Here is a 57,671-nt window from a genome sequence, read left to right as displayed (position 1 = left end):
GGTCCCATTGTATTCATTCGCATCCAGTCTGAACGCGACGCGCGTGCGTTCGCCCAGTGCATCCGTGTGCCCGAACCAGATGGCGTCGAAGCGCACGCCGTTCTTTTCCAGCAGCAGTTTCAGATGGCGTTCTTTGAGGATGCGCTGGCTGACGACGCGGAACTCGTCGCAGAAGACGGGCGGGGCGAAGCCCTGGCCCCACACTTGGCCATCCATCAGCTCGATGAAGGCCGTCGTGTAATAGGCGTCTTCCAGCGGGCCGTCCGTTTCCACGACCCGTTCCAGCTGTTGGGCGCTGAGCCAGGCCTGGCCCACGGCTTCGAAGGCCTTGGAAAACGCATCGAAGGCGTCGGCGCGGATGGTCAAGCCCGCCGCCATGGCGTGGCCGCCGAACTTGTCGATCAGGCTCGGCGCCCGTTTCGACACGAGGTCGAGCGCGTCGCGCAAGTGGAAGCCGGGAATCGAGCGTCCGGAGCCCTTGATCCAGCCGTCCGCGCCCGGCGCGAACGTGATGGTCGGGCGATAGAACTTTTCCTTCAGGCGCGAGGCCACGATGCCGATCACGCCCTGGTGCCACGATTCATCGAAGACGCTGATGGTGCTGCTGTTGGCCGGTTCGAAAGCGTCGAGGTGCAGCAGGGCCGTGTCCTGCATTTCCGCTTCGATTTCGCGGCGCTTCAGGTTGATGTCGTTCAGTTGCTGCGCCAGCGCCCAGGCGCGGCCTTCGTCGTCCGTGACCAGGCATTCGATGCCCAGCGACATGTCTTGCAAGCGGCCGGCCGCATTCAGGCGCGGTCCCAGGGCAAAGCCCAGGTCGAACGGCGTGGCGCTGCGCGCTTCGCGGCCCGCCACGCGGAACAGGGCCGCCACACCCGCGTGCATATTGCCCTTGCGCATACGTTTGAGACCCTGCGCGACGAGGATGCGGTTGTTCGTATCGAGGCGCACGACGTCGGCTACCGTGCCCAAGGCCACCAGGTCGAGCAGGTTGTCGAGCTTGGGTTGCGTTTGCGCATCAAAGAGGCCGCGCCGGCGCATTTCCGCGCGCAGGGCCAGCAAGACGTAGAACACGACGCCCACGCCCGCCAGATGTTTACTGGGGAAACCGCAGGCGGGCTGGTTCGGGTTGACGATGACGGCCGCGTCGGGCAGGGTGTCGGCCGGCAAATGGTGATCGGTGACGACCACCTGGATGCCGCGCCGATTCGCTTCGGCCACGCCGTCGATGCTGGCGATGCCGTTGTCGACGGTGATGATGATGTCGGGCGACTTTTCGCGCGCCGTCAGTTCGACGATTTCCGGCGTCAGGCCGTAGCCGTATTCGAAGCGGTTGGGCACGATGAAGTCGACGTCGGCGCCCATGGCGCGCAAGCCGCGTATGACCACGGCGCAGGCGGTGGCGCCGTCGCAATCGTAGTCGGCCACGATCACCATGCGCTTCTTGGCGGCAATCGCGTCGGCCAGAAAGACGCCGGCCGCGCCGATGTGCAGCAAGCCCGATGGTGGTATCAAGTCTTTCGGCTCGATCGAGAGTTCTTTCGCGTCGGACAGGCCGCGCGACGCGTACAAGCGGGCCAGCACGGGGTGGATGCCGCCCTGGCGCAGCAATTCGGATTCGCGGTAGGGGCAGGGACGGGTGGCGATGCGGGTACGGGTCATGATGCTTTCAACTTGTTCAGGGTAATCGTGCGCCAGAATTTGCGCTGCGCGTTCTTGCTGGTGGTGCAGGCTAGCCAGGCGTCGCGGTGGCTCAGCACCAGGCGCAACTGGCTCAGGCGGCCATCCTTGAGGGCCGCCAGCAGCGGCGCGAACCAGTTGGCTTCCAGCGCTTGCAACTGCTGCAGCCACATGCCCCATTCCTGCGCCTGCGCCGCTTCGGTCAGGCCGCCCAGCACGACGATCGCGTCCTGTGTGCTGCCCAGCACACTGTTTGGACTGGCATCGCGCCGCGCCGGTTCCGCCAGCGCGGCCAGCCAGCCCGGCGCGTCCTTGGTATGCAGGCTGGCCGCGCAGCGCGCGGGTTCAGCGGTTGCCAGGCTGCCGCCCCAGATCCAGAAGGAATTGATGGCTTTCAAGCCCCGCTCTTCGCGTGCCGCATTGACCGGATGTTCATGCCACAGCATCTGCACTTCGTTTTGCAGGCGGCGCGCGGCCCGCGCATGCTCGCCTTCCGGCATCCACACGGACAAGTCTTGCGTGGTGGCGGCGTCCGGCGTGGCGCACTGCAAGTCGGACCAGGCGTCGGCGCGCATGAACCAGGTGCCCGCGTCGCCATACGCCAGGGGCTGGCCGATCTCGTCGAAATACGGGGCCGCAATGTCGAACAGGGCGCGGCCATCGGCCTCGCTCAGCTTGAGCTGGCGCAAGTCTTCCAGGCTGATATGGCTACGGGCGATGGCCAGGTGGGCCGGATGCAGCAGGAAATAACGCGCACCCGGTTCCGGCACGATGCCGTAGCCGCGCATGGCCTGGGCCGCGAAGGCCGCCTGCGCCGCCTCGCCGTTCGGTGCTGGCGCCAGGCCCAGCGCGTGCGCCAGCCACGCTTCGTGCGGGAGCACGCGGTTGGCATTGTCAAAGGTTTCTAAATTGCAAGTGGAGGTGCGCGACAGCAGGGCCGCCAGCGCGGGCGCCTGCAAGACCTTGAGCAGGTCGGCAGCCAGTTCGGCAGTGGGCAAGGCAAAGGGCAGGACGAGGGTAAGTTGATTCATCCCGAGATTGTAGGCGATTGTGGTGGGGGCCGAGAAGGTGCATCTATTTTCAGGCCCCGGCTGGCAACAGCGCCCGCGCTGGGTATGCTCAAAAAATTATAAAAATTTTATTAATATTGTTGGAAATTAGTTTGCTTTTGAAAATATACTGGATATAATTGCGACAACTTAAATATTAGAAAGACAATCACCCCCTGCTGCGTGGTTGCGTCGTCTGGCTCCTGTGTCCCTCGAAACTGTATACAAGATCTGCCGGCTTCATTTTTTAAACAAGTCCCTTCTTGGAAGCCCACCTATGTATACATTCGCCGCTTTGCGCGGCCAGGCTGATCGCGCCCTGGTCCCCCGTATTTCCGCTCCTGCAGCCGCCGTGGCATGCCGTCAGGAGGCCGCATGACTACCTACAACCTGTCGACCACGGTCCACGTCTGCGAAGACATCAACAAGAATTTCGATATCCGCGACCTGCTGATCCAGGCCGGCTACTCGGTGCAAGGCGAACTGAATATCAAGAATTTCACGGTTTTGTTGCCGGACGATACGGAATCGACGGAGAACACGCCGCTGTTCGGCATGCTCGACGCGGACACCGTGTACGTGCGTCCCGGCGACTGGGCCGCCAACTACAATGGCAGCTTCTCGACCATCGAGGTGACGATCGACAAGGGCAATGGCGACATCGTCCAGCTGAGCCTGCAAGTCATCATCGACCCCGTCAATGACGCGCCCGATGCGGCCGACAAGACTTTCACCCTGGTCGACGGTTCCAGCGTCGTGCTGAGCGAAAGCGATTTCGGCTTCCACGACGACGTCGAGCACGACGGCTTCAAGTCCATCGTCATCACGAATACCACCACGGCAGGCCAGGTCCTGTTGAATGGCGTGGCCGTCGCGGTCGGCACGGAGGTTTCCATCGACGATATCCGCGCGGGCCACCTGGTCTTCGTGCCGAGCCAGACCGTGGCCGGCGACTTCGACCTCGGTTTCAAGGTGCGCGACGATGGCGGCACGGAAGGCTGCAATGCGCAGGACCTGAGCCTGGCGCCCCATTACCTGACCTTCAAGGTGCCGATGGCGCACCTGGGTGATTTCGTGTGGGAAGACAAGAACGCCAACGGCGTGCAGGATGCGGGCGAGGCGGGCATCGCCTACGTCGTGGTGCAACTGAAGGATACGGCCGGCAATGTGGTGGCCTCGACCACGACCGATGCCAGCGGCGGCTACCACTTCGATGTCAACCCTGGCACCTATTCGGTGACCGTGGTGGCGCCTGCCGGCTATGTGCCGACGGCAGCCAGCCAGGGCGGCGACACGGACAAGGACAGCAATATCGATGCGGCCGGCAAGATGGCACCCGTCACCCTGGCGCCGGGCGAGACCAACTTGAGCCTCGATGCGGGGCTGTACCGCGCGGCCGAACTGGGCGACCGGGTCTGGTTCGATACCAACAAGAATGGCGTGCAGGATGCCGGTGAAGCGGGCGCCGCAGGCGTGAAAGTGACTTTGCTCGATGCGTCGGGCAACGCCGTCGGCAGTCCGCTGCTCACGGATGCGAACGGCAACTACCTGTTTACGAACCTGAAACCGGGCACCTACAGCGTGCAGTTCGATAAAACCACCTTGCCAGCCGGCTACGCTTTTACGGGCCAGGACCAGGGCGGCGACGACCAGCGCGACTCGGACGCGAATGCCGACGGCAGGACGGCGCAAGTGCTGCTCGCTTCGGGCGACAGCAACCACTCGCTCGACGCCGGCATCGTCGCCCTGCCAGCCACTCTGGGCGACCGGGTCTGGCATGACAGCAATATGAATGGCGTGCAGGATGCGGGCGAAGCGGGCATAGTCGGCGTCACCGTGCAGCTGAAAAACGCGGCCGGCAATGTGATCGGCTCGACCGTCACGGACGCCGCCGGCTATTACAACTTCAATGTCGATCCCGGTACCTATTCGATCGCCGTCGTCGCCCCCGCCGGTTATCTGACGACGGTCAAGGATGCGGGCGGCAACGATGCGCTCGACAGCGATATCAATACGCTGGGCAACAGCGGCCAGGTGACGGTGGTTGCCGGCCAGAACTACAGGGATCTCGATGCCGGCCTCTACAAGACGGCCTCCATCGGCGACCGCGTGTGGTTCGACGCGAACGGCAACGGCACGCAGGATGCGGGTGAGGCGGGCGTCTGTGGCGTGAAAGTCAACCTGTACAACGCGCAAGGCGCCGTCGTGGCCAGCGCCACCACGGATGCCAGCGGCAATTATCTGTTCAGCAACCTGGTCCCCGGCAATTACTATCTGGGCTTCGTGCCGCCGGCCGGCTACGGCTTCACCAAGGCCGATATCGGCGGTTACGCCACGGATTCGGACGTCAATCCGGCCAACGGCTTTACCACGACATGGGCCACCTTGAAGTCGGGCGATGTGCAGCTGGACTGGGATGCTGGCCTGGTGAAACTCAACACGGCTTCCATCGGCGACCGCGTGTGGGAAGACAATAACTACAACGGCGTGCAGGATGCGGGCGAGCTGGGCGTGGCGGGCGTGAAGGTCAACCTGCTCAATGCCAGCAACGTCGTCATCGCCACGACGACGACGAATGCCAGCGGCAATTACCTGTTCAGCGAACTGGCGGCCGGCGGCTACAAGGTGGAAGTCATCCGTCCATCGGGCTTTTACTACACCAAGGCCAATCTGGGTGTTGACACGGCCGATTCCGACGTCGATGTCAGCACGGGGCGCTCGGCCCTGATCAACCTGGCCGCCGGCCAGAACGACATGAGCTGGGATGCGGGCATTTACCGCAAGGCCAGCCTGGGCGACAAGGTGTGGCGCGATGCCGACCATGACGGCGTGCAGGACTACAACGAGGCTGGCATCGCCAACATCAAGGTGCAGCTGTACTCGGGCAGCGGCGTGCTGCTGGCCACGACCTACACGAATGCCTACGGCAACTATTTGTTCAGCAACCTCGACCCGGGCAGCTATTCGCTCAAGTTCGACAAGTCGGGCGTATATCACGCCGGCTACGCCATGGATACGTGGCGCTGGGGCGCGAAGAACGCGGGCACGAACGACAACATCGATTCGGACGTCAACAGCAATGGCACGACGGGCAACGTGGTCTACACGGACATATTGAAACTGGCGTCGGGCCAGAACGACATGAGCTGGGATGCGGCCATCACGCCCATCGTCATCGACCTCAACGGTGACGGCGTGCACACGATCGCCCGCGCCGACTTCCACGGCAGCTTCGACCTGCTGGGCACGGGCAGCGCCATCCAGACGGGCTGGGTCTCTGCCCAGGACGGCTTGCTGGCCATCGACAGCAATGGCAATGGCAAGATCGACAACATCTCCGAGCTCTTCGGCGGCAATGAGAAGGGCACGGGCTTTGCCAAGCTGTCCGGCTATGACTCGAACGGCGACGGCGTGGTCGATGCGCACGATGACAAGTTTGCGGAACTGCGTATCTGGCGCGACGCCAACAGCAACGGCGTGACGGACGATGGCGAGCTGATGTCCTTGCACGACGCCGGCGTAGCCAGCCTGACGGTCAGCTACACGGAACTGCCATTCCTCGACGCCAACAGCAATCTGCACCTCGAGCGCAGCAGCGCCACCCTGGCCGACGGCAAGACGGTCGACATGACGGACGTGTATTTCAACGTCGACGCCAAGGATGCGGCCGCCGCCGGCGTGGCCTTGCCGAGCATGGCCGACCTGTTGCGCGACGACAGCACGCTCGACGTGGTGCTGGGCCAGGACGGCACGGTCAACACGGTCGCTGCCGCCCAGGCTGCCCCGGCTGCCGAAGCCCAGGCCCAGTGCGAGATGGCCGACCTCTTGCGCCGCGCCATGGCCCACGCGAATACCCAGCCCCAGGAAATGGCTGCCTGATGTCCCTTGCCGGCCCGTAATCCTGCCCGGCAATGCCGCACCGGCGCGCCCATCACGGGGCGCCGGCGCTTTTCCACGCTTTTTTCCACACTTGATAATAGAAATAGGGAAACCACGATGAAACAATCCATGCAACTGTTCGTTCGCGGCGCCATCGCCGCAGCCGCGTTCGCCCTTGCCAGCGGCAGCGCCCTGGCCGCCTCCAACCTGCAAGTCGTCGATTCGCACAGCGTCAGCCTGTTTACGGCTGCCGGTGGCGCCTTCGGCTCGGGCAGCGCCATCTCGCCGACCTTGTGGGAAGTCAAGTACGACAGCAACACCTTCCTGGCGTTCTGCCTCGATCCCCATGTCGCACTGAGCAATAGTTCGAACAGCTACAGCAGCGGCGCCTTTGCCGCCAGCGATTCCGTCAAGCGCCTGTATGAAGGCTATTACGCCTCGTCCATCGCGAATGTGTCGACCAGCGCCAACAGCGCCGCCGCCTTCCAGCTGGCCCTGTGGGAATTGAATAACGACAACACGAACCTGCTGACGGGCGATTTGCGTTTCAAAAGCCTGAGCAATGCCGTCGTCAGCGAAGCCAACACCATGCTGGGCGTGGCCACGGGCAATGGCGCCATCCGGAACCTGTACAACTACACGAGCTTGAGCAGCGTCAACCCGGCTTCGCAAACCCTGCTTGCCGTGTCGCCGGTGCCGGAAGCGCAAACCTGGGCCATGCTGGTCGCTGGCCTGGGCCTGCTGGGCTTCATGGCGCGCCGCCGCAAGGGCGCTTCCGCGCTTAATTAATCAACGCTCATCGCGCAAGCGATAGCGTTCCCGCTGCGGCGCGCCGACAGGCGCGCCGCAGCGTCTTAGTGTAATCATCATGACCCCATCTCCCGATACTTCCCCCGCTTTTGACGGCAAGCCTACTCATGCCATCGCCGAGGCCATCGTCTTCCTGGCGCGCTTTTTCGGCGTGGCCGTGCAGGCCGAGCGCCTGCGCGCCAGCGTGACCGCGCATGGTGATCCGGCCGCCGCCGACTTTCTCGAGCAGGCGCTGACGCAGGCCAGCCTGGCCGGCACGGCGCTGCCGGCAGACAAGCCGCGCCGCGCCACGGAAATGCCGGCCTTGCTGCTCAACGGAGAAGGGCAGGCGCTGGTGGTGCTGGCCATTGCTGACGGCAAATACGAATGCCACGTGCCCGGCATCGAAGGCAGCGCCTGGTTTGAGGCGGCCGCGCTGGCGCAGGGAGTGCCCGATGCACGCTGGGTGGCCGTGCGGCCCGTAGTGTTTTTCGACCAGCGCAGCTTGCTCTACAGCATGCCGGTGGCGGGGAGCTGGTTCTGGGACGTGTTCAACCGCAACCGCTGGGTTTTCCGCTGGGCCCTGCTGGGCACCCTGGTGCTGAACGTCATCGGCGCGCTGGTGCCGTTCTACGCGATGGCCGTGTATGACCGCGTGATCCCCAACAATGCCACGTCCAGCCTGTGGGTGCTGACCATTGCCGTGGTGGCGTTGACGGGCTTCGAGCTGGCCCTGCGTTTGCTGCGCGGCGAACTGGTGGAAACGGCGTCGCGCCGCATGGATGTGGCGCTGTCGTCGAACATCTTTGCCCAGTGCCTGCGCCTGCGCGCGGCCAGCCGGCCCGCTTCCGGCGGCACCCTGGCCAATACCGTGCGCGATTTCGAATCCGTGCGCGAATTCTTTGCCTCCACCACCTTGACGACCCTGGGCGACTTGCCGTTCCTGCTGCTGTTCCTGCTGGTGATCGCCCTGGTGGGCGGCTGGCTCGTGCTCGTGCCCCTGGCCGTCATCCCGATTTTGCTGCTGGTGGCCTTTGCCTCGCGCGCGGCCCTGGCGCGCCATGTGGCCGCCTCGATGCAGGAAAGCGCGCAGCGCACGGCGCACCTGTTTGAAACCATGAACGGCCTCGATACCATCAAGGCGCTGGGCGCCGAAGCGTGGAGCCGGCGCAAATGGGAAAGCCTGACGGTGGCCATCGCCGCCAACAGCGTCGAGACGCGTGAAATCGTCAGCAGGGTCAATTACATCAACACGGCCGTGCTGGCCCTGTCCGGCGTGGCCGTGGTGGCCACGGGCGCCTTGCTGATGGGGGAACACCTGCTGACCCTGGGCCAGATCATCGCCGTGAGCATGCTGACGGGCCGCGCGCTGGCGCCCGTGAGCCAGATCGCGGGCCTGATCATGCGCTGGGAGCAAACCAAATTGTCCTACCACGCCCTCAATAAAATCATGGAAGCGCCGACCGATGACGACGCGGCGAGCCTGCAGGCGCCACCCCTGTCCGGGCGCATCGAGTTTCGCGACGTGGGCTTTGCCTACCCGAATTCGCCGCCGCTGCTCGATAAACTGAATCTGCACATCCGCCCCGGCGAACGGGTCGGCGTGATCGGCAAGCTCGGTTCCGGCAAGAGCACCTTGCTGCGCCTGCTGCTGAATCAATATGGCCCGCAAAGCGGCAGCGTGCTGTTCGACGACCTGGCCAGCACCCAGCTCGAACCATTGAGCCTGCGCCGCCAGATCGGCTACGTGCCGCAGGACGTGACCCTGTTCCACGGCACCCTGCGCGAAAACATCGAACTGGGACGCAGCCAACCCGACGACGCCAGCCTGCTCGACGCCATCCGTCTGGCCTGCCTCGACGACATCATCACCCAGCTGCCCAACGGCGTGGCGACGGAAGTGGGCGAGCGGGGCGAGCGCCTGTCCGGCGGCCAGCGGCAAGCCGTGGCCATGGCCCGCGCCTTGCTCGCGAAACCGTCCATGCTGCTGCTCGATGAGCCGAGCAGCATGTTCGACCCGGCCACCGAGCAGCGCTTGATCTCCCGGCTGCGGACATTGAAAGACACGACCATCGTGCTCGTCACCCACCGCATGGCCATGCTGGCGCTGGTGGACCGCCTGATCGTCTTTGACAAGGGGCGCATCGTGGCCGACGGCCCGCGCGATGAGGTCATGCGCGTGCTCAATAACCAGACGGCCAGGCCTGCGGCGGAACAGGGAGTGGCGGCATGAGCGCCCCGAACGCCCGCCCGCTGCCAGCGGCCCACCCGGACCCGGAACGCGAACCGCGGCGCATCGTCCTGTGCATGCTGGCCTTGATCGCCGTGCTGCTGGTGTTGATCCTGGCCTGGGCCACCTTCGCCCAGCTCGACGTGTCCGTGAATGGCCGTGGCGCCATCACACCGCCGTCGCATCTGCAGGAAGTGCAAAGCCTGGAAGGGGGCATCGTGCGTGAAATGCTCGTGAAACCGGGCCAGCGCGTGCGGCGCGGCGACTTGCTGCTGCGCCTGGACACGGCCCAGTACGAGGCCAATCTGGGCGCCAGCGTGCAAAACCGCCTGGCCGCGCTGGCGGGCAGGGCGCGCCTCGACGCGCTGCTGTCCGGCGGCGCGCCCCGGTTTGCGCCGGAATGGCAGCAGGAGGCGCCCGAGCTGATCGCCAAGGAAACGCAGTTGTGGCGCGATGGCCAGCGCGAATTCGCGTCGGCCACGGCGGCCGCGCGCGAAGGCGTGACGCGCCGGCGCGGCGAGCTGGCCGAGGCGCACAGCCGCATCGCGCAACTGGACACGGGCTTGAGAATCGCGCTGGAAAGCCTGTCGATCGAAGAGCGCCTGTTCAAGGAGGGCGCCGGGTCGCGCGGTGACTATCTGAATGCGCAGCAGCGCGTGCAGCAGCAGCGCACGGAACTCGACAGCCTGCGTGCGTCCGTGCCGCGCCTGACGGCCACCCTGGCCGAGGCGCAGGCGCAGGCGGGCGAAGTGGAAGCGCGCATGCGCGGCCAGTGGGGCGCCCAGCGCAGCGAATATGAAACCAAGGCCGGCGCCCTGGCCAGCACGCTCAAGGGCCAGCAAGACCAGGTCAGCCGGCGCGACGTGACCGCGCCCGTCGACGGCGTCGTCAACCGCGTGCTGGTGGCAACCGTCGGCGGCGTGGCGCAGCCGGGCAAGCCTATCCTGGAAATCGTGCCCGCCGATTCGGAAATGCTGATCTCCGTGCGCGTCAAGCCGTCGGACATCGGTTTCATCCACGTGGGGCAGCGCGCCTCGGCCAATGTGCTGGCGTATGACGCCACCACCTATGGACGCATGCAGGCGCAGGTGGTGCGCGTGGGCGCCGACGCGATTCCCGACGAACGCAACGAGCCGTATTTCGAGGTGCAGCTGAGTACCGACCGCAGCCAGCTGACGGCGCATGGCAAGGTGCTGCCGGTGACGCCCGGCATGCCCGTCGACGTGGGCATCCTGACGGGCCGCCGCTCGGTGCTGCAATATGTGTTCAAGCCCGTGCTGCGCGGCTTGCAGTCTTCCCTGCAGGAGCGGTGATGCGTGCTTTTTTACTTTGCATGGCATTTGCCTGCGCCAACGCGGCGGCCCAAATGGCCCAACCCGCGCCACCGGCCGCTTTCCAGGCGCAGTCCGCGCGCGGCTTGCCCGCCTTGCTGGCCCGCGCCGTGCCGCGCGATCCGCAGGTGATCGCGGCGCAGGCGGCGCTGGCCACCACCGAAGCGCGCTACAGGCAGGCCCGTTCGCGTTTGTTTCCGACCGCGGCGCTGCAGGCGACGCGGGGGCGCAGCAATGACCTCGATGGCGCACTGGACGTGGAACGCCGCACGCACCAGGTGGAAGCGAGCGTGCGCTGGAACGTGTACAACGGCGGCGCCGACCGGGCCGAACTCGATGCGGCCGGGCGCGAGATGGCGGGCGCCGCCTTCGACGTGGAACGGGCGCGCGCGGACAGCGCGGAAAAGCTGGCCGAAGCATATTTCGACATGCAGCGCCTGGAACGCAGCCTGCTGCAGTCGCAGGAACGCCTGCGTGACGTGACGCTGCTGGTGCGGCAAGTGACGCGCCAGGCGGAACTGGGCAAGGCGTCGGAAGTGGACCGCGAACTGGCGCAAAGTTCGCAGCTGGACGCGGAACTGGTGCACGACGGCTTGCTGACGGACCAGCAGGCGGCGCGCATCAAGCTCGAAGCGCTGGCCTTCGAACCGGTGGCGCAGTTTGCCGATTTCGCGTTTGCGCCGCTGCCGGCGCAGGCCCTGGAAAACGCCGACACGCAGCACGCGCAGTTGCGCGCCGCGCGCGAGCGGGCGGCGGCCGCCCAGCTGCGCGTGCGCGGCGTGGCGGCCACCCTGGCCCCGAAAATCGATCTGAACGTCAGCCATCTGCTCAATAACAAGACGACGCCGCCGCCATCGACCATCCAGCAGCGGGGCTGGTCGGTGGGCGTTTCCTGGGAATTCCCGCTCGGCGGGGGCAGCCTGGCGCAGCGCGACGAGAGCATCAGCCGCGCCCAGGCGGCCGATGCGGACGTGGCGCGCGCCGAGCAGGGCACGCGCGCCGACCTGGCCAGCATGCTGCCGCGCATCGCCAATGCGCAGCGCACCCTGGCCCTGCTCGAGGAACAGGAAAAGAAGATGGCCTTCGTCGTGCGCGGCGGGAGCATCCAGTATGAGGCGGGCCGGCGCAACCTGCAGCAGGTCATCCAGACGCGCGACAGCTACTTCACGATACAGCAGCGGCGCAGCGACCAGTTGCACCGTTTGGCCCTGGCGCAGATGCGCCAATATGCGCTGGCGGGGCGGTTGCTGGACGCGTTCGGCCTGGCGCAGGAGGCAAAATAGGGCCGGCGTGCGCTGTTTCACGCAGACTTGATGCATGAAATGCCCATTATGTGGCACACTGCGCGCTCGCATATCATCGTTGTCGCGGGAGCGCATGAGCATCATCAAACAATTTCCCTTCGAGTGGCAGGTCGGCGTGCGCTATACGCGCGCCGGGAAACGCAGTGGCCGCAACAGCTTCATTTCCTTCATCTCCCTCATTTCCGTGGCCGGTATCGGCCTGGGCGTGGCCGCCCTGATCGTCGTGCTGTCCGTCATGAACGGCTTCCAGAAGGAAGTCACGGACCGGCTCATGTCGGTGCTGGCCCACGTCGAGGTGTTCGATACCAGCGGCTCCATGCCGAACTGGCAGGCGCAGGAACGCGCCGCCTACGCCAACCCGCAAGTGAAAGCCGTGTCGCCATTCGTGGAAACCCAGGGCATGCTGCTCAACGACGAAACCATGCGCCCGTCCGTCGTGCGCGGCGTGCTGCCGCAGCAGGAAGCCACCGTCTCCAGCGTGGCAAGCCAGATGAAAGAGGGCAGTTTCAAGGAACTCACGCCAGGCTCGTACAACATCGTGCTGGGCATCGACCTGGCCAAGGCGCTCGACGTGAAAGTGGGGCAGAACGTCACCCTGATGCTGGAACGCGAGCCGAGGGCGGGCGATCCGGCCAACGGCATCGTCATGCCGCGCATGCGCGCGCTCAAGGTGGCCGGCATCTTCGAGGCGGGCCACAATGAACTCGATGGCAGCCTGGCCTTCGTCAACATGCAGGACGCGGAGCAGCTGCTGCAGCTCGACGGCCCGTCCGGCCTGCGTCTGCGTTTGCACGACATGAACAAGGCGCCGCAGGTGGCGCGCGAATTGAAAGCGTCGATGCCGGGCCAGCTGTGGATGCGCGACTGGTCGCGCGCCAGCGCCAGCTGGTATGCGCTGGTGCAAAGCCAGAAGAACATGATGTTCATCATCCTCAGCATGATCATCGCCGTGGCCGCGTTCAACCTCGTCTCGACCCTGGTGATGTCGGTCACCGACAAGCAGGCCGACATCGCCATCCTGCGCACCCTGGGCGCCTCGCCGTTCTCCATCATGAAGATTTTCATGATCCAGGGCGCGCTGGTCGGCTTGCTGGGGAGCGCCCTGGGCGTCATCGGCGGCGTCGTGCTGGCGCTGAACGTGGGCGTCATCGTGCCCTTCATCGAAGGCATCTTCGGCCTGCACTTCATCTCCAAGGAAATCTACCAGATCAGCGCCGTGCCGTCCGACGTGCACTGGCTGGACGTGGCGCAGATCGGCCTGATCGCCTTTGGCCTGGCGCTGGTGGCGACCATCTACCCGAGCTGGCGCGCCGCGCGTGTCAAGCCGGCCGAGGCGCTGCGCTACGAATAGCTGGCTTGTAAAACCGGGATCAGACCCGCCGGGTCTGACCCCAGCCCTTCGCTTTAAGGGCTAACGCGATGATATGTTGCTTACAAAAGAATTAATGAATCAATGAGCATGTTAAAAAATCTTCCCTTCGAATGGCTGGTCGGCCTGCGCTACACGCGGGCCGGCAAGCGCAGTGGCCGCAACAGTTTTATCTCTTTTATTTCGCTCATTTCCATGGCCGGCATCGGCCTGGGCGTGGCCGCCCTGATCGTCGTGCTGTCCGTGATGAACGGCTTCCAGAAGGAAGTGACGGACCGCATGCTGTCCGTGCTGGCCCACGTGGAAGTGTTCGACAACAGCGGCAGCATGCCGGACTGGCGCGCGGAAGCTGCGCAAGCGTTCAAGAATCCGGCCGTGAAGGGCGCCGCGCCGTTCGTGGAAACGCAGGGCATGCTGCTGCGCGACGATGCGCTGCGTCCCGCCATCGTGCGCGGCGTGCTGCCCGAGGAAGAGCCGAATGTCTCGGACGTGGCCGGCCAGACGCGCATGGGCAGCTTCAAGGCGTTGCAGCCGGGCACCTTCAATATCGTGCTGGGCATCGAGCTGGCGCGCGCCTTGCGCGTCAACCTTGGCGAAAAAGTCACCTTGATGCTGGCGCAGGGCCAGGTCACGCCGGCCGGCGTGCTGCCGCGCATGCGCAGCTTTACCGTCAGCGGCATCTTCCAGGCGGGCCACAATGAATTCGACGCGGGCCTGGCCTTCATCAATATCGAAGACGGCCAGCGCCTGCTGCGCCTCGACGGTCCATCGGGCCTGCGCCTGCGTCTGGCCGACATGAACCAGGCGCCGCAAGTGGCGGCGGAACTGAAAAAAACCATGCCGGGCGACCTGTGGCTGCGCGACTGGTCCAAGTTGAACGCCAACTGGTTCGCCGCCGTGCAGACGGAAAAGCGCATGATGTTCATCATCCTGACCCTGATCATCGCCGTGGCCGCCTTCAACCTGGTGTCGACCCTGGTGATGACGGTGACGGACAAGCAGGCCGATATCGCGATTTTGCGCACCTTGGGCGCCTCGCCCCGCTCCATCATGAAGATCTTCATGATCCAGGGCGCGCTGGTGGGCATCCTGGGCACGATCCTCGGCGTGGGCGGCGGCGTGCTGGTGGCCATGAACATCGACGTCATCGTGCCCTTCATCGAGCATTTGCTGGGCGTGCAGTTCCTCTCCAAGGACATCTATTTCATCAGCACCGTGCCGTCCGACCTGCGCTGGCCCGACGTCACCAAGATCGGCGTGCTGGCCGTGATCCTCGCCTTTTTGGCGACCCTGTACCCAAGCTGGTGGGCTGCCCGCGTGAAACCTGCGGAAGCCCTGCGCTATGAATAAACCACTGACTACGACCATGACCGATCTGAACAAACCTGCTTCCAATGGCGGCGCTGCCGTCCTTTCCTGCCGTGGCCTGGGCAAGACTTTCACGCAGGGCAGCTACAAGGTGCAGGTGCTGGCCGGCATCGACATCGACATCCACCGCGGCGAGCGGGTCGCCATCGTCGGCGCCTCCGGCTCCGGCAAATCGACCCTGCTGCACCTGCTGGGTGGCCTCGATACCCCGACCAGCGGCAGCGTGACCTTGCTGGGCAAGGATTTCGCCACCCTCAGCGAAAAGGCGCGTGGCGACTTGCGCAATGCCTCGCTGGGCTTCGTCTACCAGTTTCACCACCTGCTGCCCGAGTTTTCCGCGCTCGACAACGTCGCCATGCCCTTGATGATCCGCCGCATGAAGCGCGCGCCGGCCACCGAGCTGGCGCAGCAAATCCTCACGCGCGTGAACCTGGCCAAGCGGGTTACGCACACGCCCGGCGAGTTGTCGGGCGGCGAGCGCCAGCGCGTGGCCCTGGCCCGCGCCCTCGTCACGCAGCCGGCCTGCGTGTTGGCCGATGAACCGACGGGCAATCTTGATCACGCCACTGCCGAACAGATTTTCGACCTGATGCTGGAACTGTCGCGCACCCTGGGCACGGCCTTCGTCATCGTCACGCACGATATCGAACTGGCCAAGCGCTGCGACCGCGTGCTGCGCCTGACGGATGAAGGGCTGCAACCGTACCAATACTAGGAGTCCGCCATGTGGATCGACACGCACTGCCACCTCGACGCGCATGAATTCGGCAGCGAATCGCTGCAGGTGGCGGCGCGCGCGCGGCAGCAGGGCGTGGCGATGATCGTCATTCCCGCCGTCGAACGGGCCAATTTCGCCATCGTGCGCGACCTGGCGGCAGCGGCGCCCAACGCCTGCTATGCGCTCGGCATCCACCCGATCTACGTGCCGCATGCCACCGATGACGATTTGATCGCCCTGCGCGAGGCCGTGGCGCTGGCCATGCATGACCCGCGCTTTGTCGCCATCGGCGAGATCGGCCTCGATTTCTTCATCCCCATGCTGTGCGAACCGGCCATGCGCGCCAAGCAGGAGCATTTTTTGCGCGAGCAGTTGAGAATCGCCCGCGACTTCGACCTGCCCGTGCTCACCCACGTGCGCCGCTCGCAGGACATCGTCCTCAAGCACGCGCGCCAGATCCGCCCGAATGGCGGCATCGCCCATGCGTTCAATGGCAGCTTCCAGCAGGCGCAGGGCTATATCGACCTCGGTTTCAAGCTGGGGTTTGGCGGCGCCATGACGTTTACGCGCGCCTTGCAGATACGCCGCATGGCCACGGAATTGCCCCTGGACGCCATCGTGCTGGAGACGGACGCTCCCGATATTTCCCCCAGCTGGGTACACCCGGGCCGCAACAGCCCCGAAGAATTGCCGCGCATCGGCGCCGTGCTGGCCGAACTGCGCGGCCTGGCATTGGCCGACGTGGCCGTTGCCACCAGCGCCAACGCGCGCGCCGTGATGCCCCGATTACCTTTGATGGAATGAGACCATGAACAAGAAAATGCTCGCGGGTGCCCTGGCAGCCTGCATGTCCAGCGCGTTTGCGCCCGCCATGGCGGCCGCCGGTGCCCAGTGTGACGGCATGCCCCGTCTCGACGTCGCCACGCCGGCCGGCTTTTGCGTGGCCGTGCTGGCCGAGGGCCTGAAATTCCCCCGTGGCGTGCTGCCGCTGACGAATGGCGACATCCTCGTCACGGACATGGTGGGATGGGCGCCGAAACAGGGCAAATTGTGGCTGTTGCAGCCGAAGGCTGCCGGCGCCGGCTACGAGCGCAAGCTGCTGCTCGACAAGCTCGATCGCCCGAACGGCATCGTGCAGGGGCCGGACGGCATGGTCTACGTGGGCGAAGTAGGGCGCATCTTCCGCTTCGACCTGCGCGACGCCAAGCGCACCCTCACCGACGTGATCGGCGGCAGGTCCAAGACGCCGCGCCTGCCGGGCCTCGGTTTGCACCTGCTGACGAATATGCGCTTCAGCCCCAAGGGCGACCTGTATGTGAACGTGGGCTCGAGCACCGACCATTGCGAGAACGATGGCAAGGCGCCCGATCCAACCAAAGCCTGTCCTTCGGCGGAGGGACTGGAAGCGCTGGGCGCCATCCGCGAATACACGATGGCCTGGCCGGCTGGCACGGTGACCAGCTGGCGCACGCATGCGCGCGGCTTGCGCAATTCGATGGCACTGGCTTTTCACCCTGCGACGGGCGAGCTGTGGCAGGCGGAAAACTCGCGCGACGCCATCCAGGCCGCCATGCCGCAACTGAAAAGCGACGAGAACCTGCCGCACGAGGAACTCAACCTGATCAAGGCCGACCGGCACTACGGCTGGCCGTACTGCTATGACGACAACGTCGCCAGTCCCGAATATCCGAAGACGGCTTGCGACGCCCAATATGCGGCGCCGGAGCGCCTGCTGCCCGGCCACGCCGCGCCGCTGGGCATGACCTTTTACACTGCCAGCCGCTTCCCGGCGCTGTACCAGAATAGCCTGATCATCGGCTACCACGGCTACCGCAGCAACGGCCACCGCCTGGTGGCCCTGCTGCCCGACAAGGCCGGTGCGCCGCTGGGCAAGTCCGTCGATTTGATCGGCAACTGGGAGCGCAAGGGCAAGCAGGGCAGGGGCGCGCCCGTCGACGTGAAGCTGGGGCAGGATGGCGATATCTATATGGCCGACGACCATAATGGGCTGGTGCTGAAACTGCATTATGCGGCGCCGGGCAAACCGTAACTTTCACCGGTTTCGTACGTGTAGGTCGGATTAGCGGGGCAACGCCGCGCGTAATCCGACATCATTGTTGGCGTTACAGGTGTTGTCGGCTTACGGCCTTTGGCCTAAGCCGACCTGCCGGACCTACGCTTGACCTCGCTCAGTGCGGGGCTGCCGCATCGTCCTACAATCGGCCTGATGTTCCCTGTCGACCAGGGAAGACGGGAGGCTGGCGTGAAACCTGCATTCATCAATCTGCGTGAAAATTACTCGAGCGTGGCGGCCGTCGACCAGGCGGCCCTGTTCCGCGAAATCGGCTGGGAAGACTTGATCGGCAAGGACAGCTTTGCCAACACCTGCGCCATCCGCGTCAGCCTGGCCCTGATCAAGGCCGGCGTGAAGGTCAAGGGCCGCATGGCCATCCGCAGGGGCCCATTCAAGGGCGCGCTGATCGAACCGGGGCAGGCCAAGCTGGCGCACATGCTGGCCAGTCCCTCGCTGTTCGGCGCGCCCGAAAAATTCGCTGCCGATGCGGCCATCGAAGGCATCGGCCAGCGCCAGGGCCTTGTCGCCTTCTTCCGCATTCCCGGCTACCTGGGCGGCGCCGGTGGGCATATCGACATCCTGCTGCCGTCCACCGGCGTGAAGGTGTGCGGCAGCGAGTGCTACTGGGATTGCGCCGAAGTGTGGTTCTGGGAATTGCGGTAAGGCCTATTTGAACTTCTTCGACCGTCCGCGCGAGGCCGCGTTGTGCGCGCGCAGGATGGAATCGACCCGCTCCGACGCATCGCGCGACAGGTTTTGCGCCACGTCGATATCGGGGAAGAATTCGGGCAGGCGGTAGCTGAGCCATGCATACGCCGAATAGTAGCGGCAAGTGTCTTCCACCTGCTGCAGATTCTGCGTGCCGCCGCCATATGCATGCTGGCGCAGGGTGCTGACTTTTCCCTGCGACAGATTCTTCGCCCAGTGTTCCCACGCCGTTTGCAAGGACGGCACCTTGCTCGATATCGGTACCAGCGACAGGGTGAACTTGTCGGCCACGGACAGGGGCAGGGTGTCGAGCCAGACGGCACGCTCCTTCTGGTCTTCCGTGATGCGGGGGAAGAAGAAACCATCCGGTACGTCGATATTGTGGATGAAGCGGCGCAGCAGTTTTGACAGCGACAATTCGCCCGTCACCGATGAAATGCGGTGCAGATGTTCGAGCGACGGCGCCACGGCAAAGCCGCTCGTGTTCAGCGGGTGCAGCTTTTCCTTCAGCAGGGCGCGCATCACTTCATGCGTCTCGTTGTCGTAGCCGGCCACCAGGCCCTCTTCATGCACGCCGTAGCGGCCCGCGCGCCCGGCGATCTGGCGCGCCAGAGCGGCTGAAATCTCCTCCTCTTCGCGGCCATTGTATTTGACGCAGGTGGTCATGACGATACGCGCGATCGGCATGTTCAGGCCCATCGCCAGCGCATCCGTGCCGACGACGATATCGGCCGTGCCGTCGCGGAAGCGCTGCGCCTGCGCGCGCCGCACTTCGGGCGACAGGTTGCCGTAGACGGTGGCCACCGACAGCCCCGTTTCCGTGATCATGTCGCGCCACATCAGCACTTCGCGGCGCGAAAAGGCGATGACGGCGTCGCCGCGGCGCAGGTTGCGCACCTTGCGCACGGCCGTCGGCTCCATCGACAGGGGCGCCATGCGTTTTAATACGTGCACTTCCAGCGGGCATTCGAGGCGCTCGGCCAGCGCCTCGATGGCGCGCCGCGCTTCGGGGGCTCCTACCAGGTAGACCGTGTGGGCGGGCGCGCCGCAGACGGCCGCCGTCCACGCGGCACCCCGGTCCGGGTCTGCCAGCATCTGGATTTCATCGATGACGGCTACTTCCACGACGGTTTTCGTGTCCAGCATTTCCACCGTGCTGGCCACGTGCGTGGCGCCGTCGACGACCCGGCGCTCCTCGCCCGTGATCAGGCTCACGGCCAGCGGTTTGCCGTGCGGCGCGGCTTCCTGCAGGCGCTCGTAATTTTCCAGGGCCAGCAACCGCAATGGCGCCAGATAGATGCCGCTCTTTGCCTTGACCAGCGCTTCCATGGCGCGGTGCGTCTTGCCGGAATTGGTGGGACCCAGCAGCGCGATGAAGCGGCGCGGCAGGCGGCGCGCCATCTCGAACGAGGCCGGATATTCGGCCAGGTTGATGCTCTGGCGCGTGCGCGCCGCGTGCTGCTCTTCCTGCTGGCGCTCGATGGCGTGATTGAAGCGCTGGCGGATGCGGTCGAACACCATGCCGGCCGGCTCCGACGTCTGCATGTCGGCCAAGGTGTGCAGGAAAACCATCGGGTCCGTGTCCACGTCCTCGCTCAAGCCCGCGATATCGGCGACGAAATCGAGCACGTGCTGGCGCAGCTCCTCGAACACGGCCGCGCTGGCCCGTTCGCGCACGAGGGCCAGCTTGGCCTCGCGGTCCATCTTGCGCCACTTGGCCGGCCGCGCCAGCACGCCCTGTGCGGGCACCAGCGCATACGGCACCACCAGGTGGCCCGCCTTGACCACGCCGGAAAAGCGCACGAAGACGCGGCCTTCCATCTTGACGAGACGGATATGCTCGGCCAGCCCCCCCAGTTCCGCGACGAGAGTAGCGTCGTTATTGTCTTCGCTGCTGTCGGAAATATCGGTGGAAGTGTCGGGAGGAAGTGCGGAGGAAGTCATGTCGTGCCTGGGTGTTGAAGTAAGCGAGGCCGATTATACCGTCGATGGCGGTGGCTGGTGGTGGCCGGCCCCGGTAGCTGCATGTTCAGGCGGCCCGGGCCCGCACCAGGCGCAATCCCCATCCTGTGGCGATCTTGCCATCGCCGCCTTGCAGCGGCGCCACGGCGTCCAGGAACGCCGTGCGCAGGCGCCGTCTGGCGCCGTCGTCCAGGCGGTCGATATCGTAGGTGTCCAGCAGGGCCGTCCACAGTTCGCCCGGCGTGGGCGTCCATGGTACGTCGATGTCGTCGAATTCGACGTCCTCAAACGCGCCATCGAGCAGCTCGCGCCAGCCCGCTTCGGACCCCGTGCGGCGGTCGCCAAAGCGTAGCAGCGGCAGTTCGGTGCTGGCGATCGGCTTGAACACGCGCATGAAAACGTCGTTGACTTCGCCCAGCAAGAAAGTCCTGCCGACGATGGCCGCGAACCGCCCATCGGAACGCAGCACGCGGCGCATTTCGCGCACGACTTGTTCGATGTCGTCCATCAGCATCAGCGCCATGTGCGACACGAGATAATCGACGCTGGCCGATGGCAGGTCCAGCGCCTGGCCGCGGCCATGCAGCAGCCGCACGGACGGGGGCAGGATGGCGCGCGCGGCGGCCAGTTCACCCTGGCTCATGTCGATGCCGAGCAGTTGCAGCTGCGCCTGTTGCCGCGCTGCCAGCAAACCCAGCAGATGGCCGTCGCCGCAGGCGAGGTCGAGTACGCTCAAGGGCGTGTCCACGGCCGGTACCAGGCTGGTCAACACTTCGTAGGACGAGGCCCAGTTGCCGGCGGGCGAACTGGCTGGCAGATGGGCAAACGCGGCGCTGGTCACACCCACTTGCCTTTGATGAAAGTCCTGCAAATAGGTTTCGGCCGCTGTCAGTGGGGTCATGCAAGGTCCGTAAAGTCGTGGCGCCTGGGCGCCGGATGGCCATCTTAGCATGGAGAAAGTTTTTCCAGCGGTGGTGCCGGATGGCGTGCTGAACTTCTATCCTTGGCATCATTGCGCCAGATCAGACGGCAAACAGTCGAAAGCGATCACAGTAGCTGAGCCCTTTTCGCAACGAGCTGATTCTGCCTTGATTCTGCCTCCCCATGCGCACCCTGATACTCGGCTTTGCCACTGGCGCCGCCTGGTTGCAGACGCAGGCAAGCTTGCCATCGCAAGCGGGCACGCTACTGTGGATGATCGCTGGCGTAGGGTTCACGGCTAGTCTGGCGCTGCGCCGCCACGCGCACTGGCGTTGCGTTGTTGCGCTTGCCGCTGGCGTGGGCCTCGGTTTTTACTGGGCCGCCTGGATGGCCCAGCTTGTTATGGCGCCGCAACTGGCGCTGGCCGATGAGGGGCAGGACATCGTCGTTACGGGCACCATCGCCAGCTTGCCCTACCGCTTCGAGCAGGGCGTGCGCTTCAACTTTGCCGTGGAAAAGGCGGTTGGGGCGAAGGTGCCGCCCTTGATCGCCCTGTCCTGGTACGCGGGTTTTCGCGATGCAGTGACGAACGCCGTGGGCGACGTGCGGCCGGGCGAGCGCTGGCGCCTCACGGTGCGGCTGCAGCGCCCGCACGGCAATGCGAACCCAATGGGTTTCGACTACGAGGCGTGGCTGCTGGAGCAGGGCGTGCGCGCCACCGGTTATGTACGGCCGCAGCCGCGCGCCGACACGCCGAACGTGCGCCTGGCTGCCTTCGTGCCCGGCTTCGGCAATGTGGTGGAGGCCAGCCGCGCGGCCCTGCGCGCGCGCATCGCCCGCAGCCTGGAAGGCAAGCAGTATGCGGGCGTGATCGTGGCGCTGGTGGTGGGCGACCAGCGCGCCATTCCCCAGTCCGACTGGCAAGTGTTCAACCGCACGGGCGTCAGCCATCTGATTTCGATTTCCGGCTTGCACATCACCATGATCGCGGGACTGTTCGCGCTGGGCGCGGGTGCGCTGTGGCGCCGTTCATTCTTTACCGACTGGCAACTGCCCTTGCGGCTGCCGGCACAAAAAGTGGCGGCGCTGGCCGGCGCGTTGGCCGCGTTCCTGTACGTGTTGCTGGCTGGCTTCGGCGTGCCCGCGCAGCGCACCTTGTATATGTTGCTGGTGGTGGCGCTGGCCCTGTGGCTGGGGCGTGTCACCAGCATCGTTCACGTGCTGTGCCTGGCGCTGGGCGCCGTCGTGCTGCTCGACCCGTGGGCCGTGCTGTGGCCCGGCTTCTGGCTGTCGTTCGGCGCCGTCGCCACCATGCTGTACGCGACGGCGGGCCGCACCACGGCGCCGCTGCCGCCGCAGGCGGGACGCTGGCGCCGCCTGCGCGCGGCCGTGGCGCTGGGCGCGCACACGCAGTATGTGGTGACGGTGGGACTGGTGCCGCTGACGATGCTGCTGTTCTCGCAAGTGTCGCTGGTTTCTCCCGTGGCCAATGCGCTGGCCATTCCCGTCATCAGCCTGGTCGTCACCCCTTTGTCGCTGGCGGGCAGCCTGCTGCCTGCGCCTTTGTCCGATGGACTGTTGCTGTTGGCGCACGCCATCGTGCAGATGCTGGCACAGGTCCTCGAATGGCTGGGCGCGCGCCGCTTTGCCGTGTGGACGGCGCCCGCGCCACCAATGTGGAGTTTTTGCTGGGCCTTGTTTGGCACGGCATGGCTGCTGGCGCCACGCGGATGGCCGCACCGCTGGGCGGGCATGCTGAGCTGGCTGCCGCTGCTGACGGCCTTGCCGTCCAGTCCGCCGCCGGGGCAGTTGTGGGTGACGGCCTTTGACGTGGGACAAGGCATGGCCGTGCTGGTGGAAACGCAGGGCCACCGGCTGCTGTACGACACGGGCCCCGCCTACAGCCTCGATGCCGATGGCGCCAGCAGGGTCATCGTCCCGTATCTGCGCGCACGCGGCATTGCCAAGCTCGACGGTGTGATCATTTCCCACAGCGACCTCGATCACGCGGGCGGCGCCATGTCCCTGCTGGAGAACGTGCAGGTGGGCTGGCTGGCCTCGTCGCTGTTCGATGGCCATCCGGCCGTCGAGTTCCAGCGGGAATCGCGTCGTCCCTATCTGCACTGCACGGCGGGCCAGAGCTGGACGTGGGAAGGCGTGCACTTCGCCATGCTGCATCCATTGCCGGCGAGCCACATGGACATTGCCCTGAAGCCGAACGCCCGCAGCTGCACCGTGAAAATCACGGCTGGCAAGCATTCGATCTTGTTGGCCGGCGATATCGAAGCGCCGCAGGAGGCGCAATTGCTGGCCCGTTCTGCGGAGGGCGAACTGGCGGCCGACGTGTTGCTGGCGCCGCATCACGGCAGCGGCACGTCATCCACGCAGGCTTTCCTGAATGCCGTCCATCCGGCCCTGGCGATTTTCCAGGTGGGACACAGGAATCGCTACAAACATCCGAAGGCGCAAGTGTATGCGCGCTATGGCGACATGGGCATTGCGCGGCTGCGCACGGATGTGACGGGGGCGGTGGTGCTGGAGTTTGGGGATCATATTGAGATAACGCAGTATCGGGCCAGCCGGCCGCGCTACTGGCAGGGGCGCTAGCGGACGCCGCTGCATCAATGGTATAAATCCGTTATGGCTTGGCAGCCCCGGTGCGGCCTGGAATATTCTGAAAGGGTGGAGATGGGCTGGTTCAGTTGGAAGAAAAGGGCGTCCGTGCCGGAGATCAGCTTCGAGGAGCGGATACGTATGCAAAGTAAGCAGGCAAGGTCCCGTCAGTTTGATTTGCAGGGAGGGCAAGCTGACGCCGTTCGCCTGCGGCACCCGTATTTGTTTCATGTGACGGACCTGCCAACTGCCGAGGCAATCGTGCAGCACTGCCTGCTGCAAGGCGTTTATGACTATGTGACGCTGTCGCAGGAGTTGCGAGGCGCGGCGCAACAGGCGGAAAGAAAAGGCAGTGCGCTGATTTTTCGCTTTCAGGGATCCGCCGTTGTCGGGCCGGTGCCGCCAGCGAAAGCGAAGGAGGTGGCTTACCACCATGTGGGTTCCGACGGCTATGTAGAAACCTTTATCGCGCATGGAACGGAAGCGCCGCTGGAGCTCATCGCGATATCGTTTCGCGGCGAGGCGCCTATCTATGATGTGGCGTGGGTTCTGGATACGCCTGTTTCCGTTCGCATCAAGCCATAGCGGCCATTCATCGGCGCAGTGTCAGCTGTGCCGCTCGTCCGGTATCTCCAGCCCCCGCTGCCGCACATATTCGAGAAACAGCCGCGCGCCCTTGGCCATGCGCGAGGTGCCGTAGACCGCATGGATGCTGGGATCGAGCTCCTTCGATGACGTCAGGCGGTACGCCGTGCAGACCCGGCGCAGGGTGCCGGCGGCCACGGCGGGTTCCGCCAGCCAGCTGGCCAGGCGCACGATGCCTGCGCCTTCCAGGGCCGCTTGAAAAGTGGCGATGCCGGAGGTGAAGCGGAAACGCGGCTGCACCTGGTAGCGCACGTTGCGTTCGCCGGAGACGAAATGCCAGTCGCGCAGGATGCGGGGGGCCGAGTGCATGATGATGTCGTGGCCGGCCAGCTCTTCCGGTTCCTCGGGCGCGCCCATGCGGGCGATATAGTCGGGCGAGGCGTACATGTAGCGGCGGTAGTTCCACAGGGGGTAGCCGATCAGCTCGCTCGACTGGGGGAAGGCGCCGCGGATGGCGAAATCGAGCTTTTCCTGGATGGGGTCGATCGATTTGTCCGAGAAATGGATGTCCACCGACACGTTCGGGTAGTCGCGCGAAAATTGCGCCACCACTTTCGGCAAGAAGCCCAGCGACAAAATTTCCGGCGCGGAGAGGCGCACCCAGCCTTGCGGCGAGTTGCTCAGCTCGGCCAGTTGGTCTTCCGCTTCGGCCTGTGTTTCCAGCAAGTGCTTGGCCGACGCGTAATACGTTTCGCCGGCCGTCGTCAGGGTGAACTGCTTTTGCGTGCGCAGGATCAGCTCGGCGCCGATGGCGTCTTCGAGGAACTGGATGGCGCGCGTGACGGCCGATGGCGAGCGCCCCAGCATGCGCGCCGCGTGGATGAAGCTGCGCTTTTCGACCACGGTGCAGAAGGCGCGGATCTCCCACATCAGTTTCATCGACATCGTGACTCCCGGCAAAAGAAGCCAGTAGACCGCATGGGGCGCATTCCGTCAAGCGTTACGCCTGATTGCGTTTTCCGCAATTTGAAGTTGCATCGGAAAAAATCCACGCCGCCTATACTGCCGCTGTCGATCATTCCATATTGCCTATCATGCTGACCATCTCGCTGCTGTGTTTATTTGCCTTCTTTGCCGGCCTCATCGACGCCGCCGTGGGCGGGGGCGGGCTGATACAGCTGCCGGCCCTGTTCAACCTGATGCCGAACATGGCCTCGACGTCCTTGCTGGGCACGAATAAACTGGCGTCCGCCTGCGGCACCACGTTTGCCGCCCGCTCGTTTGTCGGCAAGGTACATATCCCGTGGCTGCTGGTGCTGCCGGCCGTGGCCAGCGCCTTTGTCATGTCCTTCATCGGCGCGGCCGCCGTGTCCTACGTGCCGCAACAGGTGGTGCGCCCCATGGTGCTGGTGTTGATCATCATCATGGCCATCTACACCTTCATCAAGAAGGATTTCGGTACGACCCGCGAAGCGCGTCCCATCGGTCCGCGCGAACGCGTCCTCGCCATCGTCATCGGCGGCGCCATCGGTTTTTATGACGGCCTGTTCGGGCCGGGCACGGGCAGCTTTTTGATTTTCCTGTTCATCCGCGTCTTCGGTTTCGATTTCATCCTTGCCTCGGCCTGCTCGAAGCTGGTGAATATCGCCACCAACGTGGCCGCGCTGGCCTTCTTCATTCCCGCCGGCCACGTGGTGTATGCCGTGGCCGCACCGATGGCCGTATGCAATATCCTGGGCGCGCTGACGGGCACCTGGATCGCCGTGCGCCGTGGCGCCGCCTTCGTGCGCATCCTCTTCCTCGTGTTGCTGGCGCTGCTGATCGTCAAGTTGTCCTACGACATCTTCTTCAAGTAAGTTTTGGAACGACAACAAGCCATGAAAACCATCCAGGGCGTGCTGTGGGACAACGATGGCGTGCTGGTCGATACCGAACAGTTGTTTTACGAAAGCAACCGCGACTTGCTCTTGCCCTACGGCATAGACTTGACGCCGAAGCAATTCTTTGACTGGTTCCTGGACAATAACTACGGCGCCTGGCATCTGCTGCTGGGGCAGGGGCACAGCATTGAGCTGGTCGAACGCCTGCGGGCCGAGCGCACGGTGCTGTTTGCCGAACGCCTGCGCCAGGCGCGCCGGCTGGCCATGCCCGGCATCGGGCAAGTACTGGCGGCGCTGCGTCCGCACGTGGCCATGGGCGTGGTCACCAGTGCCTACGAACAGCATTTCCGGATCAGCCATGCGGCCACGGGCTTGTTGCAGCACTTCGACTTCGTGCTGACGCGTGAAATGTATGGCGAAAGCAAGCCGGCGCCCGACGGCTACCAGCTGGGCTTGCAGCGCCTGGGGCTGGCCGCCGCCGACTGCGTGGCCGTGGAAGACTCGCCGCGCGGCTTGCGCGCCGCCAATGCAGCGGGGCTCGAGTGCATCATCGTGCGCAATCACCTGAACCGCGAGCATGCATTTGATGGGGCTTTTTGCGTGGTGGATTCAAATGCCGAGCTGGGCGAAGTGCTGGCCTCGTTCGTGCCCGGCATGGCGCCAGTGCGCGCGCAATTAGAGGCCTTCCTCTGATCCGTCTTGCCGGCATGCCATTACAATTGCCTATCGCATTCACCGGCACCGTCCCACGATGACCCTCCCGCAACTGCACTTTGCCCACGCCAACAGCTATCCTGCCGGCACCTACCGCAAGCTGTTCGGCTTGCTGGGCCGGCATTACACCGTGCAGGCGCTCGACATGCATGCGCACGACCCCGCGTATCCCGTCAGCACGGGCTGGCCCGAGCTGGTGCGCGAGTATATCGACGAGCTCGAGCGCCGCTACAGCGCGCCCGTGATCCTCGTCGGCCATTCGCTCGGTGGCATGCTCAGCGTAATGGTGGCCAAGCAGCGGCCCGACCTCGTGCGCTGCGTGGTCTTGCTCGATTCGCCCGTGGTGGCGGGCTGGCGCGCCTTGCTGGTGCGGCTGGCGCGCAACACGGCGCTGGGCGAGCGCTTCTCTCCATCGCGTTTTTCCGCCAGGCGGCGCAAGCTGTGGCCCGATGCGCAAGCCGCGTATGAACATTTCGCGGCCAAGGACATGTTCGCCATCTGGGCGCCGCAGGTGTTGCGCGACTACATCGACAGCGGCCTGGTGCCTCATCCGGAAGGGGTGCAGCTGCGCTTTACGCGTGAAGTGGAAACGGACGTTTACCGCAGCTTGCCGCACCATATCGGCGGCCTCGTCAAGGACGGCTTTCCAGTCCCCATCGGCTTTATCGGCGGCACGGAATCGGTGGAATGCCGCCAGGCGGGCTTGAAGGCCACGCGCAAGCTGGTCGGCAAGTTTTTCCGCCAGGTGCCGGGCGGCCATCTGTTTCCGATGGAAAACCCCGAGCTGACGGCGCAAGTGGTGCGCGAGATGATCACGGCATTGCTGGCGAAACAATAGAATATCGCCGAGGATTTTCAGGCGATGGGGGCCAACAGCGGCGGATTTTCGCGTAAAATCCTGCCATCCGGGCCGCGCCTGCACCAGGCGCGCGGTCCCAGCCATTCCGATATTCTAGAAAGATACTGCTGCGATGACGATTAAAAGCGATAAATGGATACGCCGCATGGCGGAAACAACGGGCATGATCGAGCCGTTCGAACCGGGCCAGGTCAAGGAACGCGATGGCAACCGCATCGTGTCCTACGGCACGTCCAGCTATGGCTATGACATCCGCTGCGCCGACGAGTTCAAGTTGTTTACCAACATCAACACGACCATCGTCGATCCCAAGGATTTTGACGCGAACAATTTCGTCGACGTGTCGGGCAAGGGCTATTGCATCATCCCGCCGAACTCGTTCGCGCTGGCCCGCACGGTCGAATACTTCCGCATTCCCCGCAACGTGCTGACGATTTGCCTGGGCAAGAGCACCTATGCGCGCTGCGGCATCATCGTCAACGTGACCCCGTTCGAACCGGAATGGGAAGGCTATGTGACCCTGGAGTTTTCCAACACGACCCCGCTGCCGGCGAAAATCTACGCCAACGAAGGCGTGGCGCAAGTGCTGTTCTTCGAGTCCGATGAAGTGTGCGAAACGTCGTACAAGGACCGCGGCGGCAAGTACCAGGGCCAAGTCGGCGTGACATTGCCGAAGACCTGATGGCGGTGCAGGGCGGGGCGCCAGCGGTCCCGTCCTTGGCTGTCCCCACTTGTCTTTACCTGCCTTTACATCCACCGCCCTGCATCCGCGCTCCATCCCTGCCGTTAACCTTGGTATTGAAACACTGAGGAGACAGTATGGTAGCGGCAATCGGTTCAGGCGGCGCAGTCGGCGCGGCCGGTAGCGCCAGTACGGGCGGCGGTTCGCAGATCGCGGCGCTGCAAAAGCAGATCACGGCGGCGCAAAAGCAGTTGACGGAGTCGCAGAAGGGCGAGCAGACGGAGGCGTCGCAAAAGCTGCAGCAGCAGCTGGCGCAGCAAATCCAGGCCTTGCAGGCGCAGATTGCCCAATTGCAAGCAACAGCCGCGCAACAAGACTCTCAGACGGCCAGCAGCGCCGAGACGGCGGCCAGCCCGGCCAGGTCAAGCGCGTCGGCCCTGGGCGGCATCATCGATACGCAGGCGTAACAACACATCCACAAATAAGACGCCAGGCTCGCCGATAGCTCAGCCTGGCGTTTTGACGGGCAGCAGCATTTCCACGCACAGTCCGCCACCGCTGCGCAAGCTGGCTCCGATGCGGCCGCCATGGGCGCTGATGACGTGCTGGGCGATGGCCAGGCCCAGGCCGTGGCCATCCGTGCTGTGCTGGGTATTGCTGGAGCGGAAGAACGGTTCAAAGATGCGGGCCAGGTCGGCGCTGGCCACGCCGGGACCCCGGTCCAGCACGGCGATGCGCAGCCAGCCGGTCTGGCGCGACAGCTCCACGTTCACCGTGCCGCCATCGGGGCTGTGCTTGATGGCATTGCGCACGACGTTTTCCACGGCGCGCGCCAGCAGTTCGGGCTGGCCCGTGACGCAGGCGTCGGCAGTAGCCGCGTCGCCGGCCAGCGCGATGTCCAGCTGGCGCGCCCTGGCTTCATAGCGGGCGTCGTCCACGATGTCGTGCACGAGGTCGGCGATGCCGACGTCTTCGCTGTGCGTGTTCCCGGCCCCCGCCTCCAGCCGCGATAGGGTCAGCAGTTCACCGATCAGTTTATCCATGCGTTCGCTTTCGCGTTCGATGCGCTGCATCGATGTGGCCATCTTTTCCGGCTGCTGGTGCGCCAGGCCGATGGCGGCCTGCAGGCGCGCCAGCGGCGAGCGCAGCTCGTGCGAGACGTCATGCAGCAAGCGCGTCTGGCTATCCATGAGGTTGCGCAGGCGGCCCGTCATGCGGTCGAAATCGCGGCCCAGGTCCGTCAATTCATCGCCGCGCTTGCCGCTGGCGTGAAAGCGCGGCGCCAGGTTGCCGTGCGAGGCGGCCTCGAATGCCTGCCGCAGGTCGCGGATGGGGCGCGCAAAATACCAGGCCAGCAGAAAGGCGAACAGCAGGCTGGCGGCGATGGCGGCGCCCAGGGGAATGAAGTTGCGGTAGGGCGTGTCCATGCGCGGCGGGCCGCGGCCGAATTCGCCGCGCGGCGGCGGGGCGCCCGCTTCGTGCGGCCGTGGTCCGGGTCCCATGGCGCGTGGGCCGCTCATGGCGACGGCGATGAGGGTGTCGCGCGCGGCACCCGCCTCGGCATTGCGGAAACGTTCGGACGAGGGCAGGAACAGCAGGTAGCGCTTGCCGTCGCTGCCGGCCGCGTCCCGCACGACGGGATGGGCCTGACTTTGCTCCAGCATGGCGCGCGCCTTGGCCAGCATGGCGGGATGCACGGCGCGGCCCATCAATTCTTGGCCTTTGGCATCGACGGCGAACACGCGCATGCGCTCTAGCTTGCCCAGGAATTGCCGCAAGGCCTGTGCGCCGCCCGCTTCCAGGGTGGCGCTGGCGGCCTCGATGATCATTTGCGCGGGCGGACTGGTGTCGATGTCGAGGGCCCGTTCCTGCTGCGCGGCCCGGTTTTTCAGCCAGAAGGTGCCGCCGATGCCGATGGTGGCCGTCACTTGCGCCAGCATGATGCACAGAAAAAACTTCCAGAACAGACGGCCCACGCTTATTCCTTGATCAACTGGTAGCCGAGGCGGTATACCGTTTGCAGGCAGGAGCGGCCGTCGGCCAGGCTGCCGAGCTTGCGGCGCAGGCTGCTCAAGTGCACGTCGATATTGCGGTCGAAGCGGGCCATGGGCCGTCCCAGGCCCAGTTCCGACAATTGATTCTTGCTCACGGGCTTGCCCGCGTGGCGCACCAGCACTTCCAGCAAGTTGAATTCCGTGCTCGTCAGCTCCAGATGCGCGCCGGCCCAGGAAACGCGGCGCTGTTCGGGCCACATCGTCAGTTGCCCCACGGTCAGCGGCGCCGGGCCCGACGCATCGTGCGGGGCCGCTTGCGCGCGGCGCAGGATGGCGCGGATGCGGGCCGTCAGCTCGCGCGGCGTGCATGGTTTTGTCACGTAATCGTCGGCGCCCAGCTCCAGGCCCACGATGCGGTCCGTGTCGTCGCCGCGCGCCGTCAGCATCAAGATGGGCAGGTTGCTGCCGGCGCGGATGCGGCGCAGGGTTTCCAGGCCATTCATGCGCGGCATCATGACGTCGAGGATGGCGATCGCGTACAGGCCCGTCAACGCTTCGGCCGCGCCGCTTTCGCCGTCATGCACGGCGCGGGCGTCGAAACCCTCCTGCGTCAGGTATTCCTGGAACATGCCGACCAGTTCCACGTCGTCATCGATTAACAAAACCTTGCTCATGCCTGTGCTTTTTTCGGGTGAATATCGTCCGATGATAGCAGTCAACAGGCGCTGTTCAGCGCGGTTTTACCCGCTTTTACACACGTTCGCTTACATTTCCGGCCCTTCCTTTACGCGCTTTTACGCGGCCCTGACGTTGCTTTACACGCCAGACGCGGACAATCAGGGCTGACCGCCACGAAAGGAAATCCCGATGAAATACTTGAGCATCATTCTATCCCTGTTGCTGCTGTCCGCCTGCAGCATGCCCTTGCTGGCCCTGGCCCAGCCAGGGCCGCCGCCCGGCTTGCCGCCGTTTTTGCACGGCATCGAGCTGAACGAAGCGCAGCAGGACAAGGTTTTCGCCGCCACCTACGCCCAGGCGCCCGAGTTGCGGGAACAGGAAAAGATCGCCTTCAAGGCCCATGCGCAGCTGCGCGAGCTGGCCGCGTCCAGCGCCTACGACGATGCGAAAGCCGGCGCGCTGGCGAACACGGCGGCGCAAGCCATGGCGAAGATCAGCTTGCTGCAGGCGCGCCTCGAGCAGCAATTGCTGGCCGTGCTGACGTCGGAACAGCGCCAGCAGGCGCAGCAGCTGCACGACGGCCGCCAAGGCCCGCGCCACCTCCAGCGCCCCGAGTAAGCGGCCGGCGCGAGCACAGGGAGAGTCAGCATGCGCATCCAGGCGCTCTCGCGACGGGCCACGCAGGTTTTGTACCTGTGTGCCAGCCTCAGCCCCGCCTTGGCGGGTTTGCCCCACTTGATGGAATATATATGGAATTACATGATCACGGTTTGGCATCCGACCTTGAAATGATGCGCCGACAGGCCGCTGAACGGCGGCAAGTGCTGCGCTGGCTGCTGGCCGGCGCCGCCACCTTGCCTTTGATCAGTTGCGGCGGCGCTTCGGACGCCAGCGGTACGGCGGCAGGCAGCGGTGCCGGCACCGTCGCAATACCGACCACGGGCGCCTGCACGGTGATACCGGAGGAAACGGGCGGGCCGTACCCGGCCGATGGCACGAACACGAATGGCGGCAGCATCATCAACGTGCTGAAGCAGGCGGGCGTCGTGCGCAGCGATATCCGCGCCAGTTTCAATGGCGCTGCGGGTGTGGCGGCGGGCGTGCCGCTCACCATTCAGTTGCAGTTGCTCAACGCCAGCGGCAGCTGCGCCAGTCTGGCCGGCTACGCCGTGTATGTATGGCATTGCGACCGCGATGGCCTGTATTCGCTGTATTCGAGCGGCGTGACGGCGCAAAATTACCTGCGCGGCGTGCAGGAAACGGACAGCGCCGGCAATCTCAGCTTTACGACCATCTTTCCCGGCTGTTACGCGGGACGCATGCCGCACGTGCATGTCGAGGTCTATCCCAGCCTGGCCAAGGCGGCCTCCGCCTCGAACCGCATCAAGACCTCGCAATTCACGTTTCCGCTGGCAACGCTGAACGCGGTCTACGCGGCCAGCGGTTACACGGCCAGCGTGCGCAACCTGGCGCAGATCAGCTATGCGACCGACAATGTTTTCAGCGACGGCACCAGCCTGCAGATGACCACGGTGACGGGCAATGGCACGGAGGGCTATGTCGCCACCCTGGTGATCGCCGTGAACGGTTAAGTCGCCGTCATGAAACCCAGGTCGCGCCGGCTGAAGTTGCCGACGTTCGGGAACACCTCTGCCAGCTGGCTGTCGGCCACGCCGAACCACTTGGCCAGGGTGGCGCCGTACTGGTCGACGGACGTGGTCGGCAGCAGGGCGCCGGAACCGACGTCCAGCGCATGGCCGACGCCCGTGACGGGGAAGGCGCCATAGATGTCGCGGCCCTTCACGGCGCCGCCCACGACAAAGTGGTGGGCGCCCCAGCCGTGATCCGTGCCATCGCCGTTGCTGCTGAAGGTGCGGCCGAAGTCCGACGCTGTAAACGTCGTCACCTGGCGCCGCAGATCCACGCCCTGCAGGGCCGCCAGGGCCGTGTCGAAGTACGCGAGCGCATGGGCCAGGCGGGCCATCAGGTCGCCATGCAGCACTTTTTGCCGGTCATGCGTGTCGAAGCTGCCCAAGGTCACATAAAACACTTGGCGTTTCGCCCCCAGGGCGCCGCGTCCGCCGATGATGCGCGCCACCGTCTGTAATTGCACGGCCAGCGGATTGACGCCGGACGCGCCCGTGTTCGGATTGATGTAGGGCGGCGGATTGGGCACGCCGCCCGCGCCGGCGGCCAGCATGGCGCCGCTGAGGAGGCTTTGGCTGGAAATGGCGCGCTGCACGACGGCCACGTGTTCCTGTTCGATCAGGTCGCTGCCGGCATCGTTGATGATGGCTTGCAGCGCGCCCGCGCCGCCCGTGCTGCCATACAGGCTGCCGCTCAGGCCGCGGATGGGCACGGCACCTGCCTGGCCCACCTGGAACTGGCGCGCCTGGCGCCCGCTGAGGAAGACGGTGTTGCCCGCGGCGGAAATGGCCGTGAACATGGCATTCGTATTCAGCGTGCCGGCCACGTCGGCCACCCGGCCGCCCCAGCCCGTGCTGGCACCTTCCGGCGAACCCGATTGCCACGTCGATTGCTGGTCGTTGTGCGAGAACAGCTTGGGCGGCAAGGCCACGCTGCCCGCCTTGTACTGCGCCAGGGTGGCCGGCTGGATCAGGGTACCCACATTGGCCACGATGGCGGCGCGGCCATTGTCGAACAGGTCTTTCAGGGGCGTCAGCTGGGGATGCAGGGCGAAGGTGCGGCCCGTTTGCGCGGTGGCGGGCACGATGGGCAAGACGCCGCCCGTCTCGCTCAGGCCGGGCAGATGGATGGAACCGGCGCCGCCCGTGTTGCGCAGGCGCGTGTATTCAGCCCATGACGCGGGATCGGTGGCCAGCACCGTGTTGAAGGCGTCGTTGCCGCCTGCCATGAACAGGCAGACCATGGCCTTGTAATCGCCGGCCGATTGCGCGGCGGCGTTACCCATGGCGGCCAGGTTCATGGCAAAGGGAGCGGCCGTGGTGCCGGCCAGGCTCAGCATGGAACCAAGGAAGCGGCGGCGGGAAAATGGAAAATTTTGCATGTGATCGCTCTTACTTTTGTACCAGGTAGGCCGGCGAGGCCATGGTCAGGAAAATGGCCAGCTTGACGCGATTGGCCTGGGCCGTGGCAACTTGCGTGGCATTGCTGGCCGTGGCCGCAGGGATACTGATGCCATTGACGGCGGCCAGGATTTGCCCGCGCAGCCTGGCGGGCATGCTGCCATGCATCAGGAGCAGGTCGATGCGATCGAGCAGGGCGCCCGCGTCGGCGGCCAGCGCCAGTTCGCGCGTGTAGTCCGGCGCGATATCGCGGTAGTCGCCGCCGCCATTGGCAATGGTGGCCTGCATGTAGTTCAGGTAGCCGGTGACCGATGGTTCCGACGTGATCTGCAATTCCGGCGCCGGCAGGCCCGCGGTGGCCAGGGCCGAGTTGGGCGGCATATAGCCCGGCCTGAAGTAGTTGAAGACGGAAGGCGCGTTCAAGGGACTCTGGCCCAGGCCGGCTAGGGGATCGTCCACATAATAGATGCGGTAGCGACCGCTCGCCGGTTTCGCGTCGAAGGCGCGCATCCAGTGCGCCAGGCGCAGCAGCGGCTCGCGCAACTTGCCGGTGCGCATGGTGCTGCCGGCCGGGGCCAGCGCGTCCGGGTCAAGCAGCACGGCGCGGATGACGGCCTGCATGTCGCCGCGCACGCCACTGCCATTGTTGGCAAACACGGCGGCAACGCGGCCCACGTAGGCGGTGCTGGGATTGCTGCTGACGAGGCGCTGGATCAGCTGGCGGGCAAAGAACGGTCCCGTATTCGGATGGTTGAACAGGGTGTCGAGCGCCAGTTTCAAGTCCGCCTCGCCGCTGGTGGCGCCGGAAATGGCCTGGCCCAGGAAGCGTTTTTCCGATGTGGAGTGGAAGTCCGGGTAGTTCTGCATGGGCAGCCAGTCGCGGTCGGGATCGATCACGCCGCCATTGAAACGCATCCAGTTGCGGTCGGGACCGGCCCAGCCCCATCCCGTCAAGACCTTGGCCAGGCCCGCCACGTCGTCGTGACTGTAAGTGTCGATGGGCTTGCCACCGGACAATTTCAGGCTGCCGTCCGCGTTCAGCTGGTGCAAGCCGATGGTAAATAGCTGCATCACTTCGCGGGCGAAGTTTTCATCGGGCGTGCGCGTGGCCGTTTCCTTCTGGTTGTGCAGGTGCGACAGGTACAGGCCCATCATCGGGTGCAGGGCCACGCCTTCGAGCAGGTCGCGGAAATTGCCAAAGGCGCGCTGGCCCAGCATGTCATAGTAGCTGGCAATGCCGCGCGGCCGCGCCACCAGTTCTTCATTCTGTATGGAAATGACGAAAATTTCCGACAGGGCGAAGGCGATGCGCTGGCGCAACTGGTCTTCGCCGCGGATGCCTTGCTGCCAGAACGATTCGTAGAATTGCGTGTGGCGGGTCTTTTCGCCGCCGGCGGCCTCGGCGGTCAGCATCGTGTCGATGTATTTGCGGTGCAAGGTTTGCGGCTTGGAAAACTGAGTATTGAACCAAGTGTCGCTGTCGCTGGCCGCCAGCGCATCGATGGCAGCCATGTTGGGCCCGAACGTGGCGCGGCCCAGGAAGCGCGACGCTTGCTGTCTGCTGAAGGTGGTGACCGTCTGGCTAGCCGGGGGCGTGGTCAGGGTCGGCGGGCGCGGGATGGCATCGCCCGGCGTGGCGCCGGGGGCGGTTGTCGCAGGCGGGACGACCGAGATGTCAGGATTTTGGGTGGAGCCGGTCTTGCTGTCACCGCCACCGCCGCAGGCGGAAAGCAGGCTGAACAATGTGATGCCCAGCAAACGGCGCAAAGTAGGGTCAGTCATTTAGTTTCTCTCAGGCAATCAAATTCTAGCCCGTTAATTGTAGGCCTTAGCTACCAGAATCCTGTTTTCAATTAACTATTTACGTGTTGGCCACGTTTTCATTTGCCGGACGTTGGCATGGTATTGGGTCTGTTTTCCGTGCGGTAGCGCGAACTTAACTGTTTGAAAATAAAAAATATTTTTTGCCGATCATGGCCACTGTGGTGGATAGGCGACGTAATAAATTTCATCGAATCAAGCTTGTTCGAAAGCTCATGGACAGGGCGAAAACAGCTTCGCCGGAAACCATGGTTTTTACGCCATCGGCGAAACGCCGTTCGCCGCTATCCGCCGCCTTTCCCTTGCCCTTGCTGGCACGGCCCTTGCGATAACAGGGCATGGGCCGCGTGCCTTCCCTTGTTGCCGGAGCCTGCCATGACCAGCCGTCTGCTCGCCTATCGTCCCGAAATGGAATTGCCTGAAGCGCCGGGCATGCTGCCTTTGCAGCAGGAAGATGAATTGGCACTGGCGGCGCAGTTGCTGGAATTGCAGGCGCCGGCGCAGTTCGACGCTTTCCTGGCGCGCCAGCTGGGTGCCACGGCGGCGGGCCAGCAAGTGCGCGGCACGCCGCTGGAAGGGCCGCTGCGTCAGCTGCTGGGCAAGGTGGTGGCGCCCCTGCTGCCCCTGCATGGCGGTTCGCCGCAGGCGCTCAAGCGGCGCGCCGCCGGCATCTTCGGCATGGAACTGGAAGGATTGAGCCCGGAAGACAAGGAATTCGAACTGGCGCGCCAGGTCGTGCACCTGATCGATGCCGTCAATACGGCGCTGGCGCAGGACGGCGGTACGGGCGCGCGCGCACCCAGGGCGCGGGTGGAGACGGCCCTGCTGCAAGTGGCACGCAGCGTGGCGCCAGGCTTGCTCAGGCAGGCGGCGCAAACGCCGGGGCCGGACGGTGGCCGCTGGCGCCGCGAGGGCGGGCACATCGTCGTGCTCGATTGTTAGCCGGACGGCCAGTTCGTCCGGCACTGTGTTGTCAACCGAGGTGTCAACCGAGGTGCTAACTTTTAGGAGCTCATCATGCATGACTTAGATCGTACGACCCTGGAGTACGGGCAGGAGATGTCCGGTTTTGAAGCGGAACAGTTCGAGTTTGGCCAGGGCGAATGGAGCGGCGAGGGCGGCGCGAACGCCATGTTTTCCGAAGCAGAGGAGATGGAGCTGGCCAATGAATTGCTGTCGGTCAGCAACGAAGCCGAACTGGAGCAGTTTCTCGGCAACTTCCTGCGCAAGGCCGCCTCGGTGGCGGGCGGCATCATCAAGTCTCCCGTGGGCCAGGCCGTCGGCGGCGTGCTCAAGGGCGTGGCGAAAAAGGCGATACCGCTGGCCGGCGGCGCCATCGGCGGCTATTTCGGCGGCCCGCTGGGGGCCAAGATCGGTAGCGGCCTGGCCTCGGCGGCCGGCAGCGCGCTGGGGCTGGAAGCGGAGGCGTCGTCGAATGAGGACCGCGAGTTCGAGGGCGCCAAGCAGTTCGTGCGCCTGGCCGCCGACACGGTCAACCGCGCCGCGCAGGCGCGCGGTTCGGGCGACCCGCGCGCCATCGCCCAGGCGGCGGCCAGCGCGGCGGCGCGCCAGTTCGCGCCCGGTTTGCTGGGACGTCCCGGCGGCCAGGTCGCCACGCAGACCGGCAGCGGCGCCGGAGCGGGCGGCGCCATGGCGCAGGGCGGCGCGGCGAGGGGGCCGGCGGGCATGCGCCCGTCCAGCGGGCGCTGGTCGCGCCAGGGTCACAAAATCGTCCTGTACGGCGTCTGACATCATGGCCATCGGCGCTTACGCTGCCTGGATGCTGGCGCAGGAGGCGCGCTCGCTGCTGACGCGGCTGGCGCGGCTGGAACCGTTCGCGCTGATCGAGCCGACGGTGCTGGCGGCCGCCCTGATGCCCAGCGCCCAGTCGGCCATCGAGAGCCAGCTGGTGCAGGGCCGGCGCGAACTGCGGCGCATGGTGGCCCAGTTCCAGCACTGGCTGCGGCGCGAGCACGCCGATGGCGCCAGCATGGCCACCGCCGCCGAGGCGCAGCGCCGCTTCACCTTCCTGCGCCTGAAGTTCAATGCCGCGCTGACCCAGTTCGACCTGTTCAACGAAGTCATCACGCAGCGCAGCGAGCACAAGACGGGCGTGTGGCTGGCGGGCCTCGACATCGTCGCCGCCGACGCGCTGGCGCTGCCCGGCGGTGTGTACCAGGCGCCGCCCGTCATCTGCTACCTGGACCGGGGCCCGGGCGCGGCCATCCGCCGCGCGCGCACGCGCCTGCCGGGCGGCGGCGACAATCCCGTCGCCATCATCCGCCTGCCGCGCGAACGCATGATCGGCAGCAGCATCGCCTCGTCGCTGGTGCACGAGGTGGGCCACCAGGGCGCGGCCCTGCTGGACCTGGTGGCGTCCTTGCGCCCCGTGCTGCAAGCCATGCAGCACGGCGGCAGCGGTCACGTTCACGTGTGGCAGTTATGGGAACGGTGGATTTCCGAGATCGTGGCCGATTTCTGGTCGCTGGCACGGGTCGGCGTGGCCGCCACCCTGGGCCTGATCGGCGTGGTCAGCCTGCCGCGTGTATTTGTCTTCCGCCTCAATATCGACGACCCCCACCCGGTGCCGTGGCTGCGGGTGCGCCTGAGCTGCGCCATGGGGCGGGCCTTGTATCCGCATCCGCAATGGAGCCGGCTGGAGCAGCTGTGGCTGTCGTACTACCCGCTGGCGGGCCTGCCGCCGGCCCGCCAGCGGCTGCTGGAACAGCTGCAGGCCAGCATGGCCGCCCTCGTGGGCTTGCTGGTGCAGCACCGGCCGCCCGCCTTGCGCGGCGGCTCGCTGGTCGAAGCGATGGCCGTGCACACACGCCAGCCGGCCATGCTGGCGCAGCTGTTTCGCAGCTGGAACCTGGCGCCGGCGCAGATGTACCAGGCCACGCCGACCCTGGTGTTCGCCGTGCTGGGCCAGGCGCGCGCCAGCGGCACCTTGAGCCCGGAAGACGAAAGCGAGCTGCTGGGGCGGTTGCTGACCCACTGGGCCTTGCGCAGCACGCTGGACACGTCGGAGCTGTGCGCCGACGTCGTGCGGCATGGCCGCCAGCCGGGCAGGCCGCTGCCGCCCCTGGCATCCCGTTTGATTATCCATTGAGGAGAATGACATGAGCAGCAAGATAAGCAGCAATATGGGTGGCAAGAACAGGGGGGCGGGCCAGGCGGGCCCGAAACACCAAGGCGGCAGCATCGCCGTCACCGTACACGAGCAGGAAAGCGGGGCCATGGTCGTCAATGCCGCCATCAGCCTGTACCGGGGAGCCGAGGCGGATTGCCATCTGTTCAATGCCGCCACCTGGGTGCCCGATCCCGCCATGCTGGTGGGCGTGCGCTGGACGGACGGGCGCGGCGGCACCGTGTTTGCCGACCTGGCAACGGGCAGCTACGTGGGGGTGTATGGCAATTTCCCCGCCACGGCGCCCCAGTGCGTGACGGTGCAGGCCGGCTGCAGCGCCGTGCTGTGCTTCACGCCCCAACTCAATCCGCAGGTGGCGCTGGCGTTTGAAACGGCCGACTGCCATCCCAGCGACTGTCAGTTCGGCAGGGTGGGCGACCGCGCCATCGCCACCGTCTCGTTTGACGGCGATCAGAGCGCCGACGGGCGCGACCAGGTGCAGGTGCTGGCCGCCGCGCCATGGGTACCGATGCGCGGCGCGGCGAACGCGTTTTCCACACCGGTGCGGCGCGCCGGCATGCACCGTTTCCTGGGACAGATGATGCTGTCGCAGCGTCCCGAACTGCGCAACGCCTTGCCCGTGCCGGAAGGACTGAGCCCGAACGCCATGCTGGCACTGGATGCGGAATACGAGACGGAAGAGCGCCAGCCGCAGCCCATCTCGGGCAACGTGGGCGTCTCGCTGACGCGCACGGAAACGGAGCCGACGGAAGACTTGCCGCTGTGGACCCTGATACGCAACAGCACCGAGGCGATGTCGTTTACCAACTACCTGCATTTCATGGACAACCTGTTTTGCGGCGACTTGGCCAGTGTACGGGGCTTCGAGCAGGAACGCTTCGTGAAGAAGGCCGACATGTTCCAGCAGCTCAAACAGCGCCGCGCGCTGCCGTTTTCCGATGCCGACTCCTACCGCGTGCTGAAAGTGGCGACGGAAGCGTTCGTGATGGTCAATTGCGGCGTGCTGAACCAGCCGCTGGCCTTCAATCCGGCCGAGGACAACGCCTACCTGGACCGGCGCGACATTCCGCAGGGACGCGACCTGGAAAGCGTGCTGCGCAACGATTACCTGGAAAACATCGATGGCTTCCAGACCTTGCCCTACCTGGCCGTGATCCGCCGCAAGCTGCCCGATATTCCCATCAGCATTCCGCGCGGCCAGGAAGGCGAAGTCGACCTGTGCTTTGGCATCATCCAGGAAAAGCTGGCCAATCCCTGCCTGCTGGAACTGATCTGGTCGTACTGGCACGAAGAGGGCATGCTGGTGCAGACCATGAACGCCATCGCGCAGCGCTTCCAGAACCTGCGCGCGCCGGGCAACCATCTCGATCCTTTGTCGAACACGGAAATCGACATGCTGCGTCCGCTGAATAATTTACTGTGGGGATACACGCAGGATGAACAGCATCGGCTGACCGTGATGCGCCGGAACTATGAGTATGACCATCACTACGGTGTGCGCCTGGACGGCAAGGCAGTGCAGCACTTCCGGCCAGCCGACAGCCGCTCCAAATTCCTGGAGGCCTTCCACCACTTGCTGCGCCTGCTGACTTCGTTCTACAAGCAGGATGACGACACCACCGTGAAGGCGGACGCCTTCCCCGTGCTCAATGCCTTGAAGGAAATCCACCTGATCCTGTCCCAGGGCGCGCACAACCAGTTCGGCGACTTGCCGTCGACGGCGCGCATCGAGATGCTGATGCAGCAATGGATGCTGGCGCGGCCCGAATTCCGTGAATTTTTACCGACGCGCGTGATGGTCGCGTATCCGGAACCGTGGATGGACAGGGTCGACGCCATGAAGAAACTGCAGGGCTGGACGGATACGAGCGTCATGCATTTCCGTAACCTGGCCATCTTTGGCGAGCAATTGCTGTTGTCTGTGCGCTACGGCAACTGGAGCGACATCTATGAACCCACGCAGGCATTCAACTGGGCACGTTTCTGGCGTCCGCAAGTGCAGGGCTACATCCACGGCTACCGTGCCGCCACCGGCGTCGATCTGTCCGTCGACAGCAGCGACCCGGTGGTCGAAGCGACGATGCCTTCGGTGCTGCTGCGCCAGCGCCTGAGCCAGCAGCTGCGCAGCGTCTAGGGCGGGGGCGGGGCGCGTGCATGCTCGACTTTACCAGTGCCCTGTACCTGGGCATGCGCCATCCGGCGGCCCAGCTGGCGCCGTGGAGCAGCCTGACCCTGGGCCAGCCGGCGGCGCTGCGCGAGCCGCCGGGCGCGCAGGCGCTGGCCGCGGCCCTGGCTGCCCTGCAAGGCTGCGAGGCCGCCTGCGTGCTGCCGTCGACCCTGCACCTGTTCTGGGACCTGTTCGGCATGCTGGCTGCCGAGCGGCTGGTGATCCTCGTCGATGGCGGCAGCTACGCCATCGCGCGCTGGGGCGCGGAGCGGGCGCAGGCGCTGGGTTTGCCGCTGCGATTGTTTCCCAGTGGCGAGATGGACGCGCTGCGGCGCCTGGTGGCGGCCTGGGGCCGGCAGGGGTGGCGGCCCCTGATCCTGGCCGATGGCTATGTGCCGGGCAGCGAACAGGCCTTGCCGCTGGCCGGCTATGCGGCCCTGGCGCGCCAGGGCGGCGGTTATCTGCTGCTCGACGACACGCAGGTGCTGGGCGTGGCGGGCGCGCAAGGCGGCGGCTCGGCGCGGCTGCATGGCTTGCAGGGCGGCTACGACCAGGCGGGCGGCCAATTGATCGTCGGCGCCTCGCTGGCCAAGGGATTCGGCGTGCCGCTGGCCGTGCTGGCGGGCAGCCGCAAGCTGCTGCGGCGCTTCGCGGCGCACAGCCAGACGCGCGTGCATGCCAGCCCGCCGTCGGCCGCCGTGCTGGCGGCCGCGCGGCGCGCGCTGGCGCTCAATGCGCGCCATGGCGACGCGCTGCGCGCCAGCCTGGCGGACCGGGTGGCGCAATGGCGCAGCGGAATGGCGGCGGCCGGCATCGCCTGCCGGGGCGGCAGCTTCCCCGTGCAGCGCCTGCCGGGCCGCGCCCATCTGCAGCCGGCCTTGCGCGCGGCGGGCGTGCTGGCGCTGGCGCAAGCGGGGGAAGGTCCCGGCGCGCTGACTTTTCTGCTGCGGGCGGACCAGACGCCCCGGCAACTGGAGCAGGCGATGGATTTGCTTGAACATCACATCAGGAGGCGATATGAACGAAGCATTTGAAATGCTGCCCTTTGCGGGACAGTCAGGAGCGGCCGGCGAACAGGAATGGCAGGGGGAATGGTCGCAGGAGTGGCAGGGAGAGGACGAGGCCGAATGGGAGGGCGAACGACCCCGCCCGGGAGGCGGACGCGGCGGCATGCGCGGCGGCGGGCTGCGGGCGCGGCCGCCGTTGCGCGGACAGCGCCGTCCCGCGCCGCCGCGCTACCAGGCGCCGGGCCGCCGGCCGCCCCGCTATGCGGCCCAGCCCTTGCCCTACCTGCCGCCGCGCTACCGGGGCTGGGGCGGCTACCCGGCCATCTATCCGACGCTTTATCCGGCGCCCTATCCCGTGGCGGAACCGGCTTTTGGCGACCGGCAGGAGCCGGACGCGGACCAGGACCAGGGGCAGGGGCAGGACTTGGGCGCGGACCAAGGGCCGGACGATGAGCAGATGCAGGCTGAAGTCCCGCCCACCCTGGCCGGCACCATCGGCCGGGTGCCGGAAGCGGCCGCCTTGCGCTACCTGGCGCTGGGGACGCTCGCCAATGCCTTGCGCGATCCGAACGGCCGGGGGGCGGGCCTGTATGTGATCGAGTTCGATGCGGGCGGGCGCCGCCGCGCCTACAGCGGCCAGACGGACGACCTGCACCGGCGTTTGCTGCAGCACCGGCTGTGCGGCCAGATGATGGGCGTGGACCTGAGCGGGCACCAGGTGTACGTGGCGCCCCTGTCTTCGGCGGCGCAGCGGCGCCGTATCGAGCAGCGCATCCACGACGACATGTTTGCCAACCAGCGCGGCGTGCTGACCAACCAGCGGCGCGAACTGGAACTGGCCGTGCTCGGTGAAATGTGGAGCTGAATGTGGACCTGACGGCCACGCCTTGATCACTGCGAAGGAGAGCATCATGCACCAACTCGAATGCGAATGCGCGCAATGCCGGCAACGGGCCGGCGCCGCGTTTGAAGTGCTGGAATTCGGCCAGGACTGGCCCGGCAAGGGCACGGCGCCGGCTGTCTTGAGCGAAGAGGAAGAACTGCAGCTGGCCATGGAATTGCTGGAAGTGGCCAGCGAGGAGGAACTGGACCAGTTTCTCGGCAAGGTCTTCAAGAGCGTGTGGAAAGGCGTCAAGAAAGTGGGTTCCACCATCGCCAAGGTGGCCAAGCCCCTGGGCGGCGCCTTGAAGGCCGTGGCCAAGACGGCCTTGCCCTTTGTCGGCGGCGCCCTCGGTTCGATGATCCCGATACCGGGCGTGGGCACGGCACTGGGCTCGGCCCTGGGACGCGCGGCCAGCAATGCGCTGGAGCTGGAAATGGAAACCGAGGCGCCGGCCGACCGCGAACTGGAGATGGCGCGCCGCTTCGTGCGCATCGCGGGGCAGGCGGCGCGCCTGGCCAGCGAAGGCGATGGCAGCGCGCGCGCCGTGGAAAGCGCGCTGACGCGGGCCTTGCATCAGCAATTGCCGCATTTCCGTTCGGCCGCGCCGCAGCAGGAAGAGGAGAGCGGACGCTGGCGCCGGCGCGGCAACCGCATCGTCGTCATGGGCGACTGGAATTGAGCGGGCGGCGCACAAGGGGGACGAGGTGGCACCCGTCATCGACTGTCACTGCCATGCCGGTCCCGGCGACGGCTTGAGCGGGCCGTGGGACAGCGATGCGCCGCTGCACGCCTACCTGCGCCGGGCCCAGGCGGCCGGCATCGCCCGCAGCGTGCTGTTCGCCACCTTCCACTCCGACTACGCGATCGCCAACCATGGCGTGGCGCGCCTGGTGGCATCCGATCCGCAGCGTTTCTACGGCTTTGCCTTCGTCCATGCGCGGCGCGACCGGGGCCGCATCCAGGACCTGGTGCGCACGGCCGTCGAGCGCTACGGCTTCGTCGGCATCAAGGCGCACCGGCTCGACGCGCGCATCAGCGGCGAAGTGTGCGACGCGGCGCGTTTCTTCGGCTTGCCCGTGCTGTACGACCCGGCCGGCGAGGTGGCCGTGGCCGAACTGCTGGCGCAGCAGTATCCCGACGTTAACTTCATCCTGCCCCACCTGGGCAGCTTCAGCGACGACTGGGCGGCCCAGCTGGCGCTGATCGACCATCTGGTACGCCACCGTAACATCCATACGGACAGCTCGGGCGTGCGCCGCTACGACTTGCTGGAACAGGCCGTGCGGCGGGCCGGGCCGCACAAGGTCTTGTTCGGCTCGGACGGCCCCTGGCTGCATCCGGGGCTGGAATTGCACAAGATTCATTTGTTGGGCTTGGCGCCACGGGACGCGGCGCTGATCACGGGCGGCAATTTCTTGCGGCTGGCGGGGCTGGCGTGAGCTGGCTCACCGCACGGCCGGCGGTGGCGCGGCAGTAGCGGCGTTGGCGACGGCAGCCGCCTGTGCCGCGCAGGCGGCCGCCTTGCGGCGTATCTGCAGGGCGCGGTCGGTCACGCCCAGACGGGCGGCGGCGCGCTGGTTGTTGCCGTTTTCCTCGGCCAGCACCAGGCGGATGGCCACGTCGGTGGCGCAGCGCGTGATGTGCGACAGCTTGCAGTCTTGTGCCAGGGCCCGCCGCACGGCCGCCTCGAAATGCCGGTCGGGCCATTGCGGCGCCAGCAACCGTTCGTCGGGAGGCAGGGCGCCGATGGTGATGGGGCCGGGGCCGCAATGGCGGTGCCAGATGCGCGTGACGGTCTGGCGCAGTTCGCGGACATTGCCCGGATAGTCGCGCAGCAGCAGGTATTCGCGCACGGCCGCGTCCAGCGCGGGGGGCTGTTGTTGGGCCAGCTCGGCGAGGAAATGCCGGGCCAGCGGCAGGATGTCGTCCTGGCGCTCGCGCAGGGGCGGCGTCCGGCAACGCCAGCCGGCGATACGGTAATACAGGTCGGCGCGGAAGGCGCCGCGCGCCACTTCGCCTTCCAGTTCGCGGTTGGTGGCGCACACCAGCCTGAATTGCGTCGGCTGCCAGGTATTGCCGCCCACGCGCTTGTATTTGCGCTCCTGGATGGCGCGCAGCAGCTGTGCCTGCAGGGGCAGCGGCAGTTCGCCCACTTCGTCGAGGAAGAGCACGCCGCCGTCGGCCAGGGCAAAAGCGCCGTCGCGCGCGGCCGCCGCGCCCGTAAAAGCGCCCCGTTCATGGCCGAACAGTTCGCTGCCAGCCAGGTCCGGCGACAGGGTGGCGCAGTCGAGGATGGTGAAGTCGCCGCTGCAGTTGCCGAGACGGTGCACCAGTTGCGCCAGTAAATCCTTGCCCGTGCCCGTCTCGCCCGTGATCAGCATCGAGGCCTGGCTGAAGGCGGCCATTTCCACCACCTGGTGCAGCAAGGCGGTCCAGGCCGCGCTGTCGCCCACCAGTTGCCGGCGCACGGCGCCGGACGCCAGCAGCTGCGCCACGGCTTGCCAGCGCTGCAGGCGCGCCAGCACCTGGCCCGCATCGATGCTGCCCGCCGGCCACAGCAGCACGTCGAGCGCGCCGGCCGCCATCAGGGCACGCTTTTGCGCGCAGCTGGTGGGCTGGCCGCAGGCGGCAATGGCCAGCACGGAGGCATGGCGGCACAGCGCCGGCAGCGCTTGCAGCAGCGCGGCATTGGCCTCGGCAAACAGCACGATGCCCGCGCCATCCTCCTCGCCATCGTGCCGCCGGGCTACAGTTACCTGAGCCTGCTTCAAGGCCGTCATCAGCAAGGCGCCACTGCCAGCCGCCGCCTGCTGCACGATTTCCAGCCACACCTTGAGCGTCATATGCCAGCCATCACGAGGGCACGAGTGGCCCATCTTAGAAGCCCAATACCCCAGCCGTTTGATCTGGCACAAGCGTGCGCGGTAGGCCGCAATGAAAAACGCCGCCAGATTTGCATCAGGCGGCGCTATCTAATGAAGTTCAACGAACGTCAACGTCTTTAGACGTTCTCGTCCAATTTCACGCAATCAACAAAATAGCCGCGCTTGCCATCGACTTCGCGTTTCACGAGACCATGCACATCCGTCTCGAAGCCCGGGAAGCGCTCGTTGAAGTCGCGCGCGAAGCGCAGGTAGTCGACGATGGTCTTGTTGAAGCGCTCGCCCGGGATCAGGAGCGGGATGCCCGGTGGGTATGGCGTCAGCAGGATGGACGTGATGCGGCCTTCCAGTTCGTCGATGGCCACGCGCTCGATTTCGCGGTGCGCCATCTTGGCGAACGCGTCCGACGGCTTCATGGCCGGGATCATGTCCGACAGATACATTTCCGTCGTCAGACGCGCCACGTCGTAGGCCTTGTAGAAATCGTGGATTTGCTGGCACAGGTCGCGCAAGCCCATTTTTTCGTAGCGTGGGTTGGCCGCCGCGAATTCCGGCAGGATGCGCCACATCGGCTGGTTCTTGTCGTAGTCGTCCTTGAACTGCTGCAAGGCGGTCAGCAGGGTATTCCAGCGGCCCTTGGTGATGCCGATGGTAAACATGATGAAGAACGAGTACAGGCCGCATTTTTCAATGATGACGCCGTGCTCGGCCAGGTACTTGGTGACGATGGACGCGGGAATGCCCGTGTCGCCGAACTGGCCGTCCAGCGACAGGCCCGGGTTGACGATGGTCGCCTTGATCGGGTCGAGCATGTTGAAGCCGGGAGCGAGGTCGCCGAAGCCGTGCCAGTCATCCTCGGCGCGTATCATCCAGTCTTCCTGCTGGCCCATGCCTTCGTCGTTGAAGGTGGACGGACCCCACACCTGGAACCACCAGTCCTGGCCCCATTCCTGGTCGATCTTCTTCATGGCGCGGCGGAAATCGAGCGCTTCCATGATCGATTCTTCCACCAGGGCCGTGCCGCCCGGCGCTTCCATCATGGCCGCGGCCACGTCGCACGAGGCGATGATGGAATACTGCGGCGAGGTCGAGGTGTGCATCAGGTAAGCCTCGTTGAAGGCGTCCTGGTCCAGCTTGACCGTGTCCGATTCGCGCACGAGGATTTGCGAGGCCTGCGACAGGCCGGCCAGCAATTTGTGCGTGGACTGGGTCGAGAAGATCATCGATTCCTTGGCGCGTGGACGGTCCTTGCCGATGGCGTGCATATTCTTGTAGAAGTCGTGGAAGGTGGCGTGCGGCAACCATGCTTCATCGAAGTGCAGGGTATCGATCTTGCCGTCCAGCATTTCGCGCAGGGTTTCCACATTGTAGATCACGCCATCGTAGGTCGATTGCGTGATGGTCAGAATGCGCGGCTTCTTGTTCTTCGCTTCGCGCGCGAACGGGTTCGCCTCGATCTTGCGGGCAATGCTTTCCGGCGTGAATTCATGCAGCGGGATGGGACCGATGATGCCCAGATGATTGCGCGTCGGCATCAGGAACACGGGAATGGCACCGCACATGATGATCGAATGCAGGATCGATTTGTGGCAGTTGCGGTCGACGACGACGATGTCGCCCGGCGCCACGGTCGAGTGCCACACCATCTTGTTCGAGGTCGAGGTGCCGTTGGTGACGAAATAGCAATGATCGGCATTGAAGATGCGCGCCGCATTGCGCTCGGACGCGGCGACAGGGCCCGTATGGTCGAGCAGCTGGCCCAGTTCTTCGACGGCGTTGCAGACGTCGGCGCGCAGCATGTTTTCACCGAAGAACTGGTGAAACATCTGGCCGATCGGCGACTTCAGGAAAGCCACGCCGCCCGAGTGGCCGGGGCAGTGCCACGAGTAGGAACCGTCGTTGGCGTAGTGCACCAGCGCGCGGAAGAACGGCGGCGACAGGCCGTCCAGATAGGATTTCGCTTCGCGGATGATGTGGCGCGCGACGAATTCCGGCGTATCTTCGAACATGTGGATGAAACCGTGCAGTTCGCGCAGGATATCGTTGGGGATATGGCGCGAGGTGCGCGTTTCGCCGTACAGATAAATGGGGATGTCGGCGTTCTTGTAGCGGATTTCCTCGACGAAAGCGCGCAGCGATTTCAAGGCGTGGTCGGTTTCCTCAATGGAGCCGCCGCCGAATTCTTCATCGTCGATCGACAGCACGAAGGCCGACGCGCGCGATTGTTGCTGGGCAAATTGCGACAAATCGCCGTAGCTGGTCACGCCCAGCACTTCCATGCCTTCTTTTTCCATTGCGGCGGCAAGGGCGCGAATGCCCAGGCCGGACGTATTTTCAGAACGGAAATCCTCGTCAATGATGACGATAGGGAAACGAAATTTCATGCATGTCTCCAAAAAAGCAAGCCGCCCCTGACAGATGTGAAGGGGCGGACTAGGGCGCGACCTCAGGCGGTGATACAAGCCGGCAGCCGCAGAAAAAAAATAAGAACGGGATTCTCGCAGAAATGCGGCCTCTGCGGGAAAAAAATATCACCCCTAAGCATCACAAGCGTACGCTAGCGTGACGCATGGGTGTGACAGGGGTATTACAGCAACATTCTGGCCATAATTCTCAACCTTATCAGGCTTTGCGTTCCAGCGTGACAAAGGCGTAAGGCAGGCCGGATTTCTCCGAAACATGCGCTTCCCGCGCGGTCTCTTGCCATACGGCATGGTCAACGGCGGGGAAAAACGCGTCGCAATCAAAGGTCTGGCCGATTTCCGTGACGATCAAGCGCTGGGCCAGGGCCAGCGACTGCCGGTAAATCTCGGCGCCGCCGATGACATAGCCTTCCGCGCCATCGAGCAGGGCGATGGCCGCTTCCACCGACGGCACCGCTTCCACGCCCTCATGGTGCCAGTCGGCATTGCGCGTGATGACGATGTTGCGGCGGTTCGGCAGCGGCCGGCCGATGGAATCGAAGGTCTTGCGGCCCATGAGGATGGGGTGGCCCGTCGTCAGGCGTTTGAAATGCGCCAGGTCTTCCGGCAGTTTCCACGGCAAGGTGTTGTCGATGCCGATGCCGCCTTGCTGGTCGGTGGCGACGATGATGGTCAAATGGCTCATTGGTTCGGTGAAAGTGGTGGGGGCGATGCCCGATGCCCGTCATTATCGTTGAAATTGCCGGCCGCCTCCAGATGCGCACGCATGGCGTCGGCCAGCGGACCCGGCGCTTCCAGCGGAATCATGTGGCCGGTGTTCTCTTTCAGCAGGTGCAGGGTGGCTTGCGGCAGGCGGGCGGCCATGGCGCGCAGGTCGTCGGGGTTGACGAGCTTGTCGTCTTCGGCGCCCACGATCAGCACGGGAAAGTCGAGTTCCGGCAAGCGCGCCATCAGGTCCGGGCGATCGATGGTGGTGATGAATTGCGCCAGCAGCACGTCCTTGCCCAGGTCCAGACCCATCTGCTGGATCAGGCCCGTGATGCCGCTGTCCTGCAAGTGCGCGGGATGCAGCAGTTCGCGCAGGCGCTGGCGCGTGATGCCCGCATAGGCATTGCGTTCCAGCATGGCGACGATGCGCTGGCGCGCTTCGATTTCCGCCGGCAGCAAACCTTTGGCGGAATTGGCGATCAAAGTAAGGGACTGGACACGCTGCGGGTGCGCCAGCGCGTGCTCGAGCGCCAGATAGGCGCCCAGCGAAAAGCCCACCAGATGGGCCCGTGGCGCGCTATGGTTGGCAATCAGTGTCTGCATCTCCGGGCGCGTGCGCGCCTCGTGCAGGGGCACGTGCCGCAGATCAAAGGCGCCGCCCAGTGCAGGGGCCAGGCGCGACCACAGGCGCTCGTCGCACAGGGTGCCGGGGATGCAGTCGAGCCGTATCTTGGTATTGTTCAAGGACAAGCCGGGGTTCAAAGATGATGAAATTTTTTGTCGAGCGGCATTATCCGTCATTTTGCGCATTGAGGCAGCGGCATGGTATTTTCTGCATGGCATTATTTTCAATAGTGCGCGGCTGGCAAGCCGTCACTTTATGGTAGGCTCATGGCTCATCAAGCCGGTACACCGGCGACGTGACCTGTAACACCGAATGCAACCCTTAGCAACCCTATTAAACAAAGAGGAATTACCATGGCGATCAGTTTGCAAAAAGGCGGCAATGTCAACCTGAGCAAGGAAGCTCCTGGCTTGAAGAAAATCGTGATTGGCCTGGGCTGGGACCCGCGCGCCACCGATGGCGCCGCATTCGACCTGGACGGCAGCGCCTTCCTGCTGAAAACGGATGGCAAGGCCCGTTCCGATGCTGATTTCATTTTTTACAACAACCTGAAGTCGGCCGACGGCTCCATCGCTCACGCTGGCGACAACACGACGGGCGGCGGCGATGGCGATGACGAGAAAATCGCCGTCGACCTGGCCAACGTGCCTGCCGACATCGACAAGATCGCCGTGGCCGTCACCATCCACGACGCGGAAAACCGCAAGCAGAACTTCGGCATGGTCGGCAAGGCCTACATCCGCTGCCTGAACGGCGACAACGGCGCGGAAATCGCCCGCTACGACCTGTCGGAAGACGGCTCGACGGAAGCGGCCATGATCTTCGGCGAAGTCTACCGTGCCGGCAGCGAATGGAAATTCAAGGCCATTGGCCAAGGTTTCAAAGGCGGCCTGGGCCCTCTAGCCCGCTCGTTCGGCATTAACGCTTAAGAGCTCCGGAAAACGGCCCATGGCGGCGTTGCGCCGCCTCGCCGTACTATTCGTACTGTCTTCGGACGACGCGCCTTGCCCTGAGCCGTTGTCCGAAGCTCCCACACCTGAATACATAATCCCATGGAAAACCTGATCAAGGGGCAGCGCCTGGCGCTGTCCGGCCTCGTCACGGGCAATAGTGTGCAGCTGAGTCTGGCCAGCGCCGGCGTGTCGCTGGACTTTGCCTGTTTCGGCCTCGACGCCAGCGGCAAGCTGTCCGACGACCGCTACATGACTTTCTTCAACCAGCCCCGTACGCCGTGTGGCGGCGTGGAAACTGCGGCGCCGTCCGGCGATGCGGCCGGTTTCAGCTACCAGCTCGACCGTTTGCCTGCGTCCATCGAGCGCCTGGTCGTCACGGCCGCCATCGATGGCGGCGCCACCATGGCGCAGCTGGGCAGCGGCCATCTGCGCCTGCTCGACGGCGGGCGCGAACTGGCCCGCTTCGCCTTTGCCGGGTCTGATTTTGCGCAAGAAAAAGCCGTCATGCTGGGCGAGTTCTACCGCAAGGATGGCGGCTGGCGCTTCATGGCCGTGGGCCAGGGTTTCAATGGCGGCCTCGATGCGCTGGTCGCGCATTTCGGCGGCGAAGTGGCGCAAGCGGAACCGGCGCCGGCGCCCAAGATTTCCCTGTCCAAAATTTCGCTGACCAAGGCGGGGCAGACGCACAAGGTATCGCTGGAAAAGGGCGCGGGCGCGCCGAGCAAACTCACCGTCAAGGCCACCTGGGTCGATAACGGCGATGGCGACGACGATAACGATGACCTCGATTTGCGTGTCGGCATCCTCTTGCCGAACGGCCAGATGCGCTTCATCCAGGCACCCGACGCGGCCGGCAGCTTCGACCGCATGCCCTACGTGCGCCACCTGGGCGACGTGGCGGGCGCGGCGGGCAAGGAGCCGGCCACGGAAACGGTGGAAGTCAATCCCGCGCTGGCGCAGCATTACGGCGGCACGGTGGGCCTCGTCTTCAGCGTGTATTCGGCAGTGGCCAATGGCGCCGTGTCGGTGGCCTCCATGCGGCCGAAGATGGTCATGCAGTATGGTCAGCAGATCGTCGAGTGCGACTTCGATTTCCGCCTGTCCAAGGCTGCCGACGACGATTCCGTCTACACCTATGTGATCGGCATGGCGCGCGTCACGCCCGACAGCATCATCCTCGAGCCGTCCGGCAAGACGTCGGAGCCCGGCAGCGAAGCGACGCCGTGGCTGAGCTGGCAGGGCGAGAACCTGCAGCTGGCCTTCAACGGTCCCGTCGTCTTCAAGGGCGAGGACAAGGAAGACGAAGATGATTGCAATGCCGACAATCCGCGCCGCTACATCGCCTAGGAGACACTGATGGAAACCTTGTCCAAGGGTCAGCGCTTGCCGCTGGCCAATCTCGTTCCCGATGGCGTCTTGCAGGTCGGCGTTGCCGCCCAGGGCCTCGCGCTGGACGTGGCCTGCTTCGGCCTCGACGCGGCCGGCAAACTGTCCGACGAGCGCTACATGACCTTTTTCAACCAGCCGCGCACGCCGTGCGGCGGCGTGGAAGCGCGCGCCGGCAGCGGTGGCGACATGGCCGAGTTTGCCTTGCAGCTGGCGCGCTTGCCGGCCGGAATCGACCGCCTCGTCGTGACGGCCTCCATCGATGGCGGCGGCGTGATGTCGCAACTGCAATCGGGCCACGTGCGCCTGCAGGCGGGCGGACGCGACCTGGCCCGCTTTGTGTTTGCCGGTGCGGATTTCGCCCAGGAAAAAGCCGTCATGCTGGCAGAAATCTACCGCAAGGATGGCGGCTGGCGCTGCATGGCCGTGGGACAAGGTTTTAATGGCGGACTCGATGCGCTGGTGCGCCACTTCGGCGGCGAAGTCGAGCAGGCTGCCCCCGCAGCGGCCTCGGCCGTCATGCAGGCGAAGATCAACCTGGAAAAGCGCGTCGAACGCGAGGCGCCGCAACTGGTGAGCCTCGTCAAGCAGGCGGGCGTGTCGCTGCAAAAAGTGGGGCTGTCGGAGCACCGCGCCAAGGTGTGCTTGTGCCTCGATATTTCCGGTTCCATGGGACGGCTGTACAAAGAGGGGCTGGTGCAGCGCTTTGCCGAGCGCATCCTGGCGCTGGGCTGCAAGTTCGACGACGACGGCGAGATCGACGTTTTCCTGTTCGGCAAGAACGTCCACCATCCGGCGCCGATGGCCTTGAACAACTGCAATACCTATGTGAGCCAGGCGATACAGCGTCATCCGCTCGAAGGCGACACGCGCTATGGCGCCGCCATGCAGGCGATCCGCGCGTTTTATTTCCCCGACAAGGCCGGCGGCGAGCGCACGCGCCCCGTCGCGGCCGAGTTGCCCGTGTACGTGATGTTCGTCACCGATGGCGGCACCAGCGATCAGGCGACGACGGAGAAACAATTGCGCTGGGCCAGCAATGAGCCCATCTTCTGGCAATTCATGGGCATCGGCAAGGGGCGCAAGTCGAAAAGCAAGTTCCTCGCCGCCTTTGCCGATTCCGATTTCCCGTTTCTGGAAAAGCTCGACGAACTGCAGGGCCGCCTGGTCGACAACGCCAATTACTTTTCCGTCAGCTCGCCCGACGAGCACAGCGACGCGGAACTGTATGACTTGTTGATGACGGAATATCCGGGCTGGCTGAAACTGGCGCGCGGCAATGGCTTGCTGAGCTAGCTGAGGAGCAGGAGCGTCGCATAGGTGTTGCGCAGATACCGCATCTGACTTGATACCAATCATAAAAGATTGCTCTAAAGCAGCAATTTATGCGATGCTTGAGCATATCGCATCATCCAAAAAGAAGCTGTCATAGACGACAGCCTTCCACATCCGCCCAGACCCGCAGTTGTGCCTGTACGTGTTTTGTCTGCTATTGCCTAGAACTCCCGCCCACATACGTCGAGAGAACTGCGCAAGGCCGCGACAAACTCCTACTATTTTCCGTGTCGCCTCGCTTGGTGGCACGCTGACAAAGCACATTGAATAGAGGTTTGTATGAACCATATCTATCGCGTTGTTTGGAATGCCACGACCGGTTTTTGGCAGGCGGTCTCGGAATTCGCTTCCGGGCGGACAAAATCGACTACGTCGCGCACGCGCCGTCGTCAGACGGCAATTGCGCTGCTGGCAGGTGCCGCAAGTGGTTTCGCCGCCGCCGGTCCCTTGCCCACGCACGGGCAGCTTGTAACAGGCCAGGCATCGGTGGCTTATGCAGGAAAGACGATGACGGTCAACCAGTCCAGCCAGAAAGCAGCGCTTGACTGGACATCCTTTTCCATTGGACAAGGTCATACAGTCAACTTCGTGCAGCCTTCCGCCTCATCGGTCGCACTGAACCGCGTGCTGGGCGCCGATCCATCGATTATCCAGGGTGCACTGAATGCGAATGGCCACGTGTTTTTGGTCAATCCCAACGGCGTGCTGTTCAGTCCAACGGCACAAGTTAACGTAGGTGGCCTGCTGGCATCCACATTGTCGATGGGCACCGATGATTTTATGGCGGGCCGCTACCAGCTCGCGGGCAAGAGCACTGGCACGGTCGCGAACCAGGGCACCATCAATGCCACTGCCGGCGGCAACATCGTGCTGGTGGCGGCCCGGGTACAAAATAGCGGACAGATCGGCGCCGAACGCGGCAATGTCCTGTTCGGCGCCGGCAGCGAAGTGCTGGTCGATTTTGGCGGCCCCGTCAAGTTGCAGGTGCAGAAGGGCGCAGTTGACGCGCTGATCGAAAACGGCGGCGCGATCCGTGCAGACGGAGGCAAGGTGCTGATGACGGCCAAGTCCGCCGGCGAGCTCACTGGCTCGGTGATCAACAACACCGGCATTATCCAGGCGCGCACGCTCGCGACGGGCAAGCGCGGCGAGATTTTGCTGCTGGGCGACATGCAGTCCGGTACTTTGCATGCCGGTGGGCTGCTGGACGCCAGCGCGCCGCATGGCGGTAACGGCGGCGATATCGAGACTTCGGCTGCCCACGTCAATACGGCACCGGATCTCGTTGTCAATGCCGGCGCGGCCGCAGGCAAGGGTGGCGACTGGCTCGTCGATCCCTACGATTACACGATCAACCTGGCCGCGGCTACCACCATTACCGGCGCGCTGAACCAGGGGACGAACGTCACCATAACGACCCAGGCACCGGGCGGCACGGGCGTGACGGGCAGCGGCAGCGGCGATATCACGGTGTCCAGCCCGATCGCCAAGACCGCTGGCGGCGATGCCAGCCTGACCTTGCGTGCCGACCGCAACATCGTCGTGGGTGCCGACGTCACGTCGACATCGGGGCGGTTGAACCTGACGCTGTCGGCAGGCAATGCTGCGGGTGCCACGACGGGCGGCGTCAACGTTGCAAGCAACTTGTCCTCCAATGGCGGCAATATCCTCGTCGGAGGCGCCAACGGCAGCGCGAACGGCAACATCGCCTATGCGCTCAACACCAGTTCCACCACTCCCGCCATTATTATCGGCACCGGCAAAGCCATCGATTCAGCCGGCGGGGATATCACGATCAACGGTCGTTCGCTCGTCGGCTCAAACAATGGCAGCTACGGCGGCGCGACGGCCGGCGTGTACATCCAGTCGAATGCCACGATCAGGTCGGGCAGCGGCAATCTGCTCATTAACGGCGAGAGCACTGGAGGCATCAAGACGTTTGGCCTGGCATTCCAGGGCGGCTCGAACACGGTGACCACGCTGGCCTCGTCCACTACAGGCGGCACGATGCTGCTGAACGCGGTCAACGCCACGCCAGGCAACTATACGTCTGCCGACCTCAATGCGGGAGCCATTGGACTGGTCTCATATGGAAGCCGTGCCCAAGTCGTATTCCAGGGCCCGTCGGTCGCCGGCTGGCTGGTCTATGTCAACGGCGCGCCCCAGTTGTCGGCCTACACGCAGGCACCTCAGCTGTCCAGCTGTTCGGCACAGCTGCCCAATTGCGGGACAATGGTCGTTCCGGGTTCCAACAACAGCTACCTCTATGCGACGTATCAAGCCGTCGACATGGCCACGCGCGCGCTGTTCATTACCCAGGCCGGTTCCGGCAGCAAGATCTACGATGGCAATACTGCGACCTCCGGCCTGACGTATTCGGCCACCACCGACATTGCTAACTTTTCGGTGTCGAATCTGGTTCCGGCACCTGCCTTCGCTACCACCAGCAAGAACGTCGGCACCTATACCAAGCTCGTGGCTGCATCGGCCAACCCCACCAATTACACGACGGGCGGCACGACCTATGCGGTCGGGTATTTCAACACGGGCAGCTTTGCCATCACGCAAAAATCGCTGACGCCCAGCGCCGCCGACAAGGTTTATGATGGCAACACGATGGCTGCTGTGTCAGTGGCCGGCGCGATCGCAGGCGATGTCGTCACGGCCAGCGGCACGGGTACTTTCGGTGCCAAGGACGTCGGCACGTACTCCGTCAATATCTCGGGCATTACGCTCGGCGGCGCGGACATGGGCAATTACAGCCTGGCTGGTAACTCCGCCAGCGCTACGGCGCAAATCACTGCGCGCGCGGTCACACTTGGCGGCACCAGGACGTACGATGGATCGGCTGCTTTCTCGAGCGTCATCCTCGGCAATCTGGTCGCCGGCGAAGACCTCGGCGTGAGCGGCGCGACCGCCAACAGCGCCAACGCCGCATCAGCGCGCTGGATCACGACGGCGTCGCTGCTCAACGGCGTGAGTGGCCTGGCCAGCAACTATCAGCTTCCCGGCCTGGGCGCGGCCAGCGCAAGCAATGCCGTGTTCATTACGCCCAAGGCGCTCACCGTCAGCGGTATCAGCGCAACAAACAAGGTCTACGACGGCACCACGGCGGCCACGCTGTCGGGGGGGGCGCTATCCGGCATGGTCGGTAGCGAGACGCTGAACCTGGGCGCTATTGCCGGTGCGTTTGCCAGCAAGGATGTCGGCACGGGCAAGGCGGTGAGCTTGTCGACAATATCGCTATCGGACGGCACAGGCCTGGCCTCGAATTACACGTTCTCGCAGCCTGCCGGGGTAACGGCCGACATCACGCCGAAGGCGCTGACGGTGTCCGGCATCACCGCCGCCAGCAAGGTCTATGACGGCAGCACGGCGGCCACGGTCAATGCATCGAACGTCGTGCTCACGGGCCTGGTCGCCGGCGATGCGGTAACGGTCGGCGCGACCGGCGCCTTTGCCGACAAGAACGCCGGCAACGGCAAGACGGTGATCCTGAGCAGCGCGCATGGCGGCGCGGACGCGGGCAACTATGCGATCACGGACCAGGCGAGCGGCACGGCCAGCATCACGACAAAGGCGCTCAGTATCACCGGCCTGTCGGCCGCGAATAAAATCTATGACGGCGGCACGGCGGCCACGCTGAGCGGCGGTGCGCTGTCCGGGCTGGTCGGCAACGAAACGCTCGCCTTGGGCGCATTGACCGGCGCGTTTGCCGACAAGAATGCCGGCAACGGCAAAACCGTGACCGTGAGCGGCGGCCAGCTGGGCGACGGCACGGGCCTGGCGGCCAACTACAGCGTGACCGCGCCGGCCAGCGTGACGGCGGCCATTACGCCGAAGGCGCTCAGTATCACGGGGGTGTCGGCCGCGAATAAAATCTATGACGGCGGCACGGCGGC

46 protein-coding genes (1 of these 46 running past the window's edge) are annotated in these 57,671 nt (G+C 65.0%); 32 read left to right on the top strand and 14 right to left on the bottom strand.

The genetic code is table 11. The features are described from left to right. A protein-coding gene (gene recJ / locus IGS55_RS23120; protein WP_230517858.1) for a single-stranded-DNA-specific exonuclease RecJ crosses the window boundary here: on the bottom strand, positions 1 to 1,659 show its 5' portion. Its footprint begins 42 nt before the window's first position; only the first 1,659 of its 1,701 coding nucleotides appear in the window; the start codon lies at positions 1,657 to 1,659; the stop codon falls past the left edge of the window. Next, positions 1,656 to 2,708 (bottom strand): hypothetical protein, encoded by a 1,053-nt coding sequence (locus IGS55_RS23115; protein WP_230517859.1) that lies wholly within the window; start codon positions 2,706 to 2,708, stop codon positions 1,656 to 1,658. The genes recJ and IGS55_RS23115 overlap by 4 nt, the downstream gene beginning before the upstream one ends. 393 nt (positions 2,709 to 3,101) lie before the next feature. On the opposite strand from IGS55_RS23115, the gene IGS55_RS23110 reads away from it, so the two are divergent. The 11 genes from IGS55_RS23110 (at position 3,102) to IGS55_RS23060 (ending at position 18,451) form a co-directional block, all read left to right on the top strand. Further along, entirely contained in the window at positions 3,102 to 6,605 is a 3,504-nt protein-coding gene (locus tag IGS55_RS23110; protein WP_230517861.1) for an SdrD B-like domain-containing protein, read from the top strand. Between the two features lie 129 nt (positions 6,606 to 6,734). Continuing rightward, on the top strand, positions 6,735 to 7,394 hold the full coding sequence (locus IGS55_RS23105; protein WP_230517862.1) for a PEP-CTERM sorting domain-containing protein: 660 nt from the start codon (positions 6,735 to 6,737) through the stop codon (positions 7,392 to 7,394). 79 nt (positions 7,395 to 7,473) lie between these two features. After that, a complete protein-coding gene (locus IGS55_RS23100) occupies positions 7,474 to 9,627 on the top strand; it encodes a type I secretion system permease/ATPase (RefSeq protein WP_230517863.1) in 2,154 nt (717 codons plus the stop codon). Beyond that, on the top strand, positions 9,624 to 10,937 hold the full coding sequence (locus IGS55_RS23095) for an HlyD family type I secretion periplasmic adaptor subunit (RefSeq protein WP_230517864.1): 1,314 nt from the start codon (positions 9,624 to 9,626) through the stop codon (positions 10,935 to 10,937). Before IGS55_RS23100 ends, IGS55_RS23095 begins: the two co-directional genes overlap by 4 nt. 53 nt (positions 10,938 to 10,990) lie before the next feature. Continuing rightward, complete coding sequence (locus IGS55_RS23090; protein ID WP_230517865.1) at positions 10,991 to 12,238, top strand: TolC family protein; 1,248 nt, start codon at positions 10,991 to 10,993, stop codon at positions 12,236 to 12,238. A 94-nt stretch (positions 12,239 to 12,332) separates the two neighbouring features. Then, a complete protein-coding gene (locus tag IGS55_RS23085; RefSeq protein WP_230517866.1) occupies positions 12,333 to 13,610 on the top strand; it encodes a lipoprotein-releasing ABC transporter permease subunit in 1,278 nt (425 codons plus the stop codon). 102 nt (positions 13,611 to 13,712) lie between these two features. After that, entirely contained in the window at positions 13,713 to 14,978 is a 1,266-nt protein-coding gene (locus tag IGS55_RS23080) for a lipoprotein-releasing ABC transporter permease subunit (protein ID WP_046682975.1), read from the top strand. A gap of 16 nt (positions 14,979 to 14,994) precedes the next feature. After that, the gene (gene lolD / locus IGS55_RS23075; protein WP_139089536.1) at positions 14,995 to 15,711 is read left to right on the top strand and encodes a lipoprotein-releasing ABC transporter ATP-binding protein LolD; all 717 of its coding nucleotides are present in this window, start codon (positions 14,995 to 14,997) and stop codon (positions 15,709 to 15,711) included. A 9-nt stretch (positions 15,712 to 15,720) separates the two neighbouring features. Then, a complete protein-coding gene (locus IGS55_RS23070; protein WP_230517867.1) occupies positions 15,721 to 16,518 on the top strand; it encodes a TatD family hydrolase in 798 nt (265 codons plus the stop codon). Positions 16,519 to 16,522: 4 nt separating this feature from the next. Continuing rightward, on the top strand, positions 16,523 to 17,764 hold the full coding sequence (locus IGS55_RS23065; RefSeq protein ID WP_230517868.1) for a PQQ-dependent sugar dehydrogenase: 1,242 nt from the start codon (positions 16,523 to 16,525) through the stop codon (positions 17,762 to 17,764). 213 nt (positions 17,765 to 17,977) lie between these two features. After that, positions 17,978 to 18,451 carry a T6SS effector amidase Tae4 family protein gene (locus IGS55_RS23060; RefSeq protein ID WP_230517869.1) on the top strand — a complete coding sequence of 158 codons (474 nt, stop codon included), beginning with the start codon at positions 17,978 to 17,980 and terminating at the stop codon, positions 18,449 to 18,451. A gap of 3 nt (positions 18,452 to 18,454) precedes the next feature. Here the strand turns inward: IGS55_RS23060 and IGS55_RS23055 are convergent, their stop codons facing one another. Further along, entirely contained in the window at positions 18,455 to 20,440 is a 1,986-nt protein-coding gene (locus IGS55_RS23055) for a helicase-related protein (RefSeq protein ID WP_230517870.1), read from the bottom strand. Positions 20,441 to 20,525: 85 nt separating this feature from the next. Further along, positions 20,526 to 21,359 (bottom strand): class I SAM-dependent methyltransferase, encoded by an 834-nt coding sequence (locus IGS55_RS23050; RefSeq protein WP_230517872.1) that lies wholly within the window; start codon positions 21,357 to 21,359, stop codon positions 20,526 to 20,528. 203 nt (positions 21,360 to 21,562) lie between these two features. Between IGS55_RS23050 and IGS55_RS23045 the strand changes: the two genes are divergently transcribed. Together IGS55_RS23045 and IGS55_RS23040 are read left to right on the top strand one after the other, a co-directional pair. Continuing rightward, positions 21,563 to 23,986, top strand: a complete 2,424-nt coding sequence (locus IGS55_RS23045) for a DNA internalization-related competence protein ComEC/Rec2 (RefSeq protein ID WP_230517873.1) — start codon at positions 21,563 to 21,565, stop codon at positions 23,984 to 23,986. Between the two features lie 81 nt (positions 23,987 to 24,067). Further along, positions 24,068 to 24,577, top strand: a complete 510-nt coding sequence (locus tag IGS55_RS23040; RefSeq protein WP_230517874.1) for a hypothetical protein — start codon at positions 24,068 to 24,070, stop codon at positions 24,575 to 24,577. 21 nt (positions 24,578 to 24,598) lie between these two features. On the opposite strand, the gene IGS55_RS23035 is transcribed toward IGS55_RS23040, so the two are convergent. After that, positions 24,599 to 25,522, bottom strand: coding sequence for a LysR family transcriptional regulator (locus IGS55_RS23035; protein WP_230517876.1), 924 nt, complete (start codon positions 25,520 to 25,522; stop codon positions 24,599 to 24,601). A gap of 149 nt (positions 25,523 to 25,671) precedes the next feature. Here IGS55_RS23035 and IGS55_RS23030 point away from each other — a divergent pair, with 149 nt between their 5' ends. The 5 genes from IGS55_RS23030 to IGS55_RS23010 all read left to right on the top strand — a co-directional run bounded on the left by IGS55_RS23030 (position 25,672) and on the right by IGS55_RS23010 (position 29,179). Beyond that, the gene (locus tag IGS55_RS23030) at positions 25,672 to 26,433 is read left to right on the top strand and encodes a sulfite exporter TauE/SafE family protein (RefSeq protein ID WP_230517878.1); all 762 of its coding nucleotides are present in this window, start codon (positions 25,672 to 25,674) and stop codon (positions 26,431 to 26,433) included. A gap of 21 nt (positions 26,434 to 26,454) precedes the next feature. Next, positions 26,455 to 27,150, top strand: coding sequence for an HAD family hydrolase (locus tag IGS55_RS23025; RefSeq protein ID WP_230517879.1), 696 nt, complete (start codon positions 26,455 to 26,457; stop codon positions 27,148 to 27,150). Between the two features lie 58 nt (positions 27,151 to 27,208). Continuing rightward, positions 27,209 to 28,009 carry an alpha/beta fold hydrolase gene (locus IGS55_RS23020; RefSeq protein WP_230517880.1) on the top strand — a complete coding sequence of 267 codons (801 nt, stop codon included), beginning with the start codon at positions 27,209 to 27,211 and terminating at the stop codon, positions 28,007 to 28,009. A 133-nt stretch (positions 28,010 to 28,142) separates the two neighbouring features. Continuing rightward, entirely contained in the window at positions 28,143 to 28,712 is a 570-nt protein-coding gene (gene dcd / locus IGS55_RS23015; protein WP_034755486.1) for a dCTP deaminase, read from the top strand. Positions 28,713 to 28,849: 137 nt separating this feature from the next. Beyond that, positions 28,850 to 29,179: a FlxA-like family protein gene (locus IGS55_RS23010; RefSeq protein ID WP_230517881.1), complete on the top strand. Its 330-nt coding sequence runs from the start codon at positions 28,850 to 28,852 to the stop codon at positions 29,177 to 29,179. 39 nt (positions 29,180 to 29,218) lie between these two features. On the opposite strand, the gene IGS55_RS23005 is transcribed toward IGS55_RS23010, so the two are convergent. Together IGS55_RS23005 and IGS55_RS23000 are read right to left on the bottom strand one after the other, a co-directional pair. Continuing rightward, positions 29,219 to 30,688 carry a sensor histidine kinase gene (locus tag IGS55_RS23005; protein ID WP_230517882.1) on the bottom strand — a complete coding sequence of 490 codons (1,470 nt, stop codon included), beginning with the start codon at positions 30,686 to 30,688 and terminating at the stop codon, positions 29,219 to 29,221. 2 nt (positions 30,689 to 30,690) lie between these two features. After that, on the bottom strand, positions 30,691 to 31,380 hold the full coding sequence (locus IGS55_RS23000) for a response regulator transcription factor (protein ID WP_230517883.1): 690 nt from the start codon (positions 31,378 to 31,380) through the stop codon (positions 30,691 to 30,693). A gap of 193 nt (positions 31,381 to 31,573) precedes the next feature. Here IGS55_RS23000 and IGS55_RS22995 point away from each other — a divergent pair, with 193 nt between their 5' ends. Continuing rightward, complete coding sequence (locus tag IGS55_RS22995; protein WP_230517885.1) at positions 31,574 to 32,002, top strand: Spy/CpxP family protein refolding chaperone; 429 nt, start codon at positions 31,574 to 31,576, stop codon at positions 32,000 to 32,002. Between the two features lie 131 nt (positions 32,003 to 32,133). Beyond that, positions 32,134 to 32,976 carry a dioxygenase family protein gene (locus IGS55_RS22990; protein ID WP_230517887.1) on the top strand — a complete coding sequence of 281 codons (843 nt, stop codon included), beginning with the start codon at positions 32,134 to 32,136 and terminating at the stop codon, positions 32,974 to 32,976. Here IGS55_RS22990 and IGS55_RS22985 read toward each other — a convergent pair. The 3 genes from IGS55_RS22985 to IGS55_RS22975 form a co-directional block, all read right to left on the bottom strand. After that, the gene (locus IGS55_RS22985) at positions 32,973 to 34,412 is read right to left on the bottom strand and encodes a DUF1501 domain-containing protein (RefSeq protein ID WP_230517888.1); all 1,440 of its coding nucleotides are present in this window, start codon (positions 34,410 to 34,412) and stop codon (positions 32,973 to 32,975) included. The genes IGS55_RS22990 and IGS55_RS22985 overlap by 4 nt on opposite strands. Before the next feature lie 10 nt (positions 34,413 to 34,422). Then, complete coding sequence (locus IGS55_RS22980) at positions 34,423 to 36,213, bottom strand: DUF1800 domain-containing protein (protein WP_230517889.1); 1,791 nt, start codon at positions 36,211 to 36,213, stop codon at positions 34,423 to 34,425. A gap of 226 nt (positions 36,214 to 36,439) precedes the next feature. Further along, positions 36,440 to 36,592, bottom strand: a complete 153-nt coding sequence (locus tag IGS55_RS22975) for a hypothetical protein (protein ID WP_230517891.1) — start codon at positions 36,590 to 36,592, stop codon at positions 36,440 to 36,442. A 35-nt stretch (positions 36,593 to 36,627) separates the two neighbouring features. Between IGS55_RS22975 and IGS55_RS22970 the strand changes: the two genes are divergently transcribed. From IGS55_RS22970 to IGS55_RS22935, 8 genes are all read left to right on the top strand, one after another. After that, positions 36,628 to 37,194 carry a hypothetical protein gene (locus tag IGS55_RS22970; protein ID WP_139089520.1) on the top strand — a complete coding sequence of 189 codons (567 nt, stop codon included), beginning with the start codon at positions 36,628 to 36,630 and terminating at the stop codon, positions 37,192 to 37,194. Positions 37,195 to 37,269: 75 nt separating this feature from the next. Then, positions 37,270 to 38,001 carry a hypothetical protein gene (locus tag IGS55_RS22965; RefSeq protein ID WP_230517892.1) on the top strand — a complete coding sequence of 244 codons (732 nt, stop codon included), beginning with the start codon at positions 37,270 to 37,272 and terminating at the stop codon, positions 37,999 to 38,001. Between the two features lie 4 nt (positions 38,002 to 38,005). Continuing rightward, entirely contained in the window at positions 38,006 to 39,361 is a 1,356-nt protein-coding gene (locus tag IGS55_RS22960) for a hypothetical protein (protein ID WP_230517894.1), read from the top strand. Between the two features lie 10 nt (positions 39,362 to 39,371). Further along, positions 39,372 to 41,534 (top strand): hypothetical protein, encoded by a 2,163-nt coding sequence (locus IGS55_RS22955; RefSeq protein WP_230517895.1) that lies wholly within the window; start codon positions 39,372 to 39,374, stop codon positions 41,532 to 41,534. A gap of 20 nt (positions 41,535 to 41,554) precedes the next feature. Further along, positions 41,555 to 42,601 (top strand): aminotransferase class I/II-fold pyridoxal phosphate-dependent enzyme, encoded by a 1,047-nt coding sequence (locus IGS55_RS22950; protein WP_230517896.1) that lies wholly within the window; start codon positions 41,555 to 41,557, stop codon positions 42,599 to 42,601. Then, positions 42,585 to 43,439 (top strand): DUF1373 domain-containing protein, encoded by an 855-nt coding sequence (locus IGS55_RS22945; RefSeq protein ID WP_230517897.1) that lies wholly within the window; start codon positions 42,585 to 42,587, stop codon positions 43,437 to 43,439. The genes IGS55_RS22950 and IGS55_RS22945 overlap by 17 nt, the downstream gene beginning before the upstream one ends. 46 nt (positions 43,440 to 43,485) lie before the next feature. Beyond that, entirely contained in the window at positions 43,486 to 44,136 is a 651-nt protein-coding gene (locus IGS55_RS22940; RefSeq protein ID WP_230517898.1) for a hypothetical protein, read from the top strand. Between the two features lie 25 nt (positions 44,137 to 44,161). Continuing rightward, positions 44,162 to 44,896, top strand: coding sequence for an amidohydrolase family protein (locus IGS55_RS22935; RefSeq protein WP_230517900.1), 735 nt, complete (start codon positions 44,162 to 44,164; stop codon positions 44,894 to 44,896). Between the two features lie 6 nt (positions 44,897 to 44,902). Here the strand turns inward: IGS55_RS22935 and IGS55_RS22930 are convergent, their stop codons facing one another. From IGS55_RS22930 to IGS55_RS22915, 4 genes are all read right to left on the bottom strand, one after another. Continuing rightward, positions 44,903 to 46,300, bottom strand: a complete 1,398-nt coding sequence (locus tag IGS55_RS22930; protein WP_230517901.1) for a sigma-54-dependent transcriptional regulator — start codon at positions 46,298 to 46,300, stop codon at positions 44,903 to 44,905. A 158-nt stretch (positions 46,301 to 46,458) separates the two neighbouring features. Then, positions 46,459 to 48,723 carry an arginine/lysine/ornithine decarboxylase gene (locus tag IGS55_RS22925; RefSeq protein ID WP_230517902.1) on the bottom strand — a complete coding sequence of 755 codons (2,265 nt, stop codon included), beginning with the start codon at positions 48,721 to 48,723 and terminating at the stop codon, positions 46,459 to 46,461. Positions 48,724 to 48,961: 238 nt separating this feature from the next. After that, on the bottom strand, positions 48,962 to 49,447 hold the full coding sequence (locus IGS55_RS22920; RefSeq protein WP_230517904.1) for a dihydrofolate reductase: 486 nt from the start codon (positions 49,445 to 49,447) through the stop codon (positions 48,962 to 48,964). After that, on the bottom strand, positions 49,444 to 50,220 hold the full coding sequence (locus IGS55_RS22915) for an alpha/beta fold hydrolase (protein WP_230517905.1): 777 nt from the start codon (positions 50,218 to 50,220) through the stop codon (positions 49,444 to 49,446). Before IGS55_RS22915 ends, IGS55_RS22920 begins: the two co-directional genes overlap by 4 nt. Before the next feature lie 228 nt (positions 50,221 to 50,448). Between IGS55_RS22915 and IGS55_RS22910 the strand changes: the two genes are divergently transcribed. The 4 genes from IGS55_RS22910 to IGS55_RS22895 all read left to right on the top strand — a co-directional run. After that, positions 50,449 to 51,024, top strand: coding sequence for a TerD family protein (locus tag IGS55_RS22910; RefSeq protein WP_128142912.1), 576 nt, complete (start codon positions 50,449 to 50,451; stop codon positions 51,022 to 51,024). Between the two features lie 123 nt (positions 51,025 to 51,147). After that, entirely contained in the window at positions 51,148 to 52,395 is a 1,248-nt protein-coding gene (locus IGS55_RS22905; RefSeq protein ID WP_230517907.1) for a TerD family protein, read from the top strand. A 9-nt stretch (positions 52,396 to 52,404) separates the two neighbouring features. Continuing rightward, positions 52,405 to 53,730 carry a VWA domain-containing protein gene (locus tag IGS55_RS22900; RefSeq protein WP_230517908.1) on the top strand — a complete coding sequence of 442 codons (1,326 nt, stop codon included), beginning with the start codon at positions 52,405 to 52,407 and terminating at the stop codon, positions 53,728 to 53,730. Positions 53,731 to 54,048: 318 nt separating this feature from the next. Next, the coding region (locus tag IGS55_RS22895; protein WP_230537290.1) for a YDG domain-containing protein at positions 54,049 to 57,671 on the top strand (3,623 nt) is incomplete at its 3' end.

This window comes from Janthinobacterium sp. EB271-G4-3-2 (genome assembly GCF_020858035.1).
Taxonomy (GTDB): domain Bacteria; phylum Pseudomonadota; class Gammaproteobacteria; order Burkholderiales; family Burkholderiaceae_D; genus Janthinobacterium; species Janthinobacterium aestuarii.
This window is presented reverse-complemented; position numbering and strand designations above follow the sequence as displayed.

What these genes read in the sequence shown, in the direction of transcription:
- IGS55_RS23115 (WP_230517859.1), bottom strand. Translation starts at nt 2,708, where the DNA reads ATGAATCAACTTACCCTCGTCCTGCCCTTTGCCTTGCCCACTGCCGAA.
- IGS55_RS23110 (WP_230517861.1), top strand. Translation starts at nt 3,102, where the DNA reads ATGACTACCTACAACCTGTCGACCACGGTCCACGTCTGCGAAGACATC.
- IGS55_RS23105 (WP_230517862.1), top strand. Translation starts at nt 6,735, where the DNA reads ATGCAACTGTTCGTTCGCGGCGCCATCGCCGCAGCCGCGTTCGCCCTT.
- IGS55_RS23100 (WP_230517863.1), top strand. Translation starts at nt 7,474, where the DNA reads ATGACCCCATCTCCCGATACTTCCCCCGCTTTTGACGGCAAGCCTACT.
- IGS55_RS23095 (WP_230517864.1), top strand. Translation starts at nt 9,624, where the DNA reads ATGAGCGCCCCGAACGCCCGCCCGCTGCCAGCGGCCCACCCGGACCCG.
- IGS55_RS23090 (WP_230517865.1), top strand. Translation starts at nt 10,991, where the DNA reads ATGGCCCAACCCGCGCCACCGGCCGCTTTCCAGGCGCAGTCCGCGCGC.
- IGS55_RS23085 (WP_230517866.1), top strand. Translation starts at nt 12,333, where the DNA reads ATGAGCATCATCAAACAATTTCCCTTCGAGTGGCAGGTCGGCGTGCGC.
- IGS55_RS23080 (WP_046682975.1), top strand. Translation starts at nt 13,713, where the DNA reads ATGAGCATGTTAAAAAATCTTCCCTTCGAATGGCTGGTCGGCCTGCGC.
- lolD (WP_139089536.1), top strand. Translation starts at nt 14,995, where the DNA reads ATGACCGATCTGAACAAACCTGCTTCCAATGGCGGCGCTGCCGTCCTT.
- IGS55_RS23070 (WP_230517867.1), top strand. Translation starts at nt 15,721, where the DNA reads ATGTGGATCGACACGCACTGCCACCTCGACGCGCATGAATTCGGCAGC.
- IGS55_RS23065 (WP_230517868.1), top strand. Translation starts at nt 16,523, where the DNA reads ATGAACAAGAAAATGCTCGCGGGTGCCCTGGCAGCCTGCATGTCCAGC.
- IGS55_RS23055 (WP_230517870.1), bottom strand. Translation starts at nt 20,440, where the DNA reads ATGACTTCCTCCGCACTTCCTCCCGACACTTCCACCGATATTTCCGAC.
- IGS55_RS23050 (WP_230517872.1), bottom strand. Translation starts at nt 21,359, where the DNA reads ATGACCCCACTGACAGCGGCCGAAACCTATTTGCAGGACTTTCATCAA.
- IGS55_RS23045 (WP_230517873.1), top strand. Translation starts at nt 21,563, where the DNA reads ATGCGCACCCTGATACTCGGCTTTGCCACTGGCGCCGCCTGGTTGCAG.
- IGS55_RS23040 (WP_230517874.1), top strand. Translation starts at nt 24,068, where the DNA reads ATGGGCTGGTTCAGTTGGAAGAAAAGGGCGTCCGTGCCGGAGATCAGC.
- IGS55_RS23035 (WP_230517876.1), bottom strand. Translation starts at nt 25,522, where the DNA reads ATGTCGATGAAACTGATGTGGGAGATCCGCGCCTTCTGCACCGTGGTC.
- IGS55_RS23030 (WP_230517878.1), top strand. Translation starts at nt 25,672, where the DNA reads ATGCTGACCATCTCGCTGCTGTGTTTATTTGCCTTCTTTGCCGGCCTC.
- IGS55_RS23025 (WP_230517879.1), top strand. Translation starts at nt 26,455, where the DNA reads ATGAAAACCATCCAGGGCGTGCTGTGGGACAACGATGGCGTGCTGGTC.
- IGS55_RS23020 (WP_230517880.1), top strand. Translation starts at nt 27,209, where the DNA reads ATGACCCTCCCGCAACTGCACTTTGCCCACGCCAACAGCTATCCTGCC.
- dcd (WP_034755486.1), top strand. Translation starts at nt 28,143, where the DNA reads ATGACGATTAAAAGCGATAAATGGATACGCCGCATGGCGGAAACAACG.
- IGS55_RS23010 (WP_230517881.1), top strand. Translation starts at nt 28,850, where the DNA reads ATGGTAGCGGCAATCGGTTCAGGCGGCGCAGTCGGCGCGGCCGGTAGC.
- IGS55_RS23000 (WP_230517883.1), bottom strand. Translation starts at nt 31,380, where the DNA reads ATGAGCAAGGTTTTGTTAATCGATGACGACGTGGAACTGGTCGGCATG.
- IGS55_RS22995 (WP_230517885.1), top strand. Translation starts at nt 31,574, where the DNA reads ATGAAATACTTGAGCATCATTCTATCCCTGTTGCTGCTGTCCGCCTGC.
- IGS55_RS22990 (WP_230517887.1), top strand. Translation starts at nt 32,134, where the DNA reads ATGGAATTACATGATCACGGTTTGGCATCCGACCTTGAAATGATGCGC.
- IGS55_RS22985 (WP_230517888.1), bottom strand. Translation starts at nt 34,412, where the DNA reads ATGCAAAATTTTCCATTTTCCCGCCGCCGCTTCCTTGGTTCCATGCTG.
- IGS55_RS22980 (WP_230517889.1), bottom strand. Translation starts at nt 36,213, where the DNA reads ATGACTGACCCTACTTTGCGCCGTTTGCTGGGCATCACATTGTTCAGC.
- IGS55_RS22975 (WP_230517891.1), bottom strand. Translation starts at nt 36,592, where the DNA reads ATGCCCTGTTATCGCAAGGGCCGTGCCAGCAAGGGCAAGGGAAAGGCG.
- IGS55_RS22970 (WP_139089520.1), top strand. Translation starts at nt 36,628, where the DNA reads ATGACCAGCCGTCTGCTCGCCTATCGTCCCGAAATGGAATTGCCTGAA.
- IGS55_RS22965 (WP_230517892.1), top strand. Translation starts at nt 37,270, where the DNA reads ATGCATGACTTAGATCGTACGACCCTGGAGTACGGGCAGGAGATGTCC.
- IGS55_RS22960 (WP_230517894.1), top strand. Translation starts at nt 38,006, where the DNA reads ATGGCCATCGGCGCTTACGCTGCCTGGATGCTGGCGCAGGAGGCGCGC.
- IGS55_RS22955 (WP_230517895.1), top strand. Translation starts at nt 39,372, where the DNA reads ATGAGCAGCAAGATAAGCAGCAATATGGGTGGCAAGAACAGGGGGGCG.
- IGS55_RS22950 (WP_230517896.1), top strand. Translation starts at nt 41,555, where the DNA reads ATGCTCGACTTTACCAGTGCCCTGTACCTGGGCATGCGCCATCCGGCG.
- IGS55_RS22945 (WP_230517897.1), top strand. Translation starts at nt 42,585, where the DNA reads ATGAACGAAGCATTTGAAATGCTGCCCTTTGCGGGACAGTCAGGAGCG.
- IGS55_RS22940 (WP_230517898.1), top strand. Translation starts at nt 43,486, where the DNA reads ATGCACCAACTCGAATGCGAATGCGCGCAATGCCGGCAACGGGCCGGC.
- IGS55_RS22930 (WP_230517901.1), bottom strand. Translation starts at nt 46,300, where the DNA reads ATGACGCTCAAGGTGTGGCTGGAAATCGTGCAGCAGGCGGCGGCTGGC.
- IGS55_RS22925 (WP_230517902.1), bottom strand. Translation starts at nt 48,723, where the DNA reads ATGAAATTTCGTTTCCCTATCGTCATCATTGACGAGGATTTCCGTTCT.
- IGS55_RS22920 (WP_230517904.1), bottom strand. Translation starts at nt 49,447, where the DNA reads ATGAGCCATTTGACCATCATCGTCGCCACCGACCAGCAAGGCGGCATC.
- IGS55_RS22910 (WP_128142912.1), top strand. Translation starts at nt 50,449, where the DNA reads ATGGCGATCAGTTTGCAAAAAGGCGGCAATGTCAACCTGAGCAAGGAA.
- IGS55_RS22905 (WP_230517907.1), top strand. Translation starts at nt 51,148, where the DNA reads ATGGAAAACCTGATCAAGGGGCAGCGCCTGGCGCTGTCCGGCCTCGTC.
- IGS55_RS22900 (WP_230517908.1), top strand. Translation starts at nt 52,405, where the DNA reads ATGGAAACCTTGTCCAAGGGTCAGCGCTTGCCGCTGGCCAATCTCGTT.